Origin of the sequence: Dendronalium phyllosphericum CENA369 (genome assembly GCF_016056275.1) — a bacterium.
Classification (GTDB): domain Bacteria; phylum Cyanobacteriota; class Cyanobacteriia; order Cyanobacteriales; family Nostocaceae; genus Dendronalium; species Dendronalium phyllosphericum.
This window is the reverse complement of the sequence record NZ_JAECZA010000238.1, coordinates 1-40,485: the sequence shown is the minus strand read 5'-3', so window position 1 is coordinate 40,485 and position 40,485 is coordinate 1. Positions and strand designations below refer to the sequence as shown.

34 protein-coding genes are annotated in these 40,485 nt (G+C 40.2%); 18 read left to right on the top strand and 16 right to left on the bottom strand.

Features of this window, described 5'->3' with window-relative positions:
- A partial coding sequence (locus tag I8752_RS28055) for a transposase (protein ID WP_214435504.1) occupies positions 1–197 on the bottom strand: 197 nt, incomplete at its 3' end.
- Positions 198–378: 181 nt separating this feature from the next.
- Between I8752_RS28055 and I8752_RS28050 the strand changes: the two genes are divergently transcribed.
- Entirely contained in the window at positions 379–558 is a 180-nt protein-coding gene (locus I8752_RS28050) for a hypothetical protein (protein WP_214435503.1), read from the top strand.
- A gap of 2 nt (positions 559–560) precedes the next feature.
- The gene (locus I8752_RS28045) at positions 561–836 is read left to right on the top strand and encodes a hypothetical protein (protein WP_214435502.1); all 276 of its coding nucleotides are present in this window, start codon (positions 561–563) and stop codon (positions 834–836) included.
- Positions 837–931: 95 nt separating this feature from the next.
- On the opposite strand, the gene I8752_RS28040 is transcribed toward I8752_RS28045, so the two are convergent.
- Complete coding sequence (locus I8752_RS28040) at positions 932–3,361, bottom strand: NACHT domain-containing protein (RefSeq protein ID WP_214435501.1); 2,430 nt, start codon at positions 3,359–3,361, stop codon at positions 932–934.
- 152 nt (positions 3,362–3,513) lie between these two features.
- Between I8752_RS28040 and I8752_RS28035 the strand changes: the two genes are divergently transcribed.
- The 4 genes from I8752_RS28035 to aroC all read left to right on the top strand — a co-directional run bounded on the left by I8752_RS28035 (position 3,514) and on the right by aroC (position 11,422).
- A complete protein-coding gene (locus tag I8752_RS28035) occupies positions 3,514–3,690 on the top strand; it encodes a hypothetical protein (RefSeq protein ID WP_214435500.1) in 177 nt (58 codons plus the stop codon).
- Positions 3,691–4,037: 347 nt separating this feature from the next.
- Positions 4,038–7,064, top strand: coding sequence for an exonuclease subunit SbcC (gene sbcC / locus I8752_RS28030; protein ID WP_214435499.1), 3,027 nt, complete (start codon positions 4,038–4,040; stop codon positions 7,062–7,064).
- 1,163 nt (positions 7,065–8,227) lie between these two features.
- Entirely contained in the window at positions 8,228–10,219 is a 1,992-nt protein-coding gene (locus tag I8752_RS28025; RefSeq protein ID WP_318780903.1) for a putative bifunctional diguanylate cyclase/phosphodiesterase, read from the top strand.
- Between the two features lie 114 nt (positions 10,220–10,333).
- Positions 10,334–11,422 carry a chorismate synthase gene (aroC, locus tag I8752_RS28020; protein WP_214435497.1) on the top strand — a complete coding sequence of 363 codons (1,089 nt, stop codon included), beginning with the start codon at positions 10,334–10,336 and terminating at the stop codon, positions 11,420–11,422.
- A 281-nt stretch (positions 11,423–11,703) separates the two neighbouring features.
- Here the strand turns inward: aroC and I8752_RS28015 are convergent, their stop codons facing one another.
- Positions 11,704–12,135, bottom strand: a complete 432-nt coding sequence (locus I8752_RS28015) for a PIN domain-containing protein (protein WP_214435496.1) — start codon at positions 12,133–12,135, stop codon at positions 11,704–11,706.
- A gap of 2 nt (positions 12,136–12,137) precedes the next feature.
- Positions 12,138–12,353, bottom strand: coding sequence for a hypothetical protein (locus I8752_RS28010; RefSeq protein WP_214435495.1), 216 nt, complete (start codon positions 12,351–12,353; stop codon positions 12,138–12,140).
- 145 nt (positions 12,354–12,498) lie between these two features.
- Between I8752_RS28010 and I8752_RS28005 the strand changes: the two genes are divergently transcribed.
- The 4 genes from I8752_RS28005 (at position 12,499) to I8752_RS27990 (ending at position 15,201) form a co-directional block, all read left to right on the top strand.
- Entirely contained in the window at positions 12,499–12,753 is a 255-nt protein-coding gene (locus I8752_RS28005; RefSeq protein WP_214435494.1) for a SemiSWEET transporter, read from the top strand.
- Between the two features lie 21 nt (positions 12,754–12,774).
- A complete protein-coding gene (locus I8752_RS28000) occupies positions 12,775–14,415 on the top strand; it encodes a B12-binding domain-containing radical SAM protein (RefSeq protein WP_214435493.1) in 1,641 nt (546 codons plus the stop codon).
- 110 nt (positions 14,416–14,525) lie between these two features.
- Positions 14,526–14,714 carry a CPXCG motif-containing cysteine-rich protein gene (locus tag I8752_RS27995; RefSeq protein ID WP_214435492.1) on the top strand — a complete coding sequence of 63 codons (189 nt, stop codon included), beginning with the start codon at positions 14,526–14,528 and terminating at the stop codon, positions 14,712–14,714.
- Between the two features lie 19 nt (positions 14,715–14,733).
- Positions 14,734–15,201 (top strand): SRPBCC family protein, encoded by a 468-nt coding sequence (locus I8752_RS27990; protein ID WP_214435491.1) that lies wholly within the window; start codon positions 14,734–14,736, stop codon positions 15,199–15,201.
- Between the two features lie 46 nt (positions 15,202–15,247).
- Here I8752_RS27990 and I8752_RS27985 read toward each other — a convergent pair whose 3' ends face one another.
- From I8752_RS27985 to I8752_RS27970, 4 genes are all read right to left on the bottom strand, one after another.
- Positions 15,248–15,685: a secondary thiamine-phosphate synthase enzyme YjbQ gene (locus I8752_RS27985; protein ID WP_214435490.1), complete on the bottom strand. Its 438-nt coding sequence runs from the start codon at positions 15,683–15,685 to the stop codon at positions 15,248–15,250.
- 93 nt (positions 15,686–15,778) lie between these two features.
- The gene (locus I8752_RS27980; RefSeq protein WP_214435489.1) at positions 15,779–16,945 is read right to left on the bottom strand and encodes a pyridoxal phosphate-dependent aminotransferase; all 1,167 of its coding nucleotides are present in this window, start codon (positions 16,943–16,945) and stop codon (positions 15,779–15,781) included.
- A gap of 32 nt (positions 16,946–16,977) precedes the next feature.
- A complete protein-coding gene (locus I8752_RS27975; RefSeq protein WP_214435488.1) occupies positions 16,978–17,316 on the bottom strand; it encodes a carbon dioxide-concentrating mechanism protein CcmK in 339 nt (112 codons plus the stop codon).
- 141 nt (positions 17,317–17,457) lie between these two features.
- On the bottom strand, positions 17,458–18,036 hold the full coding sequence (locus I8752_RS27970; RefSeq protein ID WP_214435487.1) for a 3'-5' exonuclease: 579 nt from the start codon (positions 18,034–18,036) through the stop codon (positions 17,458–17,460).
- Between the two features lie 407 nt (positions 18,037–18,443).
- Between I8752_RS27970 and I8752_RS27965 the strand changes: the two genes are divergently transcribed.
- Positions 18,444–21,992, top strand: a complete 3,549-nt coding sequence (locus tag I8752_RS27965; RefSeq protein WP_214435486.1) for a pentapeptide repeat-containing protein — start codon at positions 18,444–18,446, stop codon at positions 21,990–21,992.
- A gap of 81 nt (positions 21,993–22,073) precedes the next feature.
- Positions 22,074–22,454, top strand: coding sequence for a hypothetical protein (locus I8752_RS27960; protein ID WP_214435485.1), 381 nt, complete (start codon positions 22,074–22,076; stop codon positions 22,452–22,454).
- Here I8752_RS27960 and I8752_RS27955 read toward each other — a convergent pair.
- The 4 genes from I8752_RS27955 to I8752_RS27940 all read right to left on the bottom strand — a co-directional run bounded on the left by I8752_RS27955 (position 22,360) and on the right by I8752_RS27940 (position 28,451).
- Positions 22,360–23,541, bottom strand: coding sequence for an AGE family epimerase/isomerase (locus tag I8752_RS27955; protein WP_214435507.1), 1,182 nt, complete (start codon positions 23,539–23,541; stop codon positions 22,360–22,362). The two genes, I8752_RS27960 and I8752_RS27955, sit on opposite strands and share 95 nt — an antisense overlap.
- A gap of 317 nt (positions 23,542–23,858) precedes the next feature.
- Positions 23,859–24,989: a glycosyltransferase family 4 protein gene (locus I8752_RS27950; RefSeq protein WP_214435484.1), complete on the bottom strand. Its 1,131-nt coding sequence runs from the start codon at positions 24,987–24,989 to the stop codon at positions 23,859–23,861.
- Positions 24,990–25,130: 141 nt separating this feature from the next.
- Positions 25,131–27,473 (bottom strand): NHL repeat-containing protein, encoded by a 2,343-nt coding sequence (locus tag I8752_RS27945; RefSeq protein WP_214435483.1) that lies wholly within the window; start codon positions 27,471–27,473, stop codon positions 25,131–25,133.
- A gap of 558 nt (positions 27,474–28,031) precedes the next feature.
- Positions 28,032–28,451: a GNAT family N-acetyltransferase gene (locus tag I8752_RS27940; protein ID WP_318780902.1), complete on the bottom strand. Its 420-nt coding sequence runs from the start codon at positions 28,449–28,451 to the stop codon at positions 28,032–28,034.
- A gap of 326 nt (positions 28,452–28,777) precedes the next feature.
- On the opposite strand from I8752_RS27940, the gene I8752_RS27935 reads away from it, so the two are divergent.
- From I8752_RS27935 to I8752_RS27925, 3 genes are all read left to right on the top strand, one after another.
- Complete coding sequence (locus I8752_RS27935; RefSeq protein ID WP_214435482.1) at positions 28,778–29,944, top strand: glycosyltransferase family 4 protein; 1,167 nt, start codon at positions 28,778–28,780, stop codon at positions 29,942–29,944.
- An 81-nt stretch (positions 29,945–30,025) separates the two neighbouring features.
- Positions 30,026–31,168, top strand: a complete 1,143-nt coding sequence (locus I8752_RS27930; protein WP_214435481.1) for a glycosyltransferase family 4 protein — start codon at positions 30,026–30,028, stop codon at positions 31,166–31,168.
- Positions 31,169–31,524: 356 nt separating this feature from the next.
- On the top strand, positions 31,525–31,797 hold the full coding sequence (locus I8752_RS27925; RefSeq protein ID WP_214435480.1) for a GlsB/YeaQ/YmgE family stress response membrane protein: 273 nt from the start codon (positions 31,525–31,527) through the stop codon (positions 31,795–31,797).
- 227 nt (positions 31,798–32,024) lie between these two features.
- Here I8752_RS27925 and I8752_RS27920 read toward each other — a convergent pair whose 3' ends face one another.
- From I8752_RS27920 to I8752_RS27910, 3 genes are all read right to left on the bottom strand, one after another.
- A complete protein-coding gene (locus tag I8752_RS27920) occupies positions 32,025–32,396 on the bottom strand; it encodes a hypothetical protein (protein ID WP_214435479.1) in 372 nt (123 codons plus the stop codon).
- 124 nt (positions 32,397–32,520) lie between these two features.
- A complete protein-coding gene (locus I8752_RS27915; protein WP_214435478.1) occupies positions 32,521–32,784 on the bottom strand; it encodes a hypothetical protein in 264 nt (87 codons plus the stop codon).
- A 287-nt stretch (positions 32,785–33,071) separates the two neighbouring features.
- The gene (locus tag I8752_RS27910; RefSeq protein WP_214435477.1) at positions 33,072–34,688 is read right to left on the bottom strand and encodes a mechanosensitive ion channel family protein; all 1,617 of its coding nucleotides are present in this window, start codon (positions 34,686–34,688) and stop codon (positions 33,072–33,074) included.
- Between the two features lie 405 nt (positions 34,689–35,093).
- Between I8752_RS27910 and ahcY the strand changes: the two genes are divergently transcribed.
- On the top strand, positions 35,094–36,371 hold the full coding sequence (ahcY, locus tag I8752_RS27905) for an adenosylhomocysteinase (RefSeq protein WP_214435476.1): 1,278 nt from the start codon (positions 35,094–35,096) through the stop codon (positions 36,369–36,371).
- A gap of 482 nt (positions 36,372–36,853) precedes the next feature.
- Here the strand turns inward: ahcY and I8752_RS27900 are convergent, their stop codons facing one another.
- Entirely contained in the window at positions 36,854–37,267 is a 414-nt protein-coding gene (locus I8752_RS27900; RefSeq protein ID WP_214435475.1) for an ArsR/SmtB family transcription factor, read from the bottom strand.
- Positions 37,268–37,390: 123 nt separating this feature from the next.
- Between I8752_RS27900 and I8752_RS27895 the strand changes: the two genes are divergently transcribed.
- Together I8752_RS27895 and I8752_RS27890 are read left to right on the top strand one after the other, a co-directional pair.
- Positions 37,391–39,847 (top strand): heavy metal translocating P-type ATPase, encoded by a 2,457-nt coding sequence (locus tag I8752_RS27895; RefSeq protein WP_214435474.1) that lies wholly within the window; start codon positions 37,391–37,393, stop codon positions 39,845–39,847.
- 520 nt (positions 39,848–40,367) lie between these two features.
- The coding region (locus I8752_RS27890; protein WP_214435505.1) for a reverse transcriptase N-terminal domain-containing protein at positions 40,368–40,485 on the top strand (118 nt) is incomplete at its 3' end.

Genomic DNA, 40,485 nt, shown 5'->3' with positions numbered 1-40,485 from the left:
GCCCAAGGTATTACTGTATGAAAGAACCTCAACATTGTTCGATAACTACCACCCATTTCTGCCCACCGGGATATTCCCAACATTGTGATTCGCCCATTCATCGCTAACATGGCCTGTATTATCTGGTTCAACTGTCGCATCGTTGTGGCGTTTATCTGCGGTAGAAGACATTGCAATAGTGATAAGATGTCGGGCATGGGCGGCTAGTAGTTTCTGAGTTGTCGTTGTGAGAGACAATAACTCTACTACGAAACGCCCTACCTCTTCATGCTCTTATTTTGGCAACGGTATTGTTAAATTCTATGCCTTTTTTAGAAATATAGAAATGCTTTCTTTTGCCCTTAAAATTGCTAAAGTTAAGTTATAGATAAAGCACTAATGGAACCGAGTGAAGCACAATACTTGATTATCAATGCGCTTACTACCCTAGATTTACTCGGTAATACATTTTATGATGAAGAAACTGGGAATTGGTACATCAATACATTAAGCCTAATCTTACCAATTGCTATGATTTTGCAAAACGGCGATATTGTTCCGACTAATTGGGACTTGTAATCATGAAAAATTGGACTGAAGAACAAAAACAAAAGTATGCTAGGTTTCAAGAAATTTTAGAAATTGGAAAACAGCGTCATTTGAATGCTGGTGGTAATCCTCAACTTTATCGAGCAGGTTTTAAAGGACAGGATTACTTGACAGATGAAGAGAGGAAAGAAGCAGCCAAGATAATGCGCCAAATGTTTGGTATTTCTATTACAAATGGTTACGTTCATTGTCAAGGGCATTCTTGGGAGTTGCCTGAGAATTCGCCATTATATAAAGAGCAAGTATAAGCTGAATCTTAAATTAGTACAGTTGGCGATGGAGTAGCAGATAGAACAGTTAAGTTATATTTAGACTAAAACATAGCTATTTACTAAATCTCGGTTCATGACTGTTGCTGACGCTTTTGAATCTCTGCGATCGGTAATAATAAAGTATCCTCTATTTGCTGTCGGACTTCACGGCTGACATAACAATCGCTATTCAGGCAATCCACCAAGAATCGATTGGCATCGTAATACTGTTTTATTAAGTCTTTTTGCTCGTCACTAAAATTCCATTCATATCCTATATTGCGATTGTCAATTATTATAAGTTTTAACTTATTTAACCAAGCTTTTCCATTAGCTTTCCACAATGTTTTAAATATTGCTCGGTTTTTCTTTGGGTCAGGTATTTGCTGTTTAAATCTTCTTAATGAGCGTTTTAGCTCGTTGTCATATATAATGCTAATTGCACGGTTAAGAGTAAACGCCAGACTAGAGCCTACTTGAAATTGAGGTATAGTATTAGAGGCAAGTTTGTGAGCATGAGCAAGAGCAGAAATAAGAGCATCATCAATCTCAAAATCAAGTGTATTCAAGCTGAGAGGACGAAGTTCTGATTCTATAAAATATCTAGTCGAGCTAGTCGAGTTACTAATCAACAAGCTAGCCAATAAGGCAGAATTAAGAACACTAGAATAGTCAATACCAGACTCAGGCTCCGGCTCTGGCTCCGGTTCTGCTAAGTGATTAGTTAAGTTCAATTCAAGGTCAGAACAAAGGTTAATATAGAATGCTCTCACAGTTAAGGGATTAAATGCAATCTCGACTGAAAGAGATTTATGGTTGACCCAATTTAGAAACCCTAGCAACTCATCATCATCAATAAGTAAATCAACTTGCTGCTTTATTAAAAGCAACAACCGATCTGCACTAGGCGACATCCCAACTGCCAACAAAAAGACTTCCCGCCAACGTTTTTCAGTGACATGGCTAACAAGATTTTGCAAGGCTTCTTCTGATGACTGTCTTACAACTACAAATTCTCTAGCTGTGAAATACTCATGAAATGTCAAGTGAGAAAATGAATAAATCCCTTTTGCTCTTGCTACAACTAACCCATGATGATATTCAATAGAACGCAAAACTTCCTCACTATCGACTTGCAGTGCTTCCTCATCAGTATTAGCACCAGGTAAATTGCGGATGTATTGTGTGATGTATCGCTCTGCTGTTTTCTGCTTGAAGAAGTAGTCTCCAAGCTCAAAGGTTGTTAGAGCAATTTTGCTTAATAAATCTTCCTTGCGTTGGACTGATAGCTTTTTATAAACCTGATCGCGCTGAATTCCCCGCTTGGCATCCCATTTTTTGAGTAGTGCATCTAATCCTTCTTTATATAGCTCAGAACGATTCGCTGGAAAATCTCCTGACTCTTCAAATGCTAAACATAGCAGTGTCAACAGCAAAGGACTTGCAGCAAGTTGTTTAATTCGATTATTGTCTTCAAGGCGTTCAAGAAAAGTCTCTGGTTTTACAGCTTTGTCCTTAAACCAGTTGGTTGCAAAAGTCTTAATTTGTTTATTATCAAAATCAGCAACTTCTACTTCTATAAATTTATCAAAAATATATTCTCGCGCTGCAATGCGGCAGGTAATGACGAAGTGATTTTTCCGAAAATGCTCAGAAAAATCACCAATTTCTTTTAATATACGGCTGTTATCCTCTTCTCTAACTTCATCCAAGCCATCAAGTAAAATCAATGCCTTGCCATGAGTTATTACATCTTGAATGTAATAAATAAATTCAGTCTCTACAAAAGGTGGTTTGTTAGAAATATTTTTTATCGTATCTTCAATCAAATATTCCAGTAACCCAGGTTTATTTGCTGCTTCAGCAAAGTTTTTAAGAGTGACAAAAATCGGGACACGTTTAGACTGAAACTCACCTCCAATACACTGCATTGCTAAATATTTCAAAAAAGTGGTTTTACCTGCCCCTGGTTTTCCCAAAATCATTAGCTTGGGATATTTCTCAACTGCCTCTAGTCCTGGCACTCGTTTTTCAGTAATTCTGCTCAGTCCAAAGCGGTCAAAATCATCGTTCGTACACTGTTGAAGTAATTCATCAATTCCAAGCCACCGCCGTCCAGTTATTTTCTCTAGAATGTTGACATTAGTATAAATATCATTCAGCCCAATGGGTTGAGTCATATCTAGCACCCGCATTGTGCCACAGCGTTCTTCAATGAGAGGTTTTATCTTTTCGCGTACCTCTTTTACAAGAGCATTGGTATTAAAAGTATTATTTTCTACCTTTATTAAGTCATCGACTGGGGGCATTTCAGCAATGTCTTGCCATTTCAAACTCAGCCTTTCGCAAATTCCAACAAAAATTTCGCGATCGCAAGGTTTACCTGTAAAAAATTTGGAAATAGGTTGGCGACTCTGACAAACCAAACCGATTAAATCTTTCTGCAACAATCTCTTACTTATCAGAGCTTGTTTGGCTAACTGTATGCCTTTTTGAGATGCTTGAAGCGATCGCTCTGCCATACTTTTGTGACTTTCTTAACTATGTTAATTTTCTCGCTGTTATTAAAGTCACGCAACTCATACATAAATCATACCTGAACTCATACTTGCCATAACCCTTGCCCAGACACGATTAGCGCGACCTTATAAGAGTCGTTAATCAAGTAGGTCTTATGGACACTATTTTAATGCTGATACTTAGCGCCTTTTTAGCTTGGGCAGTGGAAAAGTCTGCCGATGCAGTTTTCAATCTCATTGTTGAGCTTTCGAGGAGCGATCGCAATTCAAATCATTCTAAGCAACAAAATGAGAAGGGAGACGATAAACCACAATTAAGCTCTGACGACTAGAAGTCGTGGCTATACAAACGAAACCCGCCAGCGCGGGTTTTATTTTTTAGGATTACTTTTAGTGAAAAAATGCCAAGTTTCAACCTGCTTCTTTAAAAACTAGGAAAATCTGTTTTTGCCTTCTTTTGTGCTAACAGAGCAAAATAAACGCTAACCTCCAGAAGTTTGATTTTTCTCTGAATCTGAGCAAAATAATTTGCCTAACAGGAAAAATTAGCTCATAATATTGTTAATTTTCGTAAAATTGCGGTCTTCAGGACTAGAAACCTGATATCTACCTAGCTAAACTATCAAGAGTGCATCTGTACTGCTAGTTAAAAAAATGTAGATGTGGCGCTATAGCCTCAATGATCCCAGTACAACTTATCCTCAAAAACTTTCTTAGTTACCGTGATGCAACTTTAGATTTTAGCGGTCTGCATACGGCTTGTATTTGTGGTTCCAATGGTGCAGGTAAATCGTCTCTTCTGGAAGCCATCACCTGGGCTATTTGGGGTGAAAGCCGTGCTGCCGCTGAAGACGATGTCATCCATGCAGGTGCAAAAGAAGTGCGAGTGGATTTTACTTTCCACAGCAATCAGCACAAATATCGCGTGATTCGCACGCGAGTTCGGGGTGCTAGTAGCGTGCTTGAGTTTCAAATAGAAACACCCTCTGGCTTTCGTGCCTTGACTGGTAAGGGGGTAAGAGCAACACAGGATTTGATTTTAGAACACATCAAGCTGGATTACGATACTTTTATTAATTCTGCCTACTTGCGTCAAGGTCGGGCAGATGAATTCATGCTCAAGCGCCCTAGCGAACGCAAAGAAATCTTAGCGGAGTTGTTGAAACTCAATCAATATGATGATTTGGAAGAACGAGCTAAAGAATCATCTCGGCAGTTCAAAGCTAGGGTAGAAGAGTTAGAGCGTTCTTTAGAAGCGATTAAAATTCAACTGCAACAACGTGAGGTAACGCAGGCACAAAAAGCAGAATTAGAAAGCGAACTCAACCAATTGCAACAGGTACAAGCTTTCGATAATATTCAATTGCAAAGTTTGCAAGTTGTCCAGCACCAGCGGCAAAATTGGGAACAACAACTCAACTTTGTCAGGCAACAGTACCAGAATTTAACTCAAGATTGCGATCGCCTGCAACAAGAACACTCAGCTATCAAAAGTCAGCTAGCAGATTTAGTAGCCATCTTAAATCAAGAAACTGAAATTAAAAATGGCTATGCTCATTACCAAAGTCTGCAATCTCAAGAAGAAGTGTTGGCAACTAAATTTGAAGAATACACTCGTGCGACTGGGTTGCGCCAACAAAAGCAACAGCAACTAACTAAACAAATTCACGAAATCGAAAGACAGCTGCAACAAGTCCAAGGACAATTAGAAGCCTTGCAGCAGCAAGAGCAAGAAATTCACCAAACTCTCAGCAAATCAGGTGAAGTAGAAGCTGGTTTAGCACAACTAACCGCAGCGCGTCGCCGTGTAGCTCATTTAGACGAACTGCAAATGCAAGTTAGTCCCTTGTTGCAACAGCGGCAAAATTTACAAAGCCAACTGCATCGGGTTGAAGCTAATTTAAGAGCCAGATTAGAACAGTTACAAGCAACTGAGAACCAACTGCAACGTTCCTCACTACGCCAACCGCAACTGCAACAAGCGGTGATGGAAGTGGGAATGCAGATCGAGCAGATGGAAAAAGACAGAGTTTATTTACAACGAGTCCAGGAAAAAGGGCAGGAAAGGCGACACTTTATCGAACGGCTACAAGCACAGCAACGGGAATATGAAAGGTTATTGGGGGAATTGGATCAAAAATTACAAATGCTGCGTAATCCCGATGCCATTTGTCCTTTGTGCGAACGTTCCTTAGACGAACATAATTGGAATCGTGTAGCGGATAAAACCAAAGCTGAGTACAAAGAAACTGAGGAGCAATTATGGGTATTTAGAGAACAATTGGCTTGTACAGATCGAGAAATTCAAGTATTACGCCAGAAATACCGAGAAATATCGCAAAACTTAGCTCCTTATGAATCCTTGCGGGAACAGAGAGGGCAGTTATCAGCGCAGTTGCAATCAACCAGCGATGCCGAACAACAGTTACAACAACTGGCTGCTGAAAAGCAACATTTAGAGCGATCGCTGCAAGCTGGTGATTATGCCCCCGACAAACAAGCCGAACTGCGACAGTTAGAAGAATATCTGCAACAGCTCAATTATAATGAACAAGACCATGCTCTTGCCCGTAGTGAAGTAGAACGGTGGCGCTGGGCAGAAATTAAACAAGGGCAGATTAAAGATGCTAGCAAACGCCGAGCTACACTAGCAGCCCGAAAACCAGAATTACAGAGCCAAATTGCCCAATTACAAACTAGAATCCAGCAAGAACAAACGGATTCTGAATGTGCCAGACAAATCGTTGCCCTTGAACGTCATATTGCGGAAGTTGCCTACAGTTCGGAACAGCATAACAACCTGCGGATGGCAGTACGCCAGGCTCAGTCATGGCAGTTACGCTATCAACAGCTTTCGTCAGCCCAGCAGCAGTATCCGCAACTCCAAGCAAGATTACAAGAGTTAGAGTCAGCTAGAAGCATCAGATTAATAGAGAAACAAAAACTCGCTACCCAGATTGATAGTATTGTTCAGCAGTTAGCGCAAGCAGCCAACCCAACCGAGCAAATTCAAGCTTTAGAACAGCAACTTCAAGCACGTAGGCGACAACTAGACGAATATATAGCAAAGCTAGGGCGTTTAGAACAGTTGGCTCACCAACTGGAAACTATGCAAATTCAGTACGAGCAACAACAACTACAACTGCAATCTTGCAAACGCGAATACCGAGTTTATCAGGAATTAGCACAAGCATTTGGGAAAAATGGTATTCAGGCTTTGATGATTGAGAATGTGTTGCCCCAACTGGAAGCTGAGACAAATCAACTACTTTCGCGGCTGAGTGCTAACCAGTTACACGTGCAATTTATTACCCAAAAATCTGGGCGCAATGGCAAGTCAACGCGGAAAAATGCCAAACTGATAGACACTCTAGATATTTTAATTGCCGATGCTAGAGGTACACGAGCTTATGAAACTTACTCTGGTGGCGAAGCATTTAGAATCAATTTTGCCATCCGTTTGGCTTTGGCGAAATTACTAGCGCAGCGGGCTGGTGCATCATTGCAATTGCTAATTATAGATGAAGGATTTGGTACGCAAGATGCTGAAGGATGCGATCGCTTGATTGCAGCCATTAATGCGATCGCCTGCGATTTCGCTTGTATCCTTACGGTCACCCACATGCCCCACCTCAAAGAAGCCTTCCAAGCCCGCATTGAGGTTAGTAAAACTCAACAAGGTTCGCAGTTACATTTATTAATTTAATTAAGCTGTCGTGCATTTAATTTGCACATCTTTTCATGTTGACCGTTGGCTGTCAAAAGTCAGCGGTCAAAAACCCTATGAGTATTTCTGAAAATTAAATGCGCTTTAGCTTACATCAGTTGTTAATTTTTTACTCAGCCCTAACAGGGATAACCCTTAGTAAGTTTCATAGATTAATACCTGTATTTTTTCATCAAACCATTAAAATAGTCGATAGAAGGTATCAAAAATAATTTATAACTGCAAGATTGAGAAATCTTATTACTTAAATTTATATGTATTTAAAAACACATTAATTAGTAAAGTGTAAATGATAGTAATAAGTATATAACTTTGGTAGCAGTAGGACTTCTTGTTTCAACGCTTGATAAATAGCACTGTTGATATTCCCGATTCAAGCGTATATTTTATTTGCAAACTCAGCATGATAGCTGTAAATTTAATCCTCTGTAAAATTTTTAAAAGTTAATTAAAAATTAAGTTTTAAAAATTACAATCAATCGAGCCTTTTAGTATAAAATATGAAGGAAATATAAACGATCGCATTGAAGAAGAATTCAAAAGTCAAAATTTGATCGGTAGAAAATTCAGACCTGCTACTGATTGAATACTACTAAATTTTCGATTTAGTGGTGGCTTAAAGCTGTTAATTTATCTGCCGCTTCGTACAGAATTGATACTGACTTCTGTACGCTATTTGTTCGTGTAAAGAACCTCCTCCAGGCGACGCTCCTGCGTTGCTAATGTTGCGTTAATGGCAGTTTTTCATGGGAAAATTCCCAAGACAAAACAGCCTTTTCGCAACGCAACTGGTCGAGCGTGAATTCTGTTTTGATAACTACTATTGCAAAATAAAAATTGGCAATTTTAACACAACCTTTTTTATTTGCAAATCATCATTTTTACAGATGGTGATTCATGGTGAAACCTATTAAAACTGAAAAATATTTATCTCTCAATACATATGAAAAATTAACTAAACTCTAAAAAAAATATTTTATCTATTTGAAATTAACTTGTAGACTAGCTCATTTTTCTTAAAATGAAAAGAAAAAAAGATTTTAATAAAAATTCTATCTACGATAGCAGAGACTAACACTATGCTTCTAATGGTTAGTTTGTTCAGCTGCTTAAGTATAAAATTAATTGTCTTATCTATTTTGGTGCTACCAATAATCACCAGAATCGATTTGGTAGGGTTTATTGGCTTTGATAACTATATCGAGACAAGACTGTTATTAGCAACAGAAATTGCCCTGTTGCAAATTACATCATGCCTATTAGCCTTAGCATATGAATACTTATCAACAGAAAAAAGATTAAAAAAATTGCTTTTAGAAAATAAAAGTCTTGCCTCTAAATTAGAAAGCCAAATTTATGAGTTGACTGCGGAATTATATAAAGAGATAGACGAACGCGAGCGAATACAAATAGAATTAGAGAAATCTCTTTCTGTGCAACGAGCAACATTAGAATCTACTAATGACGGTATTTTAGTAATAGACGACCGAGGTAATATTGCAGATTTTAATCAAAAATTTGTGCAGATGTGGCAGATTCCAGAGTCGTTAATTAACTCTAGGAATTTTAGACAAGCACTGAGAGTAATGGTAAAACAGCTAGAAAATCCGAGAAACTATCTTGCAACTTTTAAAAAATTACACCTGCAACTAGATACAAATAGTAATGATGCGATCGCATTAAAAGATGGGAGTATCTTTGAGCGATATTCAATAGCGCAGCGCATTGGTGGCAAAATTGTTGGTAGAGTCTGGAGTTTTCGAGATATTACCGCTCACAAATTAGCAGAAGCCACAATCCGCCATCAAACTTTGCATGACCTTTTAACCGATTTACCTAACCGAGTATTATTTAAAAAGCGACTTTCTGAGTCATTGGCACAAGCACATCAATATGACAAAAAGCTAGCAGTCTGTTTTTTGGATATAGACCGTTTTAAAATTATCAACGATACACTCGGAGATGACATTGGCGACGAACTATTGCAAAGTATAGTCCAACGTCTGAAAAAATGTCTGCGATCGGTTGATATTATTGCTCGTTGGGAAAGTGACGAATTCACTATACTTTTGCCAGAAGTTAGCGATATCAAAAATGTAGCTCACATACAAGAACGCATTTTAGCAGCATTTAAACCTGGATTTGAGATCAAAAATCATCACTTGCATGTTAGTGCTAGCATCGGTACTGCCTTATATCCCATGCATGGAGAAAATGCAGAAACCTTAATTAAACATGCGGAATCAGCATTATATCGTGTCAAATTACAGGGACGAAATCACTATCAGTTTTATCAACCAGAAATCAATGTACAAGCTTCAGAATCCTTAATCTTGGAAAACAGCTTGCACTATGCTCTAGAACGAGAAGAATTAAGAATTTTTTACCAACCGCAAGTGAATATCACCACAGGTGAAATTACAAAAATGGAAGCTTTGCTGCGTTGGCAACACCCAAAACTAGGTTTAATTCCTCCGGAACAATTTATCCCAATCGCGGAAGAAACAGGTCTAATTGTACCTATAGGCGAATGGACTCTAAGAACTGCTTGCGCTCAAAATAAAACTTGGCAAAATGCTCTCAACTTAGAGACCTTGACAGTAGCAGTTAACCTTTCCGCACGACAATTTCAGCAACCTAACTTACTCAAGCTAGTAAGTCAAATATTGTTAGATATTAAGTTGAATCCCAATTGTTTGGAGTTAGAAATTACCGAAAGCATTGCCATGGACAATGTGTCTTTAACTCAGGAGATTTTGAGCGAGTTATGTAAAATGGGTGTCTCTATTTCCATAGACGATTTTGGCACGGGGTATTGTTCTCTCAGTTATCTCAAAAATTTTCCGATCCACTGTTTAAAAATTGACAGGTCTTTCGTATGCGACCTTACGAATGAAAATTGTCAAGCAGCTATCACAACTGCGATCGTCACTTTGGCACATGGACTGAATCTAACAGTCGTTGCCGAAGGGGTAGAAACTGAAGAACAACTAAATGTATTGCGAATTCTTGAATGTGAATTAATGCAAGGATATCTTTTTAGCCGCCCTTTATCAGTAGAAGATGCTACAAGATTGCTGCGAAAATCTACAACTTTTAAAATTAGTAACTCTTATTTAATTGCAAGGCATTAATTAGGTTAATGAGTAGTTTAGTAAACTGTTACGCGAGGTAACAGAGGTGTAAACAAGACTTTTGCAAGACCTCTAGGTACAATACATAAGCTTCTTCCTTATTTTATAAATATTATGGGCAGTACTTTTGGGCATCTATTTAGCATCAGCACTTTTGGCGAGTCCCACGGCGGTGGTGTGGGAGTTGTAATTGACGGTTGTCCTCCGCGACTGGAAATTTCTGCCGAAGAAATTCAAGTAGAGTTAGACAGAAGACGACCAGGACAAAGCAAAATTACGACACCTCGCAAAGAAGCTGATTCTTGCGAAATTTTGTCTGGAGTCTTTGAAGGCAAAACTTTGGGGACACCCATAGCAATTTTGGTAAGGAACAAAGACACGCGTTCCCAAGACTACAACGAGATGGTACAAACGTATCGCCCTTCTCATGCGGATGCAACTTATGATGCCAAATATGGCATTCGCAATTGGCAAGGTGGAGGCAGGTCGTCAGCGCGTGAGACAATTGGAAGAGTGGCAGCAGGTGCGATCGCTAAAAAAATTCTCCGTCAAGTTGCCAATGTTGAAATCATCGGTTATGTCAAGCGCATCAAGGATTTAGAAGGTGTAGTTGACCCCAATATCGTCACCTTAGAACAAGTGGAAAGCAACATTGTCCGCTGTCCCGATACTGAATGTGCAGATCGCATGATTGAATTAATCGAACAAACTGGTAGACTTGGTGATTCTATCGGCGGTGTGGTGGAATGTGTGGCGCGCAATGTCCCCAAAGGTTTAGGCGAACCAGTATTTGATAAATTGGAAGCTGATATCGCTAAGGCTGTAATGTCTCTCCCTGCTAGCAAAGGCTTTGAAATTGGTTCGGGTTTTGGCGGAACTTTGCTTACCGGCTTTGAACATAACGACGAATTTTATATTGATGAAAAGGGTGAAATTCGCACTGTAACTAACCGTTCTGGTGGTATTCAAGGAGGAATTTCTAACGGAGAAAATATTATTTTACGAGTTGCATTTAAGCCGACAGCAACAATTAGAAAAGAACAAAAAACAGTTACTAGTGAAGGTGAAGAAACAGTATTAGCTGCAAAAGGACGACACGATCCTTGTGTATTACCGCGTGCAGTTCCAATGGTGGAAGCGATGGTGGCTTTAGTTTTGTGCGACCATTTGCTCCGGCATCACGGTCAGTGTAAGGTGTTGTAATCAATAAAGCGATCGCTTTTCAAAGATAGTCTCAGATTTCCAACTTATTAAATAAGTTAGGAATCTTATTGCTATTAGTTGTAGCGATCGCGCAAAAATTGCCGAGCGGTGTAAAATATTTAGCAGCGTTGCAAACAGAGGAGGGCAATTGTTGGCAATAAACTACGACTATGACTTTGAAAAATTTCCACACTGAATTTCCATTTATTGAGCAGATTCTCGATCCAAGGTTCTTTGCTTAAAATAAATTTGATATCATTGTAAACCTAATATCTTTATTTTTATTTAAACAGATTCACGATCTCTAATTGACCAGCTACTACTAACCCATCCTGCATATCTTCAGAATAGAGAAGACTTGTACCTGATGACAGCGCACAAGCAACAATTAAACTATCCCAAAAAGAAAAATTATATCGACTGCGGATATCTGATGCAGATTCAAAAATACTTTCTTTGAACTCTATTACAGTACAGCGACGATAAAACGATTGAATCACAGCTTTGATTTGCTCTTCGTTAAAGGCTGCTTTTTTTAGTAAATTAGCAGAAACCTCATTTACAACCTGCGTACTGATAATGATTACTTGATTTGACGTAATTGAAATAGCAATATTCCGTTTTCTTTCTCTTTCTACCAATTCTATATTCTGGTTGTCTAATAACCGATATAGCCAAACATTCGTATCAATAAAAGATGCACCATTTGTCATAATTAGCCACTGTAAATTTCTTCACGATCGAGTACACCATTCACTTGAATTTGATTTACGGTCAATTCATCAATTATGTCTTTTTTTGAAGATGATTTTTTCTTTACCAAAACAATAACTTGAATATCATCTCCTTCAAAGAGTTCTTGTTTGTACTCATCAGGAATCTGAATCAAACCATTTTGAATCTTTGCTTGAAACTTTACTGCATCTAGCATTTTAATCTCTCTTATATAATGGTATAACTAAAGTTTAGCCTAATTTTTTGCAGCTTGGTAGTTGACTAGTTTAAACAAATTACTTGAAGCATAAGAGAGAATTTAGATAAATTATGATACATCAACTTAAGATAAATAATTAAGTATGGATTTTCTGACAATTTTGGGATTAGCTGCTGCCACAATAACCACAATCTCTTTTTTGCCACAAATGTTAAAAACATGGCGAACAAAATCAGCAAAAGATGTTTCTTTAATAACGCTGATTACATTTATAATAGGTGTTTTTTTGTGGTTAGTTTATGGAATATATCTCCAAGCTTTGCCGATTATTCTTGCTAACAGCGTGACATTGGTTTTTAACTGTATAATTCTATGGCTTAAAATTAGATATAGATAACCCTGCTGATAATAAACACTTGTGACATCATCTGTATTTGCCTCCGAACGTCTCTTATTCACGCCTACTACCCCCAACAACGACGCTATACCAGTCATTTTTGCCTTTCCCAATGAGTACACCGTCGGTATCACTAGCTTAGGCTATCAGGTGGTTTGGGCAACTTTGGCAATGCGCGATGATGTGCACGTAAGTCGCTTGTTTACCGATATTCACGAACAATTACCCATAAAACCAGAAATAATCGGATTTTCTATTTCTTGGGAACTAGATTATGTGAATATTTTAAATTTGCTGGAATCTTTAGAAATTCCGATTCGTGCAACTTCACGCGATGATAATCAGCCGATAATTTTTGGCGGCGGCCCTGTTCTCACTGCTAACCCCGAACCTTTTGCAGATTTTTTTGATGTAATTTTGCTAGGAGATGGCGAAAATCTGTTAGGAGATTTTATTGAGGCATATAAAACTGTCAGAAATACTTCTAGACAAACTCAACTTAAAACACTTGCACAAATACCAGGAATTTATGTTCCGAGTTTGTATGAAGTGGAATATCAAGCAATAGATGGTGCAGTCAAGGCAATTAAACCAATTTCATCAGAAATTCCGGAATTGGTACAAAAACAAACTTATCGTGGAAATACTTTATCAGCATCAACTGTCGTTACTCAAAAGGCAGCTTGGGAAAATATTTACATGGTGGAAGTGGTCAGAAGTTGTCCAGAAATGTGCCGCTTTTGTTTAGCGAGTTATCTGACATTGCCTTTTAGAACAGCAAATTTGGAAGGTTCGTTAATTCCAGCTATTGAAAGAGGTTTAGCAGTTACAAATCGCTTAGGATTATTAGGGGCTTCTGTTACCCAGCATCCAGAATTTGAGACATTACTACATTATATTAGTCAGCCAAAATACGATGATGTTCGTTTGAGTATTGCCTCGGTGCGAACCAATACAGTAACAGTACAGCTAGCCAAAACTTTAGCACAACGAGACACGCGATCGCTTACAATTGCCGTTGAAAGTGGTTCAGAAAAATTGCGGCAAATCGTCAACAAAAAGCTGCATAACGAGGAAATTATCCAAGCAGCGGTAAATGCTAAAGCAGGTGGATTATCAGCCTTGAAACTCTACGGTATGGTAGGAATTCCCGGTGAAGAACCAGAGGATTTAGAGCAAACTGTAGCAATGATGCAAAACGTTAAAAAAGCTGCACCAGGATTGCGTTTAACACTGGGGTGCAGTACCTTTGTGCCCAAGGCACACACGCCTTTTCAGTGGTTTGGAGTCAATAAGCAAGCTGAGAAGCGGTTGCAATTATTACAAAAAAAACTCAAACCCCAAGGCATAGATTTTCGCCCAGAAAGCTATAATTGGTCAATAATTCAAGCTTTGTTATCCAGAGGCGATCGCCGACTCTCCCATCTTCTCGAACTGACTCGCAACTTTGGCGATTCTTTGGGTAGCTACAAACGTGCTTTCAAGCAACTCAAAGGACAGCTTCCCGACTTAGATTTTTACGTTTATGCCAACTGGCCTACAGAGCAAGTTTTACCCTGGAGTCACTTGCAAGGGCCTCTACCACAGTCTACACTACTAAAGCATTTGGCTGATGCTACCAGTTATTTCCAATCATCGCCAAAAGAATTACAGCCAAAATAGGAGGCAAGAAGAGAAGTTTTAGGAAAACTTTCCTAAAAGCGAACTTTGGGGGATAAGGGAAATCTTAATAACTAGTCCCCAATCTTCATAAATTCATAGTTAAAAACCCGATGCAAACAACAGCTGAGTATTATTGCGCCTATTGCGGCGAATCTAATTTAACTTTTATCGATCTGAGTGCTGGATCGCAACAATCTTATGTAGAAGATTGCCAAGTTTGCTGTAATCCAAATATTTTATATGTCCGGGTTGATGAAGATACTTTAGATATTGAAATTGATACCGAATCCGAAGGCTAAATAGTAGGTTTTTCTTTCCATGCTGCACTTTACACATTCCTCAGTAATTGATGCGACAACAGAAGTAGTTTGGAAATTTCACGAAAGGCCAGATATTTTGCAACTACTAAATCCCCCTTGGCAACCAGTTCAAGTAGTGCGCCGTGAGGGAGGATTGGAAGTAGGCGCTATTACAGAATTTCGATTGTTTTTAGGGCTATTACCCTTAACTTGGTTAGCGCGTCATACTGAATGCGAACAATATCGCTTATTTGTTGATACACAAATATCCGGGCCTTTTGAGTCTTGGATACATCGACATCAATTTGAATCGATAGATAATAAAACTAGATTGACTGATGCAATTTCCTTTTCTATGCCTGGTGGAGGAACAGTTGAATTTATCAGTGGTTGGTTAGTGCAAGCACAACTAGAAGCAATGTTTCGGTATCGCCACTACATAACGAAACGAGAGTGCAAATCACAACAAAATGTCTTACATTCCTGAAACAGAAAATGATTCACAATCCCAAATCTAAAATTGTGTTAACTTATCATTCTCCGTAAATTTGAAGAAATACACTTCTTTTGCGAGACCCGTCTAACTCAAAAAACAATATAGATTGCCAAGTTCCTAAAGCTAACTTTCCATCTACAATAGGAATTACTTCACTGGTAGTCAACATCATTGCCATCAAGTGAGAATGGGCATTGATTGGTTCATCTTCAGGAACATCTCTTAAATGTAAGTCGTTGTGCAAGTAATGTTCTGACTCTGGCGCTAATTTCTGTAAGAAAACCTTGATATCTTCTAACAATCTGACTTCATTTTCATTGATAGCTAAGGCAGTGGTAGTGTGTCGAGAAAATACTAAAACCTGACCGTTTTTAATCGAAGTTGAAGTAATAAAATCTTGAACTTGTGATGTAATGTTATGAATATTAATACCTGGACTAGTTTCAATTTCAACTAGTTTATGAATAATTGGCATTTTTTCAAGTTTGAATTTGAGATTTTAAATTTTAAAACTAACGCATTCATCTATTTAAATCTCAACCCAAAACTTAATATCTATTCATAACTCCTAATTCTTAATTATCGTTTGCAAACCTTGTACTAATCTTTCTATACCTTCTTTTACAGTATCTATTTGCAGCGCCCCATAAGCAACCCGTAGATAACATCCATCATTCATGCCGAAGGTTGTACCGGGAATGACAGCCACTTTATGTTCCTGAATTAATCTTTCGACTAATTTAAATGCATCCATCTGAGTATGCACTTTCAAGAAAAAATAGAAAGCCCCATTAGCAGGAGTAATGCTACACAAACTTTGTAAGCGGTTGAGAGATTCCAGTACTAGTTGCCGTACTTTTGCGATCGCACCAATATTTTCTTTTAAATAATCGTCTTTTGCCTGCAATGCCCCCAAAGCTGCATACTGAGAAACTACGGGCGGACAAATCAAAATTGTATCCTGAATTTTTTTAACGGGGACTAGTAAGTGTTGAGGAATCACCATATAACCGATGCGCCAACTAGCAAAGCCGTATGCTTTAGAAAGACTATAAAGGGAAATTGTGTATTCGCTACTGCCAACAGCACCAGGAGAAACGTGTTTTACCCCGTTATAGGTAAAATATTCATAGGCTTCATCGCTAATGTGGTAGATGCCGCGATCGCTACAAATTTGATTTACTTGGTGCAATGTCGCTTCACAATAGACAACTCCAGTTGGATTATTGGGTGAAATTGTCACTACCGCCCGTGTTTTTGGAGTAATTGCTTGGGCAATGGCTTCAGGACGCAGTTGGTAATTTTCATCTGTTTCTACTAATACCGCACGACAACCCGCCATTGCGATCGCCATTTCGTGGTTGAAATAGTAGGGCGTATTTAAAATTATTTCGTCGCCTGGACTAGTAATAGCAAGAACGGCATTCATAAAGCCCATATTGCTACCTGCTGTCACAACGATGCAGTTTTCTTTGTTGATTTCAATACCATTGAAGACTGACAATTTTGCTGCAAGTGCTGCCAATAAAGGAGGAATTCCCTCAACTGCTTTGTAGAGATTATTAGTTGGTTCGGCAAGGAATTTAGGCAAAAGTTCTATAGCTTCAGGTGGTGGACTATACGAAACCACACCTTGTCCTAGAGAAATGGTTCCAGGAGAGTTTTTAATTAGTTCGCCAACCACAGGAATAATTGGCGACTGTACCGCCTGCATCCGAGAGATTAATTTAGTCATCAGTCACCAGTCATCAGTCAACAGTCATCAGTTTACGCTGATAAAGGCGGAGGAAACCTGATATCTGCATTGAATTGCTCTACATTGCCACTGTGATGAATCGGTAAAACATATTCTAAGTTTTCATGGGGACGGGGAATAATGTGATTGGAAAGCAACTCACCTCCGTTAACTCGCAGCACCGCCTCTAATCCTGCTGCTACAGCTACATTTACCTCACCGACATTTCCCCGAATCAACACAGTAATTCGTCCCAAATCTGTATTTTCGTAACCAACAAGGGTGACGCGGGCTGCTTTACACATAGCGTCTCCAGCTTCCAGGGCTGCGGGAACGCCATAAACTTCAATCATGCCCAGCGCTAATGTCATATCGTTAGTCGGATTTAATTTGCGATCGCAGTTGTGAGGGTAATACAAAATCCTATCATCATCAGGACTTACGCACAAAGATTACTGAAAACAGACTCGATAATTTGTTATTCACAACAAAGCATGAAAATGTTCTTTTCCTTAATCCCTATTTTCATGAGGTATTTTTACAGTTTTTATGTGTCTGTAGATAGCTGCAATATTACGAGCATCATCTATACCTCGATGGTGTGTGCCTATCAACTCCATTCCTAGATGCTGGAGAGCCTGTGCCATACCAAATCTTTTAGATACACCAAGATATTCTGAAAATTCCTTTTTGATATTTCTGTGTTCGGAAGCAAAAGGATAAGAAACATGATGAAATTCACAATCTTGAAGAAATTGCTTTTTATCGTAATTACCCCACGAGCAGAAAATATGCATAGGGAATGAGTATAACCATTCCTTAAAACGAGAAATTACTTCCGGATATTGTCGTGCTTGGTCAACATCTTCTTGTCGAATGCTAGTCAATTCAGTACAAAAAGCTGTTAATTGGGGATGTCTTACAGGTTGGATAAATTGCTGAAATTCTGCGTCAATTTCCCATGTTGCTCGATTGAGCATTACAGCACCGATTTCAATAATTTCCATTTCGTGACTGGGAATTTTACCGTCATTGGAGCAAGTAGCTTCTAAATCAACAATTAAAAAATATGATTTTCGGTCAGCGTTCATATACTTTATTAAAGATTGGTAAGTTGTAATATATTTTATTTAGGATTTTTCCAAACTTATAACTGAATTGGATAGGATATATTTTTCATATCCTTACAGTAATTAGTCTGACAAGAGTATGAATATTCAAATATTGTAGTATAAGTATTACATAAAGCACAACTTATAGAACAACACAGCAGGACTTACGCAAAAATTATCTAAAAAACATTGATTTAAGTATTATTTATTACTTAAAAAGCATTTATTAAGTACGTGTTACTAACTTTATCCCAAGTATACTTTGCTTTGTGAGCAGAGACTTATAGCCGTTTGAGTAAAGCGATCGCAAATTGTTAACTAGTTAACTCTGAGTTTAAATCATACCAGTGCATTTTTCTAAAATAGATAGGGCAGGAAAATAGTTTATGACGAGGAAGTTGTGGAAGTTTTGGACAAACATTCAGCAATTGAACTGGGGACAGAGCGTAGAGGTAACAAAGACGGGAACCGAAGCTGCTAAAGCCGTGTTTGATTTGGCGAAAGCGCTTAAAGATCAAAAACCCAACGTTCAAAACTTTAAACCCTATGTAGAACAAATTTCCTCGCTGTTAGATGTATTTAATAGTCCTCTGGGTCAAATTACTAAGGACGCAATTCCCTTTGCACCCATTGCCATTACTATACTAAAGCTGATTTTTGATGCCACCAAAAAAGAGCCAAGCTTAGAAAGCTGTGTGCTACTGGTTAGTCAGGTTGCTTACATAGACAGCTTTCAGGAAATTCTCAAACAAGATTCGCAATTACTAGAGAAACTTAATCAAGACGAAAAAGCTTCTGATGCTTTAGCTTTGCAGATTAGGAAATTAGGCGAAGAAGAATTTGAGGAGCGGGAAGCGAAAAAAGCGATTGTTTATTTCCACGAATCAAAACTAGCAGATGCATTTAATCAGATTTTACAGCAACGATTGCAAGAGGCAGGGTTAACTGAGACAGACGCAAAAACTGTAACTGAACGAGTGGCTCGGAAGACCGATGAATACATACAAGACGCATTGATAGGAGTCGGCGATAAAGTTAAGCAACTGGTGCAATGGTATAGCGCCGGAGGGAAAGAGAAGCTAGAAAAGAATCTGAGTATTGAAGATTATTTAGAACAGGTAATAAAACCTAAGCCAGAAGAAAAGATTTTTGATGAAACTCACATTACCTTTCGGGACTTGTATGTACCGCTGCAAGTCAAAGAACTGGATGACCAAAACAATACAACTCTTCAAATAGAGGAATGGGTTAAGACAATACTTGAGAATCCAGATCCGAATAAACAAAAACAAGTTTTATTTATTCAAGGCGAAGCCGGACGTGGTAAAAGTGTCTTTTGTCGAATGTTTGCTAACAGGGTACGGCGGGAATTGCATCCTAGCTTTACGCCAATTCTGATTCGGTTGCGGGAGCTGCGGGTACTCAAAGATAATCTCACTGATACTTTAGAAAACTATTTAGAAAACGTTGATTTTGTCATCAGTGATTCCGGCTGGCTGACCGATAAGAATACCCGATTTTTGTTTTTACTGGATGGTTTTGACGAGCTGTTGCTAGAAGGACGAGCTAGTGGCGGCTTGAAGGAATTTTTGGAACAGGTAGAGAAGTTTCAAAAAGATAACCTTTGCCATCATCAGTTTTTAGTTACTGGTCGTCCTTTAGCGCTACAAGGAATTGAACGGCTGCTCTCACAAACAAAAAGCCTCAAGCGTGTAGAACTTCAGCCAATGGATGACTCGATTCGGCAAACATGGCTAGAGAAATGGGCAGCTAAAGTTGGGACGCAGGAAGCTACTAACTTTGATCAGTTTTTGCAGGCTTGTCCTGATGAAATTAAAGATAAATTAGCACGAGAACCTTTACTGCTTTATTTATTAGGACGGATGCACCGGGAGCAGCGTGTCAATGTGCAAATGTTTGCAGATGCAAAAGGTATCCAAGCAAAAATCCGCATCTATGACGAATCAGTGAAGTGGGTACTAGAAAAACAGCGCGAAAGTGAAAATCAGAATGATAACTCCCGCTTGACTAGATTAGAGAGCGAAGATTTGCGAGAGTTTCTGACTGAAGCTGCTTTGTGTGTGGTGCAGTCGGGGAATGAATCTGCAAAAGTGGCAATGTTAGAAGCACGGCTCAAAGACAGCAAAAGCCCAGCAGCAAAGTTAATTCAGCAAGCTAGACAGGAGAATTCCTCAGAAAAAAATCAACAAGATAAGCTACTCAATAACTTGTTGACTGCATTTTATATCAAACCTGCTTCAGGTGATAAAGGCGGTTCTGTGGAGTTTGTCCACAAGAGTTTTGGCGAGTTTTTATTCGCGGAGCGTTTAATACAAAGCTTTGTAGATTGGACAGAAAAAGTAACCAAGCGTCAGCGCGAAGATGACTTGATTACCATGGATGTAATGGATAGGCAGATTTATGATCTATTTGGCTATGGAAATTTAACACCTGAGATTGTCGAGTATTTGATGGGTTTGTTGATTGAAAGATCGGAATTTAACGATATAGAACGCTTGCAGAAACTGTTCCAAAGATTAGAGTATTTCTACTTTCGTTGGAGCGATGGGGAATTTATTGATTCAGAAGATGCAAACCTACCCCTAATTAAGAAAAAACAATTAAGGGAGCAATTACCAGAACGAGAAACTCACTTGGGACTGCGACAGGTCGATGTTTATACAGGGCTGAATGTAATGATTTTGCTCCTAGAATTGCATCGCTATGCCCGAACAAAAGACGACCTCAAAAACACAATTACTTTTCACCCCTGCGGTCAATTGGATAATGATAAATTTAACTCAGAACGCTTGCGCTGTATTATCGGCTATAGTCACTGTCTGGGTATCTTAGGTTTTAACAACAATTTAAGGTCGTTTCTCACCGGTGTTGATTTCAGCGGTGCCGACCTTGGTGATGTCTTCCTCGGCGGTACTGACCTCAGTGATGCCAACCTCAGCGATGTCGACTTTAGAGATACCTATCTCAGTGGTGCCAACCTCAGCGATGCTGACCTTAATGGTGCTGACCTCAGTGATGCCAACCTCAGCGATGCTGACCTTAATGGCGCTGACCTCAGCGGTGCCGACCTCTATCGTACAAATCTCATTGATGCCGACCTGAGTTATGCCGACCTCAGTTATGCCAATCTCAACAGTGCCAATCTCAGCAATACCAACCTCAATGGTGCCAACCTCAATGGTGCCGACCTCAGTTATGCCAATCTCAACAGTGCCAATCTCAGCAGTACCAACCTCAATGGTGCCAACCTCAATGGTGCCAATCTTAGCAGTGTCAATCTCAGCAATGCTGACCTGAATGGTGCTAATCTTAGCAGTGCTAATCTTAGCGGTGCTAATCTTAGCGGTGCTAATCTTAGAGACGCCCATTTCAGCAGTGCCAACTTTGAAGCAGTTGTATGGAACAGTGATACAAAATGGCTCAATGCCGAAGGGCTACATGAAGCAGTAGCAATATTTCCTAAGTTGATGCAAGATACAGCTTTTTCGGCTGCGGTTGCTTTAAGTCAGGGCATCAGTTGGGTGAAAGAAGGCAAAATTCAAGAAGCAAAGAGCGCTTTCAGCCAAGCCCGAAATATTCAACCTAGTTTGAATGACTCTGCTGAATATTGGAATAGCATCTGCTGGGTTGGTAGTTTATACGGTCATGCTAAAGGAGTTCTTCCTGTCTGTGAAAAAGCTGTCACCCTAGACCCTGAAAATAAATTTTATCAAGATAGTCGGGGGCTTGCTAAAGTACTGACAGGCGATCTGGTAGGGGCATTAGAAGACTTTCAGGCTGCTGTAGACAGTGGTGCACTTGATTACTCAGAAGATGTGAAGCAGCAACGGCTAGACTGGATAGAAGCACTTAAGGCAGGCAACAATCCCCTCACACCAGAAGAATTGGAGGAACTGCGCGAGGCTGAAGGCTAAATACGGAGTAGAAGAATCTACGGTATACACACAAGTCACAAAAACCTCATTACTAAAGATTTCCGGTGAATTAGTTCGGTTGTGCCACTAATAATTGCAATAAAGGCGATCGCATTTACTATTTCGGCGAACTCATTTACTATATCGGCGAACTCATTTACTATTTCGACGATCGCATTTACTATTTTGGCGATCGCATTTACTGTTTTGGCGAACTCATTTACTGTTTTGGCGAACTCATTTACTGTTTTGGCGATCGCATTTGCTATTTTTGCGATCGCATTTACTATTTTTACGATCGCATTTACTGTTTTGGCAATCGCATTTACTGTTTTGGCGATCGCATTTACTATTTTTACGATCGCATTTACTGTTTTTGCGAACTCAACGCCTCAAACTGCTGCCAGCAAAGGTACAGCGCACGCGGTACGTGAAAACATCCTTTCCATTTGCCACCTTTGAGGTTCAATAATACTTCCCCACGCCGATTGAGGTAGCCAAACCACTCACCGTATTCTGCATCGGCAAAGTACGACCAAGCATAATCGTGCATTTTTTCATACCATTCCCAACACTCTTTACGTCCTGTCAAGCGATAACCCATTGCCAAGGCAACCAAAGATTCTAAATGCACCCACCACAACTTTTGATCCCATTCGAGTTGTTGTGGCGGATGACCTTCTGCATCCATAAAGTAATACAATCCGCCATATTCGCTATCCCAGGCATAATTTAGGATATTTAGCACCACATCAACAGCTTTATTAATAGTTTTGCTGTCGTTTTTCCGACGGGCGATGTCCATGATAAACCACATAGCTTCAATCCCATGACCGGGGTTAATCACTCGTCCTTCAAAACTATCAATGTGGGAACCGTCAGGGGCAACGTTTTCGTACATCAGTCCTCGTTCTTGGTCAAGAAAATCGCTTATCACTTCCCGAACAGTCAAATCTAGGACGTTCTCTAGGGTTTCGCTAGACAGTAGCCACTCCATTTCTAGTGTCAGGTTGGCTAAAATCATTGGCACTGCTAAAGATTTCATCAGGCGGGTGTTGGGATAAGTCTTGTTATATTTGCCCTTCGGATTGTCTTTGCGACGCAGAACGTTATTGTAAGCTTGTGTTGCGACATTTTTCGCCCACTCTTCATTACTAGCAAGGGCGTATTGGCTAAATGCCATTGCGGCAAAGCAATCAGAAAAGATATTGTAAGGCTGAACTAGTGGCTGACCTTCGCGGGTAAGGGCAAAGTACCAATTGCCATCGTCATCTCTACCATGTTGGGCGAGAAATTTAGCGCCATTGCTGGCAATTTTCATCCAGTTTTCGCGTTTTTCTAGTTGGTTGCAAAGCATGGAAAAAGTCCATACTTGGCGGTTTTGCAACCAGATAAATTTGTCTGTGTCATAAACTTTGCCCTCGCGGTCTAGGCAGGTGAAGTAGCCGCCTTGTTGCCAGTCGAGTGAGTGTTTTTCCCAAAATGGAAGTACGTCATTGAGGAGGGCGTTTTTATAAAGTTCCGCCAGCGCTTTCAAGTCGTGCCCCATAAATTCCCCTTGTGTGCCAACACTAACAGCGTTCATTATCGCTTTGTGATGGATAGACGACAAGTATTCTTGTCTGTCACTCTTCTAAAATACAAGGGTGTGGGAAAGAGAAAAGTGTTTATTTTATTTATATTAAGATATAGCAATTTAACCAAAGGTTTTGGGACAGTATTGATTGCTAGAAACTAGGTAAGCATTGGGTTTATACTCAGCACTCAGAACTCAGCACTCAGCACTTTGCGATACAAGGGTGTGAAACGCGATCGCACTTCACACGTTTTTTCATCGACTGGTGCGTTGCGCTTTACGACAACATACTACTTACTAAGCAAAAGTTCTGGCACTTTCATTGACTTAAAACAATTGTAGTTCGGGATTACTTCACGATATACAGCTAGTGTTTCCTCGTTGACTCGTGCAGCACTAAATCTATCTAGGTTTTGTTTGGCGCGGCTTTTCCACTTGTTAAGTTTTTTGGAGTTGCTGAGTAAGTCTGCTAAAGCTGCTGCTAAGGTTTGACTATCTTTAGGTGGTACTAAAAGACCAGCTTGGTAATTATCCAAAGTCTCTGGAATGCCATCTACATCGCTGGCAATAATTGCACAACCTGCTTCTCGCGCTTCTGTTAGCACCAAACCAAAAGATTCGCAGTGGGAAGCAAGGACAAAAATATCGGTTGCTAGCATGTAGCGTTGCGGTTCTGGCTGAAAACCTTCAAAATGAATGCGTTGGCGCAGCCCAACCCAGGCATCGCTAAAAGCTGTCTTTTCTACCATTGCCTCGAAGATGGGGCGGTCGGGGCCATTTCCGACTAAATATAAATGTGCTTGGGGAAAGTCTATAGCAATTTTAATAAAAGCTTCGATTAACTCAGCAATTCCTTTTCTGAAATACATTCCGGCGACAGTGGTTATGGCTGGGCGGTGCAGAGGTAGTGGTTGATAATCTGTAATCTGACGATTTCGAGGACTGCCTAATGTGCCATTAGAAATGACTCGCAGCTTTTTATTAGATATTCCCCGCTGCACCATTGAATTAGCCACTGCATGACTAACTGCTATTACCCGATCTGCCAATCCCATTAATACAGCACTACGCTGAAACTCATTGTGTACTGTAGAAACTAAACCGTATTCACAGCCACTTCTCAAAACTCCTGCTAGCACAACTCCTGTCATCATGTGTGCGTGGACAATATCGGGTTGAAATGTTTGCACAATCTGCCGATAACGCCAAGCAGCTTTGCTGATATTCAGCAATTGCCTAGATTGATTTAATTGAAAGTGCTTGACGCTATGCTGTGCTAATAATAGTTCGTATTCTCCTCCAGCAGAAGCTACAGCAACATCATGACCAGATTGTGCTTGTAAACAAGCTAGGTCTACTGCTACATTGACAATTCCATTGCCGATTTTTTGTACATGATTTATGATGTGTAAAATTTGCATGTAACTTTTCTCCACAACGGTGATAAATTCCGGATTTGGGATTGTTACTACGCACGGATTTATAAAATAATTCAAAAGCCTTATATTCCCAATTTCTTTGAGAAATTGGGAATATTGTTTTTCATGAGTTTGTGTTGATATTCATTTCGGCAAGCGATACATAATTACTTTACCTTTCCAATCTTCTTCAACGAATACTATATGTTCGCCATTGGAACGGCGAAAAGCCCGAATACCTTGAGGTATGTCTATCCAGCCACTTTCGCCTGCAACTTCTGGGCCTGGTTTCAACTGTTGTACGGGAACTCCTGTTTTCGCATTGTAAACGTTTACCTCTGCTGTTTTGCCTGTGACGGTAAATACATAATCTCCTGCTACACTCATGGCTGCGGTGGCTACTTCGCGTTTGCCAGTAGTGTCATAAGGAATTACAGCCCGCCAGCGGGGAGTGCGATTACCTTTGTTCCAATTGTCAAAACGGGCAATCTCAGATCCGACAACTTTGGTATCGTCTCCAATGGCTGGATGTTCTTTAGTAAAGCCTGACAAATACATCGTATCCGTTTCTGGGAAATACTCAATTCGCCGCAAATCAGTAAAGACGCTGGGAGTCTTTTGTTTTTGCATGGAACTATAGCTGTAGATGGGGTTGCCATTGGCATCTAGTCCTTGCAAAGGATAGCGGCGGATGCCATCTTCTGTTCGTAAGGTTTTCCAAACGTCTCCTTTACTGTCTACCCACCATCCCCCTAAATAAGGATAATCTTTGCTGCGATCGTATTCATTTTTCTCAAAGCTACCGTTACCGTTCTTGTCTCGCCAGATCCATTCTCCTTGTTCTGGTTGAAAGGGCGGCCAATCTCCTGGCAGGGATTTTTTATCTTCGCCGTGAGTACCGACAAACATTCCCGCAGGAATCGCAATCTTGCCATCCTTGGCTGGATTGAAACGATAAATTTGGAGAAAACTGCTGTACATATCTGTAAGGTACAAAAAGGGCTTACCTTTGATGCGGCGAACAAAGGTGGCATCTGGTGACGTATGCAAGCGCGGGTCTTGAGGATATTTGAAGGCATTTAATGTGTAACCTTTGTAAGTCCATTTCTTCCCAGCAGGTTGACTGTAATCCATCAAATAGCGTTCTTGCTTGGTAAATACATCTATGCCATCAGTGCTAGGATCGGCATCGGCGTTATCGACGAATAGCAATCCTAGCAATTGCCATAGCTGTTTTCCCGATGCGGAAAATTTGCGTAAATCTGTACCTGATTTGTTGAAACCATTACTATTTACATAAATATTTCCTGCCGCATCAGCACCGACTCCTGTAAGTCCATACAGTTTCAAAGCTTGAACTTCACCGGGAGTACCTGCATAAATACCGCCTTTAGTACCGAAAGTTCCAACCTGCACAGGCTTATCTTTGATGGCGTAAATCAGCACTTGTTGGCGGGGGCCATTTTCTGCAACTAAAAGTCTGTTTTGATTATCGATCGCGATCGCTGTTGGTTCGATAACATCTCCAATCTGCTGTGGTAATTGCTTTCCTGTGGGGGAATAACGCCCAATCTTGGCAGCAGTACTACCATTTTTGCTTTGAAGAATCCAAAGATTTTTTTGTTTATCGATGGCGATCGCTCCCGCACGTGCGACACTAAAGCTGCGTAGTTCTTTCATCGTGTCGGTATTGTAGACGCGAATGCGATCGCTGGCAGCATCACTTACATATAACTCATTCCCCACAGTTGCTAATCCAGTCACTTCGCTTTGAGTACTGGCAATCAACATACTTTTATCCCAGCCGCGTCCTTCGTCAAATGGTGCTGGTTTTCCCGACAAGTCATAGCGTCTGACACAATACCAAGTTGTGCCATCTGGGGGATAATCTTTGTTGATTTTGCCAACTGCCCCCTGAACCATGGCCATATAAATATATTTATTATTTGCTGTGACAGCTTTGCCGCCACCGCGACTCCAGCCGTGAGTATCACTCAATAAGCCAATCACATTGCCATCTTTATATATTCCTGCTTCTGCCCCAGCTTCATCCCATTGACTATTTGTATAGACAGTACCATCCCCAGCAATATACATTGCTTCTATATTGTTTTGTACCCACTTTTTGCCACCGCCAAAACTATTACCTATCCAAGAAGTTTTGTAGCTGGTTTTTGGTACTTCACTAATAGTCAAGTCTTTTGTGATTTCAGGGGTGAGTGTTGGTACTTCACTGAGAATCCAATTTTTTGTGATTTCATCAGTGGGTATAGACACTTCACTAACAGTCCAATCTGTTGTTATTTTATGGGCAGTTTTAGGCACTCCAACAACAGTCAAATTCTTTGTTGTTTCAAAAGATGTAACAACCACGCCGATAGCTAAAGTAAGAAGTAAAAATTTGACAAATTTTAAATTTCGGGAGGTTCTCAGATCCAATAGAATTTTAAAAGTTTTTGTAACGGATTTTAGTAATTTATTTTGCATACATCTTCCAAAATTATTATTACTATTAAACTTTTTTGATTACTGATATTATGCAATGTCAATTAATGAAAGCAATCATTAAATAGTCAGTAAGTAAAAACTTTGTGGAATGATGCACGCAGAAGATAACAAAAAATCTCAAACAATATTTATGTTGACAAATAATGTTTTACTCAATCTAACTACTAATTTTTGACAATGCATTTATATAAGTAACAAATACTTGTTCTCACAAACATAAGTTTATGAGAAATTTATCAAAAACATATATAATCTTAAATTAGCAAAAAAATCTTATTTTTAATTTTGAAAGTATTAATATTTACTGCTTAAGCAATAAAATTAGTAAATTTAAATACAGAGATTTAATCGAGAACTACTCATCAGTTTTACTATAAAACTTTACTGATAGCTAAACTAGCTGATAAATAGCTTCGCACTACTAGTTTTTATCGCTAAGTAGGTGGACAGAATTAAATGTAAAATACCAATCGGTGAAACGCTGTCATAAAGTGGCATTTATCTTCTGCCTCCTGCCTTCTGCCTCCTGCCTTCTACTTACAATTCCATAGCAAAATGATGACTAGTAATATTCATATTCTGTATTAAATAAAACCGATGAGCTTGAAATCGCTGCACGCCAGAATCAAGACTTAGGTATTTACAATTATGATTTTTTGCATATTCAATTAGCCACTGAAATAATTGCTGACCATAGCCCTGCGATCGTTTCAACTCTTCAACAACTAAATCATCTATGTATAAAAACTTTCCCAATGATAAACACGTAGAAACGCGAAATCCAGCTACTGCTATAGTTAACCCATCTACCTGGAGGAAAGCAAGTTGATATCCTTCTTTCATCTGATACCGAACTTGTTCTATAAACTTAGCCTGCTCAAGGTGCAGGCGTAACTGGAACATAACAGGAAAACATTCTATTATTTGAGAATCAGATTTTGCTAATTGTACTGACACCAGTATTACTCCTCACTAAATTTATTGTACTTTAGTTAATTAAAATACACTTATTGACATAGTAATCTAAATAGTTTATATATTAAAGTTTTTCTAAATAAAGAATTTAATAGTCATCATTCAGATTAAGTAACTGAAGGATAAGTTAGCAGCCAATTATTTTGAGTAAAATCTCCATACAAGAAGAGGCGAACAGTACGGATGTTGTCGAAAATGACTTGATATAAGTACTAGCAACATCAATTTACTGCTGAATTTAAAAAGCCGTTTGAGTTTGATGTGAAAGTGAATATACGCACGCTAAATACATCATAGGAGACAAATACGTGGAAGGTAAAAAAGAAAATTTAAATTCAGAATCTGCGTCTATTCTTGCTTTGGGAGTGGGCTGGTTTCCTAAAACGCCTGGAGGATTAGAAAGGTATACTTATGAACTAACTCATAATTTAGCAGCACAAGACCAAGTAGAACTATGTGGAGTCGGGCTACCAGAAACAGAATTGAATTTACCAATTAAGCTGACTAACTTAGCTTCTGTTGATAGTGCTATATGGCAAAGATTGTGGTCTATTCGCAAGAAATTTCAAAAAACAAGAGTAGGCAAACCAGATGCGATTAATTTGCATTTTGCATTATACAGCTTTCCTATTTTAGATATTTTGCCTAAAGGAGTACCTATTACTTGTAACTTTCATGGCCCTTGGGCATCTGAAAGTAAAAAAGAAACCATCGATAATCAACTGAGTACATTTTTGAAGCGTTGGCTAATAGAACAAACTACTTATAATAGGTGCGATCGCTTTATTGTTCTCAGTAAAGCATTCGCGAAAATTTTACATCAAGAATATCAAATACCGTGGAATAAAATTCACATTATTCCCGGTGGAGTTAATATTAATTGGTTTCAACCAAACTTATCATCACAAGCAGCTCGGCAGCAACTAGGTTGGCCCGAAGATCGCCGAATCTTATTTACATCTCGGCGTTTAGTGCATCGAGTTGGAGTTGACAAATTACTACAAGCACTAGCAATAATTAAACCAAAAATTTCTGATGTTTGGCTAGCAATTGCTGGCCGCGGTCACATGCAAATAGCACTCGAACAACAAGCTAAGGAATTAAGTTTAGAAAATAACGTAAAATTTTTAGGTTTTTTACCCGATGAACAGTTACCTATAGCTTACCAAGCCGCTGAATTGACTATCATGCCCAGTCAATCTTTTGAAGGTTTTGGATTAGCAATAGTAGAATCTCTCGCTTGTGGCACTCCCGTTATCTGCACTCCAATTGGGGGAATGCCAGAAATTTTAGCACCCTTTTCACCAGAGTTAATTACTAATTCTACTGAAGTCTCAGCTATTGCCGAAAAATTAAAACAAGTACTCTTAGGAGATTTATCAATACCTTCACGAGAAGCTTGTCGCCAGTACGCTGTCACTAATTTTAATTGGGACAAAATAGGCCAGCAAGTGCGCCATGTTCTCTTAGCATGAAAAGCCAAGGAGATGGAGATGAGGGAGACAATTCTTCACTTGTACCTTCTGACAACTGACAACTGACAACTAACAACTGACATGAAAATCCTATTTTTAGACCAAAGTGGTAAACCAGGCGGTGCAGAACTGTGTTTAATAGATATTGCTAAACCTTATCGCGATCGCTCTTTGGTAGGCTTATTTGCAGATGGCCCTTTTAGAACTTTACTACAGCAGCATCAGATCCCTGTAGAAGTTCTCGCAAATCAACCAATCGCAGTTCGCAAACAAAGCAATTTAGTACAAGCACTAAGCAGTCTGGGACAACTCGCGCCTCTACTTGCTAAAGTCGTACAAAAAGCTAGAAAATACGATTTAATCTACGCCAACACGCAAAAAGCCCTAGTTATTGGCGCACTAGCTAGTTTTATAACTCGTCGTCCTTTGGTCTATCATTTACACGATATTCTTTCCCAAGAACACTTTAGTCAAACTAATCTTCGCGTTGCTATTAATTTAGCCAATCGTTTTGCATCATTAGTAATTGCTAATTCTCAAGCTAGTCAACAAGCCTTTATAGAAGCAGGGGGAAATGCCCAATTGACTGCAATTGTTTACAACGGCTTTGAAGCGAAAAATTATCAAACTTGTGAGTCTGATGTCAAGCAATTGCAGCAACAGTTAGGATTAGAAGGATTTGTAGTTGGTCATTTCAGCCGACTCGCACCTTGGAAAGGACAGCATATTTTAATTGCTGCACTTGCCCAATGTCCGCAAGAAGTGACAGCAATTTTAGTTGGCGATGCGCTGTTTGGCGAACAAGATTATGTTCAACAATTACACCAACAAGTTACAGCTTTAGGATTAGAAAATCGCGTCAAATTTTTGGGATTTCGTTCAGATATTCCTCAACTCATGGCAACTTGCGATTTGGTTGCACATACCTCTACTTCTGCCGAACCTTTTGGTCGAGTAATTGTCGAAGCAATGCTATGTGGAAAACCTGTCGTCGCAGCTAAAGCTGGCGGTACAATGGAATTAGTAGAACACGGAATTAATGGTTTTCTCGTCACACCAGGAAAACCTGAAGAACTCGCACAAGTAATTAATACCTGTCTTCAAGAAAGAGAAATAACTGCAAATATAGCAAGTAATGCTAGAACCAGTGCTAGTCAATGTTTTGATATGATAGCTATTAACGATCGCATTGCTAAATTATTAGCGAGCAAATTTAGTAAGTAAATGAATATACGATCTACCGAAATGAGAAGGCGATCGCTAAGTTTGAGCGGCATTGCATTCTTTTTGGTGAGAAAAACCCAACTTCAACCTCAGCTTAATTCTTAAAGTAGAGGCGCAAAGGTCATTATAAATGCATATACTGCAATTACAAGCAATGAACACAGAGGCTCCTAGTTTTAGACCGAGTAGGAGCTTTTTCTTAATTTATTATTCATTTTATTGAGGGGTATATCACAAGAAATAACGGCAGTTCATCCTGAAGGCTATTAATAATTGGTTCTCTTGGTAGAGGGAATATCATTGTTGAGATTGCTATTCTATATTTGTCAGTACAAAACATATATTAAATAAAAACGATGAATATTCTTGCTTGGATTGTTTTGGGTCTCATTGCTGGTGCTATCGCCAAGGCTATCTACCCCGGTCATCAAGGTGGCGGAATCTTAGGAACAATATTGTTAGGAATCATTGGTGCTTTCGTTGGCGGCAGTCTGGGCGTATTCTTCAATACAGGAACTTTAGCTCTAGCGGCCCCAACTCTCAGCATTCCTGGAATTTTGGTAGCAGTTCTGGGCGCAATTGTCGCCGTTTTCTTGTGGAACTTGTTAAATCGCAGCAGTGCTGTGTAAGAAATTAAGTTGGCATCAATTAATAGTAAACATCAGGGAAATAATTTTGCTATATCTTCTCCCTGAATTTAAATAAAACAATAGCGCCTACCTGTATTTAGGTAGGCGCTAATATTATTTTGTTGGGGTGCAATGCCGTTCAAGCGAACGTGCAAAGTGCAAACCCAGATTCATCAGCTATTTCAGACTTGCGCGTACGCTGTAGCCTAAGTAGGCGATAGGCTTGCTTATATACCAACTAATTCTCTAGATTCAAAATCGGTAAGTTGTTGAGCGATCGCTAATCTGGCTTCTAATTTTGCGACGCTAAATTGGTTACGCAGATACTCTAAATGAGCAAAGGCATTCGCTCTTTCAACCGTTAATTGGATCTGCATATCTAGTGCCTTTTGATATTCTTGATTCACAACCAACACTTCAAAGCGCCGTGCCTTGCGTTGGGCATCATTTTTCAAATCTATATCAAAGGCGGCAGCGCGATCGGCATTACCTTCAAATCGGTTAATCTGAAGCTGAACTGCCATCAATTGCGAATCTACTTCATTCATTCTTTGGGCAGCTTGGGCGATCGCAGTTGGATAATGGCTTAATTGCATCATCAAATAATATTCCTTGGCGAAAATCTTGACAAAGAAAAAAGGCTATAATACTGAATATGAGGAGCAAAAAATTCAAAATGCCAACTTTTGAATTTTCAAACGATTTTCGCCTCTGCCTGCTTAATTATGCGACTTCTCGGAGTGACGATGACACAGCTACCTCTGGGAATGAAAGCGATAATTGTTCGGCTTGAGGCACAGCAGCTTGCTCTAATACTTGTACTTCGATATTCACGCTAACCAAATAACTGCCTGTATCAGCACCAACCGCTTCCGCAATTAATTTCGCAATGTCTGGGCGTTTTGCAGTCAACGGGTCACGTAAGATACACCGATCCCATTCGTGCTTGGCAGTTGGGTTGAGGTTGAGAATGTAATGCTTAATCATCTGACTAACCCTTGAATCCATCTTCCAGAAGACTGTTATAGAGGCGTTTTTACTGCACTAGGCTTTGTGGACGCTATATCTATTATAGTACAATTGTACTGTTTTGTGTCAAATCCAGAAAGCAGGAGAAGATGGGGGAGGAAAAGGGGAAAACTTTATTTAATTCCTTTTCCCCTTACCAGAAGGGCTTTAACTATACAAACAAGGACACCTTGTTTGAAACCCTATGCTTTATACCATTCCTCATACCCCACACCCCACACCCTATCCCCTACACCCTTTTCAAACTAATTAGCCTTGCCATTCTCTTGATGATTGAGCACCTGAACGTCGTTAACCCAAATTGCTTGTTGAGGCACAGGAATAGAAATTCCAGCTTTGTCTAAGGTAACTTTCAGGCGATAGCGATACTCTCGTGCCACATCCCATTGCTTAAGTGGCTGTGTTTTAATCAAAACACGAATTATCAAACCGCGATCGCCAAAATTATCTATTCCTAGAACTTGCGGTGTTTCAATAATTTGATGTTGCCATTGGGGATCTTTATCCATCTCCAAAGCCACAGATTTAATTAACTCTAAAGCACGGTCAATATCAGCATCATAGGCAATTGGAATCGTCATATCGGCTCTTGCCCAACGACTTGAAAGATTAGCGACAACTTTTATTTCGCTGTTGGGAATTGTAATTAAGCGTCCTTCCGAATCCCGTAACTGAGTCATCCGCAGATTCAAATTTTCTACTAAGCCTCCCACATCTCCCACAGCAATAACATCGCCTAAAGCGTACTGGTCTTCTAGGATGATGAGAAAGCCATTAATCGCATCTTTAATCAAGTTTTGCGAAGCCAAAGACACGGCGACACCGACTAAACTAGCACCAGCTAGTAAGGGAATAATATCTATACCCAATGCGACTAAAGCTAATAAAATACCAACGCCGACCCAGATACCAGTCACAATGCTTTTAGTCACGTTAGAAAAAGTGGAAACTCGTAGTTTCAGACGTTCAAAAGCTTCCGAGTTGAATAAAGCACCACTGCTAATGAAAGTGCTGGTAAAGCGGTCAATTAAAGCATAACTAAAACGGATTGCGACATAAGTTCCCAATGCTACGACAGCCAATCTCAAAGGAATTTGCACAGCGTTGAGAATGCCTGCTTGAAATGGTCGTGTATAAGGAAATAGACCCAAAATGATGAAACTACCGCTTCCCCAAATTCCTGCTTGGGCTAATTGAAACAGTCGTTTCTTAACTTCTCGAAGATGACGATGTTGCTGTTGATTTAGTTGTGTTGTAATTGGTTGCGCTGTTTGTGGAGCTTGGGTAGTAGATTGTACTAAATTATTGGTGGAACGGCGCTGCCAAATCAATACCCCACAGCTTGTGAGAATCATTACCACCCCAATGCCAGCAGCAATTTTTCCTTGGCTGACTAAAGATTGAGTTTGTCGCTCTTGTCTTGCTTGTTGTAGAGAGTCTTGCAACTTTTCGTTGAGTTGATTAGCCGAGATAAATGGATCTTCTTTTCGCAGTTGAGCATCCTCGGCGGTAATAGTCATCAAGTATTGGTCGTTGACGTAAATTACTGGCAATCCATTTAATTTTCGGGTTTCTACCCTGGCTTTTTTTGTAGGCGATCGCAAATAATTTTCCTTGATTTGATTCAAATTCTGCTGGATATCTTGGGAACGTTCGGTAAAATTAGCTTTGGTTGCTGCTATTTGAAACAACTGGCGACCATCTAAATAAATCCAGCCAGAAACAAGTCTGTTATCTGGGTCATTACTCTGGTTACTAAGATTCTGTATCTGAGGTATAACCGGAATTTGGCCTGTAGCTTTTGGCACAGATCCAACGGTTATAGCCATTGAACTAGCGATCGCCAAAAATTGAAAGCGCACTCCAACACCTCCTTGTATAAATTTACTACTGCATACTCCAGAGCCATCCTGACAATTAGTTTGAGTAGATGTACCCACCTAAAGTTAAGTTTTTATCCTCAACGGGCAAAACTTGAATGTTTTTAGACATCATGTTTACTTCTTTAGATAGATGACAAATGACTTCATCCATCGTTAGTGATGGTTAGGAGAATTGATGATAATACTTTTACCAAAAATAAATGTAAAACACAAAAGCCAAGGATGAAGTTGACTAAAGAAAGCTAAAGTGTAAAAGATGAAGGATAAAGAATGAAATAGTATGTATCAATACATGCTGTCTCTGAAAATAGTGTAAAAAATCCCATTTTTTGCACCTTCATACTTATCCTTCAGCTTTGATTTGACTTTTTGAGGAAATATTTGATGACCGCAACTTCTCCCCGATTAAAGCACGAGGTTAAAGACCTCGCCCTCGCTCCCTTGGGAAGACAGCGCATTGAATGGGCTGGACGCGAAATGCCAGTTTTACGGCAAATCCGCGATCGCTTTGCCCAAGAAAAACCCTTTGCTGGGATTCGCTTTGTGGCTTGCTGCCATGTCACAACAGAAACAGCGCATCTAGCTATTGCGCTCAAAGCTGGCGGTGCAGATGCTGTTTTAATTGCGAGTAATCCGTTATCGACTCAAGATGACGTAGCTGCTAGCCTTGTTGCAGACCATGAAATTCCTGTTTTTGCCCAAAAAGGCGAAGATAACGCCACTTATAATCGCCACGTCCAAATCGCTCTAGACCACCGCCCCAACATTATTATTGATGATGGTAGCGATGTGGTAGCCACCTTAATTCAAGAACGCCAACATCAAATTGCTGATTTGATTGGTAGCACCGAAGAAACTACCACAGGAATTGTCCGCCTGCGCGCCATGCTCAAAGATGGCGTTCTCACCTTCCCCGCCGTCAACGTCAACGACGCAGACACCAAGCACTTCTTTGATAATCGCTATGGTACAGGGCAATCAACCCTTGATGGCATTATCCGCGCTACAAATATTTTGCTGGCTGGTAAAACGATTGTTGTTGCTGGTTATGGTTGGTGCGGTAAAGGTACTGCACTGCGGTCCCGCGGTCTTGGTGCGAATGTGATTGTCACCGAAATCGACCCCATCAAGGCAATTGAAGCTGTGATGGATGGTTTCCGCGTCTTACCAATGGCAGAAGCCGCACCTCAAGGTGATTTGTTTATTACAGTTACAGGTAACAAGCACGTTATCCGCGCCGAACATTTCGAGGTCATGAAAGACGGTGCGATCGTTTGTAACTCCGGTCACTTTGATATTGAAATTGACTTGAAATACTTAGCTAGTCAAGCTAAAGAAATCAAGCAAGTACGTCCCTTTACCGAACAGTATCGCCTACCAAGTGGCAAATCAGTCATAGTTCTCGGTGAAGGACGCTTAGTAAACCTCGCCGCTGCGGAAGGACATCCCAGCGCAGTAATGGACATGAGCTTTGCCAATCAGGCTTTAGCTTGCGAATACTTGGTGAAGAACAAAGGTAAGTTAGAACCTGGTTTGCATTCAATTCCCGTTGAAGTAGACCAAGAAATTGCTCGGTTGAAGTTGCAAGCAATTGGAATCAACATCGATGCCCTAACACCAGACCAAATTGAGTATATCAATTCCTGGACTAGTGGTACTTGAGATAACCTTAGATGTCTACTGGTTCAACAGTAAAGCTAAACCAATAATTCAATCTTGAAATTTAGGTTTGTGGGATAGGCAAATTGTCTATCCCACTTTTATCTTCCTTGTTCCCATCCCTTGAATTAGCTGTAGTGTCCAAGAAACAGGTTTTTGGCAATTTGGCATTTATATAACAGTTAATACTGGTATATTTTTTGTAGTGCAAGGGGTGTATCAGAAGTGGTTCCGGCCAGTGGTTGGAGCCACTTTTGCAATTTTATGGAAGTGGTGAGTCAGTTGTCGTAGAGACGCGATTAACCCTTGTCTGTACAAAAGTCAGTTGTTAGTAGTGCTGAGTGCTGAGTTAAAAGTCAGAAGGCAGGAGGCAGAAGTCGCAAGTAGCATGTCGGAGGTCGCAAGTTATTCTCCCTCACTCCCTCATCTCCCTCACTCCCTCATCTACCCCTGCTCCCCCTGCTCTCTTCTACCTCCGCCCTTTTTCATCCCATTTCAGTCAAAGTTTCATCATTTGACTCGTGTAAATTTTCAACTAAAAAGTGATACAGATTTGTAATGTGATTGTCAGCCAAACTGTAATAGACTTTGCGACCTTCTCGGCGATAGCTGACTAAACGCATTGCTTTCAATAAGCGTAGCTGATGGCAAACGGCTGATTCACTCATTTTTGTTAATGCCGCTAAATCGCAAACACATAACTCTTGCGAAGCCAAAGCTGATATTAGGCGTAAGCGATTTGTATCAGCAAGCAAACCCAAGACTTCTGATATCTGCTGTGCCTTTGCTGTTGGCAAAATCTGCGATCGCGAAGACCGTACATTCTCTAAGTTCACTAGATGGGTTTTACAGTTTGGCGCATCAGGATTATTTCGGTTGTCTGGCTTGTGCTGATTCATGTCCGGAAATGAGGCAATGGTTATCAATCTCAATAGTACCTAAATTGTTACATGTTGAACAATTGAATAACTGTTCAACTATTGATTAAAATACTGATAGTCACTTAGCCTTTTGGTATTGCCATGAGTCAGAGCAATTCCTTGAAAACTCAAACTTTGCAAGTTAGTGGTATGGATTGCGGCAGTTGTGCCCAGACAATTGCAGCTAGCTTGCAGCAATTAAATGGTGTAATGGAAGCTTCGGTAAGTTTTGCTACAGGTCGAGTAAAGGTTTCTTACGACCCGAATCTTTTGAGTGAAGCAGAAATTAAGCATAGAATTGCTGTTTTAGGCTATACCGTTGATGCCAGCCCAACAAAAACGCTACAAGTACAAATTAGTGGGATGGATTGCGGCAGTTGTGCCAAAACAATTGAGGTTGGCTTACAGCAGATTTCAGGTGTGAATGAGGCATCGGTTAGTTTTGCGACTGGGCGATCGCAAATATCTTATAATCCGCAACAAGTTAGTGAAACAACCATTCACGAACGGATTCAAGCTTTAGGTTACACAGTTGAGCACAATTCTGGCAGTCATTCCTCACATCACCATGACTCCTGTAATCATGAGCATGACCACGACCATCACCACGAGCATGTACAGGAAGCAGAGGGAAAATCACTAGAAACTCAAAAACCCGCAGCCACAAACTGGAAATTCTGGATTACCAATCGGCGGGGGCAGAGTGTGATTCTGGCAGGCATAGGGTTATGTTTAGGCTTAGTTACTCAGTATTTGGCATTACCCATTTGGTTGGTAAGAGCTTTTTATGGCATTGGCATAGTAGTTGCTGGCTATCCGATTGCACGGGCAGGGTTATTTGAGTTGCGTTTGCGCCGTGCTGATATGAATCTGCTGATGACAATTTCAGTAATTGGGGCAGTAATTTTAGGAGATTGGTTTGAAGCGGCACTGGTGGTTTTTTTATTCTCCTTGGGCACAACGCTGCAAGTCTTCACATTTGGTCGTACTCGCAATGCCATTCAGGGGTTGATGGATTTGACTCCACCAACTGCCACCGTTAAGCGCAACCATCAAGAAGTTACAGTTGCCGTTGAAAGTATTAGGGTAGGCGAAATTTTAACGATTCGACCGGGACAGCGGGTGGCGCTGGATGGCGTAGTAGTTTCTGGAACGAGTGCAATTGACCAGTCTCCCATTACAGGAGAATCAATCCCCGAAGATAAAGCCCCAGGAGATATTGTTTTTGCTGGCACTTTGAATCAAACAGGTTTTTTGTCTGTCAAAGTTACGCATACTGTTAGCGATACGACCGTTGCCAAAATTATTCACCTTGTGGAAGAAGCACAATCAAGCCGTGCGCCGACACAGCAGTGGGTGGATAGGTTTGCCGAAATATATACTCCGATAGTAATTCTAAGTGCGATCGCTATTGTCTTAATTCCACCCTTAGTATTTGCTCAACCTCTGAATATTTGGCTATATCGGGCATTAGTGTTGCTAGTGATTGCCTGTCCCTGTGCCTTGGTGATTTCTACCCCAGTTTCAATTGTTAGTGCCATTGGTGCGGCAACCCGCCAAGGAGTTTTATTCAAAGGTGGTCATGCACTAGAGACAGCTGGGCACTTAACTAGCCTAGCCTTTGATAAAACTGGAACCTTGACTCAAGGACAGCCTGTAGTTCAAAAAGTTTATAACTTGGGAGAAGAGAATACCAGTTTTGTATTATCTATTGCCGCTTCTTTAGAACAACAATCAGAACATCCTTTAGCGAAAGCGATTGTCGCAACAGCCAAAGAACAAAGATTAAATTTAGAGAATATTGAAAATTTTACAGCCTATCCTGGCAGAGGTATTGCCGCACAAATAGACGAAAATCTCTACTTTGTAGGAAATCGGCGATTATTTGCTGACTTTGATATTGCTTTATCAACAACAGCCGAATCCTTGCTAGTAGAAATTGAAAATTTGGGGCAAACAACTGTGCTTGTAGGCAATAGCGATAAATTATTAGGAATTGTCGCCTTAGCAGATGGCTTGCGGCTAGAAGCGGCGGAAGCGATACGGTTATTGCAACGGTTGGGAATGCGGCATCTCACGATGTTAACAGGCGATCGCACTGCTGTAGCGAAACAGATCGCTCAACAAATAGAAATCACAGATTATCAAGCTGAACTGTTACCGGAAGACAAGCTGCAAGTAATTCAGCAATTGCGACAATCTGGAGTTGTAGGTATGGTGGGCGATGGTATTAACGACGCACCAGCCTTAGCTGCCGCAGATATCAGTTTTGCGGTTGGTGGAATTGACATTGCCTTAGAAACAGCAGATGTAGTCTTAGTAGGCAGTGACCTAAGAAAACTGAGCTACGCAGTCAATTTGAGCCGTCGTACAGTATCAGTAATTCAACAAAATGTGGTTTTTTCGCTAGTGACAAAAGGACTATTTTTACTACTGGGTACTTTTGGTTTCGTCGGGTTAGCAATTGCTGTATTAGCTGATACGGGAACTTCTTTACTTGTCACAGCGAATGGTATGAGGCTATTTAGAGAGAATCCCCGTGCGATTCGTTGTAAGTGAATCCCGGTATCCAGTCCGTAAATAAACTTACCAACTCTTACGAGTTGAACTCTCAACCAGATGTAGGTGAAAGTCCTACCCGCCAGGTTCAGGCGTGACTCCTTACCTGCCCACACCGAGCAAGCTCGATTCTTGCAGAGTGAAGCTGGGAACAGGACGCAATCAGACAATCGCTATGGATTGACACTGGCGTTAATAGGGAGCTTCCACGGTGAAACAGAGCCTAGAAAAGTAACCCACACTCAAGCGGGGCATAACACAAAACCCCCGACTTCATCAGAGTTAAAACCCGCTGCGTTATGAGGGATGACAGCAGCAAGAACCAAGGGTTTCTGAAGGTTAAATTGGCTACACCTAACGAAGCAAGTAATCAGTTGAGGGAACGAATAAAAACGAACTAAGGGTCTAGGGGAAGGTCGAACCCCCAAGTAGGCTAGACGAGCAGCGGAATTCCTTTAGTTCGGGTAGGACAGACCGTAATTGGTCTGAGGTGTTCAGAGTACACGAATTGGAGTAGAGCATGATTGGACACAGCAATAATGCCAGTGAATCATGGAGAACATTACCCTGGAAGAAATTCCGGCGTAACCTTTTCCGCCTGCAAAGAAGAATGTACAAAGCTGTTCAAGGTGGAGACT

What these genes read in the sequence shown, in the direction of transcription:
- I8752_RS28050 (WP_214435503.1), top strand. Translation starts at nt 379, where the DNA reads ATGGAACCGAGTGAAGCACAATACTTGATTATCAATGCGCTTACTACC.
- I8752_RS28045 (WP_214435502.1), top strand. Translation starts at nt 561, where the DNA reads ATGAAAAATTGGACTGAAGAACAAAAACAAAAGTATGCTAGGTTTCAA.
- I8752_RS28040 (WP_214435501.1), bottom strand. Translation starts at nt 3,361, where the DNA reads ATGGCAGAGCGATCGCTTCAAGCATCTCAAAAAGGCATACAGTTAGCC.
- I8752_RS28035 (WP_214435500.1), top strand. Translation starts at nt 3,514, where the DNA reads ATGGACACTATTTTAATGCTGATACTTAGCGCCTTTTTAGCTTGGGCA.
- sbcC (WP_214435499.1), top strand. Translation starts at nt 4,038, where the DNA reads ATGATCCCAGTACAACTTATCCTCAAAAACTTTCTTAGTTACCGTGAT.
- aroC (WP_214435497.1), top strand. Translation starts at nt 10,334, where the DNA reads ATGGGCAGTACTTTTGGGCATCTATTTAGCATCAGCACTTTTGGCGAG.
- I8752_RS28015 (WP_214435496.1), bottom strand. Translation starts at nt 12,135, where the DNA reads ATGACAAATGGTGCATCTTTTATTGATACGAATGTTTGGCTATATCGG.
- I8752_RS28010 (WP_214435495.1), bottom strand. Translation starts at nt 12,353, where the DNA reads ATGCTAGATGCAGTAAAGTTTCAAGCAAAGATTCAAAATGGTTTGATT.
- I8752_RS28005 (WP_214435494.1), top strand. Translation starts at nt 12,499, where the DNA reads ATGGATTTTCTGACAATTTTGGGATTAGCTGCTGCCACAATAACCACA.
- I8752_RS27995 (WP_214435492.1), top strand. Translation starts at nt 14,526, where the DNA reads ATGCAAACAACAGCTGAGTATTATTGCGCCTATTGCGGCGAATCTAAT.
- I8752_RS27990 (WP_214435491.1), top strand. Translation starts at nt 14,734, where the DNA reads ATGCTGCACTTTACACATTCCTCAGTAATTGATGCGACAACAGAAGTA.
- I8752_RS27985 (WP_214435490.1), bottom strand. Translation starts at nt 15,685, where the DNA reads ATGCCAATTATTCATAAACTAGTTGAAATTGAAACTAGTCCAGGTATT.
- I8752_RS27980 (WP_214435489.1), bottom strand. Translation starts at nt 16,945, where the DNA reads ATGACTAAATTAATCTCTCGGATGCAGGCGGTACAGTCGCCAATTATT.
- I8752_RS27975 (WP_214435488.1), bottom strand. Translation starts at nt 17,316, where the DNA reads ATGACATTAGCGCTGGGCATGATTGAAGTTTATGGCGTTCCCGCAGCC.
- I8752_RS27970 (WP_214435487.1), bottom strand. Translation starts at nt 18,036, where the DNA reads ATGAACGCTGACCGAAAATCATATTTTTTAATTGTTGATTTAGAAGCT.
- I8752_RS27965 (WP_214435486.1), top strand. Translation starts at nt 18,444, where the DNA reads ATGACGAGGAAGTTGTGGAAGTTTTGGACAAACATTCAGCAATTGAAC.
- I8752_RS27955 (WP_214435507.1), bottom strand. Translation starts at nt 23,541, where the DNA reads ATGGGGCACGACTTGAAAGCGCTGGCGGAACTTTATAAAAACGCCCTC.
- I8752_RS27950 (WP_214435484.1), bottom strand. Translation starts at nt 24,989, where the DNA reads ATGCAAATTTTACACATCATAAATCATGTACAAAAAATCGGCAATGGA.
- I8752_RS27945 (WP_214435483.1), bottom strand. Translation starts at nt 27,473, where the DNA reads ATGCAAAATAAATTACTAAAATCCGTTACAAAAACTTTTAAAATTCTA.
- I8752_RS27930 (WP_214435481.1), top strand. Translation starts at nt 30,026, where the DNA reads ATGAAAATCCTATTTTTAGACCAAAGTGGTAAACCAGGCGGTGCAGAA.
- I8752_RS27925 (WP_214435480.1), top strand. Translation starts at nt 31,525, where the DNA reads ATGAATATTCTTGCTTGGATTGTTTTGGGTCTCATTGCTGGTGCTATC.
- I8752_RS27920 (WP_214435479.1), bottom strand. Translation starts at nt 32,396, where the DNA reads ATGATGCAATTAAGCCATTATCCAACTGCGATCGCCCAAGCTGCCCAA.
- I8752_RS27915 (WP_214435478.1), bottom strand. Translation starts at nt 32,784, where the DNA reads ATGATTAAGCATTACATTCTCAACCTCAACCCAACTGCCAAGCACGAA.
- ahcY (WP_214435476.1), top strand. Translation starts at nt 35,094, where the DNA reads ATGACCGCAACTTCTCCCCGATTAAAGCACGAGGTTAAAGACCTCGCC.
- I8752_RS27900 (WP_214435475.1), bottom strand. Translation starts at nt 37,267, where the DNA reads ATGAATCAGCACAAGCCAGACAACCGAAATAATCCTGATGCGCCAAAC.
- I8752_RS27895 (WP_214435474.1), top strand. Translation starts at nt 37,391, where the DNA reads ATGAGTCAGAGCAATTCCTTGAAAACTCAAACTTTGCAAGTTAGTGGT.